Raw genomic sequence first — 43,276 nt, 5'->3', positions numbered from 1 at the left:
CCGACTGCCTCCGCGGTCACGGCCGGGACGGCCTTTCCGGCTGCCTCGCGGCCACGGCTGAGAACCGGACCCCCTTCCGGCTGCCTCGCGGCCACGGCTGACACCCGGCCCTGCGGGCCGCCTCGGCGGTCACGGCTGGGGCGCGCTGTGGCAGCGGCCCCGGCGGTACGAGACCCGGCTCAGCCGACTGCCTCCGCGGTCACGGCCGGGACGGCCTTTCCGGCTGCCTCGCGGCCACGGCTGAGAACCGGACCCCCTTCCGGCTGCCTCGCGGCCACGGCGGACGCCCGCTGCGGCGCGCGGTGCGTCAGCGCAGGACGCCCTCGGTGTGGCGCGTGCATGGCGCCCTGCGCCGCCGGCTGCACCCGCGCGTCGTGTGATCACACCGTGGGCAGACGGGTCACGAAGTCGGCGACGGCCGCCCGTACGTCGTCCGCCGTCCATTCGAGGCCCGGCGAACGTACGGCGACCTCGGTGAAGGACAACCCCGGCGCGCTGCGGTCCCACGGGTTGGCGAAGAGGAACGTCCCCGTCTCCTCGGCCTGGCGCACCGCCGCCTCCATGAGGACGTCCGAGTCGTACGGCAGCCAGACCTGGAAGTCGTGGGTGTGCGGCTCCTCGGGGTGCACGCGCACCCACGGGACCCCTGCCGCGGCGAAGCCCTCCCTCAGCGCGGCGGCGACCACGCGCGCGTGCCGCACATAGTCAGGCAGCCGGGGCAACTCGCGCTCCAGGCCGGCGAGCGCCGACAACGCGGTGGGGAACTGCTGGAAGACCATGCCGCCGTACCGGTGCCGCCATGTCTTCGCCTCCGCCACCAGCGTCTTCGGTCCCGCCAGCGCGGCGCCGCCGAAGCCGTCGAGAGACTTGTAGAACGACACGTAGACGCTGTCCGCCAGGCCCGCGATCTCCTCAAGGGGCCGGCCGAAGCGGACCGTGCACTCCCACAGGCGCGCGCCGTCGAAGTGCACCACCGCGTCGCGCTCCCGCGCGGCCTCGACGACCTCGGTGAGCTGCTCCCAGGTGGGCAGCACGAAACCGGCGTCCCGGAGGGGCAGTTCCAGCATCAACGCCCCGAAGGGCTCGTCGAAGTCGCGTATCTCGGCGGCGGTGGGCAGCCGGGGCTCGCTGGTCACGTGCACCGGACGCAACCCGCTGACCTGGCTGAACGCATGCCGTTCGTGCACCTCCGGGTGGGCCAGGGCGTGCAGGGCGACCGCTCGGTCGCCGGTGCGGCCCGCCCAGCAGCGCAGCGCCACCTGCTGGGCCATCGTGCCGGTCGGGAAGAACGCGGCGGCCTCCGTGCCGAGCAGGGCCGCGACCCGTTCCTCCAGGTCCGCCACGATCCCGTTGCCGTAGATGTCCGTGTTCCGGTCCAGGTCGTACACCTCGGGTGCCGTTTCCAGGAGAGCTGCCAGCCGCTCCCGGATCGTGCGCTGGAAGCCCGGGCGCCACAGCACCCGCTCCGCCCTCGCGAAGGCGGCCCGGCGCCGCTCCCGCATCCGTTCCCGTTCGGACTGCTCCGTCTGCTGCTCGTCGCCCGTCTCGGCCGTACCAGTCATGTGCGGATCATGCCCTGCGGCGGCCGTTCGGGCAGCCGGATTTCAGGCGCACGCACGGGTGGTGGCGCCCGCGGGCGTCCGGTGGGGCCGGAGCGCCGGTGGACACGCGACTGCGCCGCGTACACGTGGCGTAACCCACAGCCTGTGGACAACCAATCGGCTCCGGACCGAGATAGCGTTAACATGACGAGAAATCGTCCGGTACCCAGAGCGGACTGGAACGGGAAGGCCGCCGTCGCGTGAGTACAGTCCACCAGCAAGACCTCAAGGACCGCCCCGCGCGGCTCACCGTCGGCGTCGTGGGCGCCGGGCGCGTGGGTCCCGCGCTCGCCGCGTCCCTCCAGCTCGCCGGGCATCGCCCGGTGGCCGTCTCGGGCGTCTCCGACGCCTCCCGGCGGCGCGCCGAGACCATGCTCCCGGACGTGCCGCTGGTGCCGCCCGCCGAGGTCCTCGAGCGCGCCGACCTGGTGCTGCTCACGGTCCCCGACGATGTCCTGCCCGGCCTGGTCACCGGTCTCGCCGAGACCGGTGCGGTACGGCCCGGCCAGCTGCTCGTGCACACCTCCGGCCGGTACGGCGCGCGGGTCCTCGACCCGGCCCTGCGCGCGGGCGCGCTGCCGATGGCCCTGCACCCCGCGATGACCTTCACGGGCACTCCGGTGGACGTGCAGCGCCTGGCCGGCTGCTCCTTCGGCGTCACCGCCCCCGAGGAGCTGCGGCTGGCCGCCCAGGCCCTCGTCATCGAGATGGGCGGCGAGCCCGAGTGGATCAGCGAGCAGAACCGCCCGCTCTACCACGCGGCCCTCGCCCTCGGCGCCAACCACCTGGTGACCCTGGTCGCCCAGTCCATGGAACTGCTGCGCACCGCGGGCGTCGAGGCGCCCGACCGGATGCTCGGCCCGCTGCTCGGCGCCGCCCTGGACAACGCCCTGCGCTCCGGCGACGCGGCGCTCACCGGGCCCGTCGCGCGCGGCGACGCCGGTACGGTCGCCGCCCACATCACCGAGCTGCGCAGGCACGCCCCGCAGACCGTCGCGGGCTATGTCGCGATGGCCCGCGCGACCGCGGACCGGGCGCTCGCGCACGGCCTGCTGAAGCCCGAACTCGCCGAGGACCTGCTCGGCGTGCTGGCCGACGGCGCCGGCGGAACGAGCGCCGACGGCAGCAACGGCGGTGGCACGAACGGCACTCACGGCACCGAGGGGAACGACCGATGACCACCGCCCTGCTGAGCACCGCCGACGAACTCCACGCGCGCGTGCGCCGCGGCCGTCGCGCCGTCGTGATGACCATGGGTGCCCTGCACGACGGCCACGCCACGCTGATCCGCGCCGCGCGCGAGATCGCGGGACCGGACGGCGAGGTCGTCGTCACCGTCTTCGTCAACCCGCTGCAGTTCGGCGCGGGCGAGGACCTGGACCGCTACCCGCGCACCCTCGACGCCGACCTGAAGATCGCCGACCAGGCCGGTGCGGACGCGGTGTTCGCGCCCTCCGTGGACGAGGTCTACCCCGGCGGCGACCCGCAGGTGCGGATCACCGCCGGCCCCATGGGCGAACGCCTGGAGGGCGCCTCGCGGCCCGGCCACTTCGACGGCATGCTCACCGTCGTCGCCAAGCTGCTCCACCTCACCCGTCCCGACGTGGCCCTCTACGGCCAGAAGGACGCCCAGCAGCTGGCCCTGATCCGGCGCATGGTGCGGGACCTGAACTTCGGCATCGACATCGTCGCCGTACCGACCGTGCGCGAGGAGGACGGGCTCGCCCTGTCCAGCCGCAACCGCTACCTCTCGCCGGACGACCGCCGTACCGCGCTCGCGCTGTCCCGCGCGCTGTTCGCGGGCCGTGACCGGCACGCCGCGCAGGAGGCGCTGCGCGCGCGTGCCCGCGAAGTGCCCTCCACGCACGCGCGTGCCGAGGCGCTGAGCGCCCTCGGGGAGTCCCGCGCGGCCGCCGACGCGCACGCGGTCGCCACGGCGTCCCCCGGCGGTCCGGCGGCCGTCCGCGCGGCCGCCCGCCAGGTGCTGGACGAGGCCGTCCGGCTCGTCCCGCCGCTCGAACTGGACTACCTGGCGCTCGTCGACCCGTCCGACTTCACCGAGATCGGCGACGACTTCACCGGCGAGGCCGTCCTCGCCGTCGCCGCCCGGGTCGGCACGACCCGGCTGATCGACAACCTTCCCTTGACCTTTGGAGCCGCCTCGTGACCAGCACAGGCACCAGCACCGGCATACGACTGCACGCGCCCGCCCCCGGCTGGGCCATCTCCGCGGACGTGGTCGTCGTCGGCTCCGGCGTGGCAGGCCTGACCGCGGCCCTGCGCTGCGAGGCCGCGGGCCTGACGACGGTCGTCGTCACCAAGGCCCGCCTGGACGACGGCTCCACGCGCTGGGCGCAGGGCGGCATCGCCGCCGCCCTCGGCGAGGGCGACACGCCCGAGCAGCACCTGGACGACACCCTGGTGGCCGGCGCGGGCCTGTGCGACGAGGAGGCCGTACGGATCCTCGTCACCGAAGGCCCCGACGCGGTACGGCGGCTCATCGACACCGGCGCCATCTTCGACGAGTCCTCCGAAGGAGGACTGGCCCTCACCCGCGAGGGCGGCCACCACCGGCGCCGGATCGCGCACGCGGGCGGCGACGCCACCGGCGCGGAGGTGTCCCGGGCGCTCGTCGAGGCCGTACGCGCGCGGGGGCTGCACACCATCGAGAACGCGCTCGTGCTGGACCTGCTGACCGATGCCGACGGCCGTACGGCGGGCGTCACCCTGCACGTGATGGGCGAGGGCCAGCACGACGGCGTGGGCGCCGTGCACGCGCCCGCGGTGGTGCTCGCGACCGGCGGCATGGGTCAGGTGTTCTCCGCGACCACCAACCCGTCGGTGTCGACCGGCGACGGCGTGGCGCTGGCGCTGCGCGCGGGCGCCGAGGTCAGCGACCTGGAGTTCGTGCAGTTCCACCCGACCGTGCTGTTCCTCGGCCCGGACGCCGAGGGCCAGCAGCCGCTGGTCTCCGAGGCGGTGCGCGGCGAAGGCGCCCACCTGGTCGACGCCGACGGGGTGCGCTTCATGGTGGGGCAGCACGAGCTGGCCGAGCTGGCGCCCCGGGACATCGTCGCCAAGGGCATCCTGCGGCGGATGCTGGAGCAGGGCGCCGAGCACATGTACCTCGACGCCCGCCACTTCGGCGCCGAGATGTGGGAACACCGTTTCCCGACCATCCTGGCCGCCTGCCGCGCCAACGGCATCGACCCGCTCACCGAGCCCATCCCGATCGCCCCGGCCGCCCACTACGCCTCCGGAGGCGTGCGCACCGACGCCCGGGGCCGGACGACCGTGCCCGGCCTGTACGCGTGCGGCGAGGTCGCCTGCACCGGCGTGCACGGCGCCAACCGGCTCGCCTCCAACAGCCTCCTCGAAGGCCTCGTCTACGCCGAGCGGATCGCCGCCGACATCGCGGCGGCCCGCGCGGAGAACGGCCTCCACGCGCGCGTGCCCGTACCGGTCGAGCACCCCGAGACGCCTGCGCACCCGCTGTTCGCCCCCGAGACCCGGTTCGCCATCCAGCGGATCATGACCGAGGGCGCCGGCGTGCTGCGCTCCGAGGAGTCCCTCGCCAAGGCCGCCGAACAGCTGCAGCGGCTGCACACGGAGGCCCGCGACGCTCTTGAGGAGAACGGCAAGACCGCCGAGCCCGGCGTCGACACCTGGGAGGCCACCAACCTCCTGTGCGTCGCCCGCGTCCTGGTCGCCGCCGCGCGGCTGCGCGAGGAGACCCGTGGCTGCCACTGGCGCGAGGACCGCGCCGAGCGCGACGACACCCTCTGGCGTCGGCACATCGTCGTACGGCTGAACCCCGACCGGTCGCTGGCCGTGCACACCACCGACACCGCAGACTTCCCCCCTACCCGGTAACACCCAGCGCCTCAGGAGCAGTGACAGACGTGAGCACCGACGACCTTCCCCTCGCCCCGACCGGCGGCTGCGGCGACGGCTGCGCCTGCGGCGCCGAGGGCGACGAGGAGTACCTGGAGAGCGGGCTCGACCCCGCGCTCGCCGAGCTGCTGGCCGCCGCCGGGCTCGACCCGATCGAGGTCGAGGACATCGCCAACGTCGCCATCCAGGAGGACCTGGACGGCGGTGTGGACGTGACGACCGTCTCGACCATCCCCGAGGACGCCACCGCCACCGGCGACTTCACCGCGCGCGAGGCAGGCGTCGTGGCGGGCCTCAGGGTCGCCGAGGCCGTGCTGTCCGTGGTCTGCACGGACGAGTTCGAGGTCGAGCGGCACGTCGAGGACGGCGACCGCGTCGAGGCCGGGCAGAAGCTGCTGTCGGTCACCACGCGCACGCGTGACCTGCTGACGGCCGAGCGCAGCGCGCTGAACATCCTGTGCCGGCTGTCCGGCATCGCGACGGCCACGCGCGCGTGGGCGGACGTGCTGGAGGGCACCAAGACCAAGGTCCGCGACACCCGCAAGACGACCCCGGGCCTGCGCTCGCTGGAGAAGTTCGCCGTCCGCTGCGGCGGCGGCGTCAACCACCGCATGTCGCTGTCCGACGCGGCCCTGGTGAAGGACAACCACGTGGTCGCCGCAGGCGGCGTCGCGCAGGCCTTCAAGTCCGTACGGGAGGCCTTCCCGGAGGTGCCGATCGAGGTCGAGGTGGACACCCTGCACCAGCTGCGCGAGGTCGTCGAGGCGGGCGCGGACCTGATCCTGCTGGACAACTTCACGCCCGACGAGTGCGCGGAGGCCGTCGGAATCGTCCGCGGCCGGGCCCTGCTGGAGGCCTCCGGCCGGCTCACGCTCGACATCGCGCGCGTGTACGCCGACACGGGTGTGGACTTCCTGGCCGTCGGCGCGCTCACCCACTCCGCGCCGATCCTGGACATCGGCCTCGACCTGCGCGAGGCGGAGTAACCGCGATGCTCCTCACGATCGACGTCGGCAACACGCACACCGTCCTCGGCCTGTTCGACGGCGAGGACATCGTCGAGCACTGGCGCATCTCCACGGACGCGCGCCGTACGGCGGACGAGCTGGCGGTGCTGCTGCAGGGCCTGATGGGCATGCATCCGCTGCTCGGCGAGGAGCTGGGCGACGGCATCGACGGCATCGCGATCTGCGCGACCGTCCCGTCGGTGCTGCACGAGCTGCGCGAGGTCACCCGGCGCTACTACGGCGACGTTCCCGCCGTGCTGGTCGAGCCGGGCGTGAAGACGGGCGTGCCGATCCTCACCGACAACCCCAAGGAGGTCGGCGCGGACCGGATCATCAACGCGGTCGCGGCCGTCGAGCTGTACGGCGGCCCGGCGATCGTCGTGGACTTCGGTACGGCGACGACGTTCGACGCGGTCTCCGCGCGCGGGGAGTACGTCGGCGGGGTCATCGCGCCCGGCATCGAGATCTCCGTGGAGGCGCTCGGCGTCAAGGGCGCCCAGCTGCGCAAGATCGAGGTGGCCAGGCCCCGCAGTGTGATCGGCAAGAACACGGTCGAGGCCATGCAGTCCGGCATCGTGTACGGCTTCGCGGGCCAGGTCGACGGGGTTGTCGGCCGGATGGCGCGGGAGCTCGCCGACGACCCGGACGACGTGCGGGTCATCGCCACGGGCGGGCTCGCGCCGATGGTGCTGGGGGAGTCCTCGGTGATCGACGAGCACCAGCCGTGGCTGACGCTGATCGGGCTGCGGCTGGTGTACGAGCGGAACGTGTCACGGCTGTGAGCTGACCGGCCCGTGACGTGACCGGCGCCTGTGCGGGGCGCCGGTCATCTCGCTCCACGCGCGTGTGCCATAGCCCCGGTCGAGGGAAACCGGGAGCGACACGCGGCGCAAAGATCATCCCTATTCGTCACTTTTGTCCGATTAGCGGTAGCGTCGCCGCATGCCCACGCCATACGGATCCCGCGGCGGCATGGCGTTCGGCGTGGAGGAGCTGCGTGTGCTCCGCCGCGCCCTCGCCCTCGCCCTTCACCCCTGCCAAGCGTCCGCCGAGGACGTCCAGGACTGCTTCCGGCTCGCCGAGTCGCTCGACGAGGCGCTGCACGAGGGGGCGAGACAGCGCGCTTTCCTGGTGGCCGACCTCGGCCGGTACCGGGCGGCGCTGCCGGGTGCCGCCGCCGGCTACCTGACCCTCCTGGAAGAGGCGCTGGGCGCCGGGCACCTGCCGACGCCGGACGATCTCGCCGCGCTCCGGGCGCTGCGCGGGAACCCGGCGGCGGCCGCGCTGCTGGACCGTTGCCAGGCGCTGGCCGAGCAGGACGTACGGGCCCGGTTCGCGCAGGGTGCGCGCAGGGTGCCGGCGCCCGCCGTACCGCCCTCCCGTGCCCGCCTGCTGGCCCTTCCGGGCGGCGGAGGAACGTCCGGGGTGTCCCAGGCCCGGGAGGGTGCCGGAGAGCCGCAGAAGCCGGCTCAGAGGCCTCCTCAGAAGCCCGTGCCGAAACCCGCGCCGACGCCTGGGGAGCGGCCCGGCGCGGAGCCGGCGGCGCCGAAGCGGCCCATTCCGACGCCGGGGGAGGTCTTCCCGCGCCGCAAGCCGGCGCCGCCGGCGAGCCCGACCGAAACCCGCCAACTGGCCGCCGGCTGAGCGACCCGGCCTCTGCCTTCGGACGGACCCGTCATCTCTCGGGGGCACGAGCGCCGTCGGCGGTCACCAGGTCCTGGCGGGTGACCCGTGGGCCATGAGCGCCATCCGTACCCCGTAGCTTCCGGGGGTCGGCGCGTGGCTACTCTGGTGGGCATGGACTACGTCTCCGCGCTCGTGCCCCCGGTCGTCATGGCCGTGTTCTTCATCGGTGTGGTCAGGGTGATCGTGAAGACCCAGGGCGGGGCCGCCAAGGCCAAGGAGGACGCGGCCGTCGACGCCGCCCTCGCGCGTGCGGAGGGTGTGCGCAAGACCTCCGCCGCCGGTGACGCCTGAGTCCGCCCGCCGGGCCCCGGCTCCGCGACTTCGAGCCGTGCGCCCTTTTTGTTCGCATTCATGGTCTTAGTGCACGTCCGGCACGCCGATGCCGGGATCTCCCACTATTGTTCTGAGTTGTGCCTCGCCCATTGGGAGAACTCGAAGACGCGGTCATGACGCGGGTGTGGAAGTGGAACCGCCCGGTGACCGTTCGAGAAGTCCTGGAAGACATCCAGCAGGAACGCTCCATCGCGTACACCACCGTGATGACCGTTTTGGACAATCTCCATCAGAAGGGCTGGGTGCGCCGCGAGGCGGAAGGCCGGGCCTATCGATATGAGGCCGTCTCGACGCGAGCCGCGTACGCCGCCGCCCTCATGAACGACGCCTGGTCGCAGAGCGACAACCCGGCAGCGGCTCTCGTCGCCTTCTTCGGGATGATGAGCGAGGAACAGCGCCAGGCCCTCCGGGACGCCGTACGCATCGTCCAGGGACCGGAAACCCCGGAGGCCCCGGAACCGCGGCAACGGGAAGCCGGGCAAGAAGAGGAGAACCCCGGCGCGGCACCGGACGCGGACGGGCGATAGCGTCCGCTCATGTCAGCAGAGCGCCCTGAAGTCTCCGCAAAAGCCCTCACGGTCCGCCGCGCCCGGACCAGTGATGTGCCGGCCGTACGCCACCTCCTCGACGCCTACGTCCGCGACCGCATCCTGCTCGACAAAGCCACCGTCACGCTTTACGAGGACATCCAGGAGTTCTGGGTCGCGGAACGCGACGACAACGCCGAGGTGGTCGGCTGCGGCGCGCTCCACGTCATGTGGGAGGACCTCGCGGAAGTCCGCACTCTCGCGGTGAAGCCCGGCCTCAAGGGCGCCGGCGTCGGCCATCAGTTGCTGGAGAAGTTGCTGCAGACCGCACGCTGGCTCGGCGTTCGCCGGGTTTTCTGCCTGACCTTCGAAGTGGACTTCTTCGGGAAGCACGGCTTCGTGGAGATCGGGGAGACGCCGGTCGACACCGATGTGTACGCGGAGCTCTTGCGTTCCTATGACGAGGGCGTCGCGGAGTTCCTGGGTCTCGAACGAGTGAAACCGAACACCTTGGGCAACAGCCGGATGCTTCTGCATCTGTGATCGTCATTGCCCCGGTGCCCTATGTCCGAAACGCGTATGTTTCCGGACGGAGGCGGTCCGTCGGTCCTCTACCGGTCCTCTCCCAGGGGTTTGTGTTTTTCCGGCAAAAGCGGTTTGCTTTCCGACGTACTGCAGTACTGCATATAACAGGGGCGGCGAAACGGCGGACGCCGCACACCCCTGGCCCTCAACGTTATCGATGAAAGGAAATCCGGTGGCACAGAAGGTTCAGGTCCTTCTTGTCGACGACCTCGACGGCGGCGAGGCGGACGAGACGGTGACGTTCGCGTTGGACGGCAAGACGTACGAGATCGATCTCACGACCGCCAATGCGGACAAGCTGCGCGGCCTTCTCGACCCCTATGTCAAGGGCGGTCGTCGTACCGGTGGCCGTGCGTCGGGCGGACGCGGAAAGGCGCGTGCCGCTTCCGGTGGCAACCAGGACACCGCGGCGATCCGCGCCTGGGCGAAGGAGAACGGTTACGAGGTCAACGACCGCGGTCGCGTTCCCGCGTCCATTCGCGAGGCCTACGAGAAGGCCAACGGCTGATCCCGCCAGCAGGCGGTCGGCAGTCCCGCGCGCGGGCGCCACAGCCGGACCCGGTGACACTGTGCTGCCACCGTGTCCAGCAGTCGTACGAGATCGGGGGCGCCCTCTTCGCGCCCCATGGCCGGCAGCGCCGGCAGCGAGGCCTCGACCTCGCCTCCAGGCCCAGGGGGCCGCAGCCATAGGGCGGCCCCCTGCACGGACCCGGTCCACCCGGCCCCCTCGGACCCGGTCACCGGCGGGACCGGTGCCTCCATCGCGTCGCCCGCCCCCAGGACCCGCAGGTCGAGGGCCACGGCGCTCCACTCCAGCCAGTCCAGCAGTCCCGGCAGCTCCTCGGCGCTGCCCACGGCCACCAGCAGCTGCATCCGGTCGCCCCGAAGGGCCACCGGAGAGCCCGGCGCGAGATGCCGGAGCGCCCCCGCGCCCGCCTCGGCCGGCACGTCCAGGACGTCGAACCGCACCCCGGTGAGCAGCCTCAGCGGCCGTCCGGGCACTGTCGCCCAGCCCAGATCGTTCTCGTACCAGTGCCGGATCCGGATGTCCGGGCCGTGCGGAAGATCACTGGCGTCCGCTACGTCCGGATCCAGCGGGCGACGGGGAAGGGGGACTGTTGAGGCCGTGGGGACCGAGCCAACCATGCCAAGTGCAACCGCCGAAATGGGTCGCAGGTTACGCTGAGTGGCAGATCAATTGCGCGCAGTGCCGAAAGAGGGGGCGCGCGGGGGCGCGGGGAGGCGCAAGGTTGTTCGCCCATAGCGGAGGGAACCGGTGCGCGCCGCATGGAGTGTCAGTCCCAGCGGGTAAGACATGCCTAGTGGGAGGGGGCGACACGCAGGTCGGGCCGTCTCACGTTCGCCATCGGCGTACTGGCGATGGGGGTAACTGCCTGGCCTGCGGGAACATCGTCTCGCACCATCGGGTTGGAGCAGATGTCGGCGTTAGCGGGGTCAGGAGGCCATCGACGGTGTCGGCAGTTGGAATGAGCGGTCCCCGCTTGCGGGACTAAGCTGCGGAAGGACAGGGAGGGGAAGTTCCCCCCACTGCCTGACCGCTCTGAGGAGCGATTAACGATGTTCGAGAGGTTCACCGACCGCGCGCGGCGGGTTGTCGTCCTGGCTCAGGAAGAAGCCCGGATGCTCAACCACAACTACATCGGCACCGAGCACATCCTCCTGGGTCTCATCCACGAGGGCGAAGGTGTCGCCGCTAAGGCCCTGGAGAGCCTCGGCATTTCGCTTGAGGCGGTCCGCCAGCAGGTGGAGGAGATCATCGGTCAGGGCCAGCAGGCCCCGTCCGGCCACATCCCCTTCACCCCCCGTGCCAAGAAGGTCCTGGAGCTGTCGCTCCGTGAGGCTCTTCAGCTGGGCCACAACTACATCGGCACGGAGCACATCCTGCTCGGCCTGATCCGTGAGGGCGAGGGCGTCGCCGCCCAGGTCCTGGTCAAGCTGGGCGCTGATCTCAACCGGGTGCGGCAGCAGGTCATCCAGCTGCTCTCCGGCTACCAGGGCAAGGAGACCGCCGCCGCCGGCGGCCCGGCCGAGGGCACCCCCTCGACCTCCCTCGTCCTGGACCAGTTCGGCCGGAACCTCACCCAGGCCGCTCGTGAGTCCAAGCTCGACCCGGTCATCGGGCGCGAGAAGGAGATCGAGCGGGTCATGCAGGTGCTGTCCCGCCGTACCAAGAACAACCCGGTGCTGATCGGTGAGCCCGGCGTCGGCAAGACCGCCGTCGTCGAGGGACTCGCCCAGGCCATCGTCAAGGGCGAGGTGCCCGAGACGCTGAAGGACAAGCACCTCTACACCCTGGACCTCGGCGCCCTGGTCGCCGGCTCCCGCTACCGCGGTGACTTCGAGGAGCGCCTGAAGAAGGTGCTCAAGGAGATCCGCACCCGCGGCGACATCATCCTGTTCATCGACGAGCTGCACACGCTGGTCGGTGCGGGTGCCGCCGAGGGCGCCATCGACGCGGCTTCCATCCTGAAGCCGATGCTGGCCCGCGGTGAGCTCCAGACCATCGGTGCGACCACGCTGGACGAGTACCGCAAGCACCTGGAGAAGGACGCGGCCCTGGAGCGCCGCTTCCAGCCCATCCAGGTCGCCGAGCCGTCCCTGCCGCACACGATCGAGATCCTCAAGGGCCTCCGCGACCGGTACGAGGCGCACCACCGCGTCTCCATCACCGACGAGGCCCTGGTCCAGGCGGCCACCCTGGCCGACCGGTACATCTCCGACCGCTTCCTGCCGGACAAGGCGATCGACCTGATCGACGAGGCCGGTTCCCGGATGCGCATCCGCCGGATGACCGCTCCGCCGGACCTGCGCGAGTTCGACGAGAAGATCGCCGCCGTCCGCCGGGACAAGGAGTCCGCGATCGACTCGCAGGACTTCGAGAAGGCCGCCTCCCTGCGCGACAAGGAGAAGCAGCTCCTGGCCGCCAAGGCCAAGCGGGAGAAGGAGTGGAAGGCCGGCGACATGGACGTCGTCGCCGAGGTCGACGGTGAGCTGATCGCCGAGGTCCTCGCCACGGCGACGGGCATCCCGGTGTTCAAGCTCACGGAGGAGGAGTCCTCCCGTCTGCTCCGCATGGAGGACGAGCTCCACAAGCGGGTCATCGGCCAGAACGACGCCGTCAAGGCGCTGTCGAAGGCGATCCGTCGTACGCGTGCCGGTCTGAAGGACCCCAAGCGTCCGGGTGGTTCGTTCATCTTCGCCGGCCCGTCCGGTGTCGGTAAGACCGAACTGTCCAAGGCGCTCGCCGAGTTCCTCTTCGGTGACGAGGACGCGCTGATCTCCCTCGACATGTCGGAGTTCAGCGAGAAGCACACGGTCTCGCGTCTCTTCGGTTCGCCCCCCGGCTACGTGGGCTACGAAGAGGGCGGTCAGCTGACGGAGAAGGTGCGCCGCAAGCCGTTCTCGGTCGTCCTCTTCGACGAGGTCGAGAAGGCCCACCCGGACATCTTCAACTCGCTGCTGCAGATCCTGGAGGACGGTCGTCTGACCGACTCCCAGGGCCGGGTCGTGGACTTCAAGAACACGGTCATCATCATGACGACCAACCTCGGCACCCGGGACATCTCCAAGGGCTTCAACCTCGGCTTCGCCGCCGCGGGCGACACGAAGACCAACTACGAGCGCATGAAGAACAAGGTGTCGGACGAGCTCAAGCAGCACTTCCGCCCCGAGTTCCTCAACCGCGTCGACGACGTGGTCGTCTTCCCGCAGCTGACCCAGTCGGACATCCTGCGGATCGTCGACCTGATGATCAGCAAGGTGGACGAGCGCCTGAAGGACCGGGACATGGGCATCGAGCTCTCCCAGTCCGCCAAGGAGCTGCTGGCCAAGAAGGGTTACGACCCGGTGCTGGGCGCGCGTCCGCTGCGCCGCACGATCCAGCGCGAGGTCGAGGACACGCTCTCGGAGAAGATCCTCTTCGGCGAGCTGCGTCCCGGTCACATCGTGGTCGTGGACACCGAGGGCGAGGGCGAGTCCCAGACCTTCACCTTCCGCGGTGAGGAGAAGTCGGCGCTGCCCGACGTCCCGCCGATCGAGCAGGCGGCCGGCGGTGCCGGTCCGAACCTGAGCAAGGAGGCGTAAGCCTCCGGCCCAGTGGGCGACGAAAGGGGCCGGTGCTGCACAGCACCGGCCCCTTGGCCATGCCTGCGTAAGCCGTGGATTACGACAACTGCCCGTTGTAGTCCGGCAGTTTGAAGGTCTTCTCGGCATGGCCGCCGGAAAGGTCGGTGGCGCTGTTGCCGATGTTCGCGATGATCGTGTAGCCCTTGTTCTCGATGTCGACGCGCTGGGCGGTCTTGTAGGCGGCGACATCCTTGAACAGGTCGAACAGGCCGCGGACGTAGAGGCCGGAGACGTCGTAGCCGTCGTATTCGAGGTTGTACTCGGTGGGCAGGTAGATGATGCCCGGGCGGGCCGTGACGAAGAACAGCGAGACGCCGTGCTCCTGGGCGTACTTGGCGACGTTCAGGACGGGCTTGTTGGCCGGCTGCGGGTAGCTGAAGCCGAAGTCGGTCTCCAGCGTGGTGTTGTCGATGTCGAAGACGATCGCCTGCTTCTCGCCCGGCTCGGCGTCGGCGATCCGCTCCTTCAGGTACGGCAGGGCCTGGTCCATCACGGCCTGGCAGTCCTTCTGCCAGGTGGCGTAGTCGACCTTGGCGGTGGAGCTGCTTGCGGTCGCCGTGGCGTCCGCCGCGTGGGCCGGGGCGGCCATAGTGGCCAGGGCGGCCACGGAGACGGCGGTTGCGGATATACGGCGCGCCCAGGGGCGACTGGTCATCGGTGGGGGTCCTCTCACGTCCGTACGCGTGCCGGAAATGGCAGGTGCATGATCTGTAGTGAGGGTGGCGCGAGGGGAACCGTAGGGTTACTGAACGGTAGGTGACCAGAGGCGTGCGTCACATTTCCGTGATCGCCGGTTGAGATCGCCGGTGATATGCGACACGGGCGACATATCCCTTACGAGGGCTGATAGTGGAATCCGTCCGCCGGTTAAACGGAACTCGAAGCCAGGTAAAAAGGCCCCATTACTACCGTGCACCGCAGAAGGTGAATTCTGGGGTGAATGGGGTGTTTGGGCACCCAGGTCCTTGTCTGAGTCAGTCCTGCTGCCGGGCGTGTTCGTGCGCCTGGCCGATCAGGTCCAGGGCGACTTCGAGAACCGCCGTGCGCTTCTTCTCGAAGTCGCCTTCGAGGTCCTGCATCAGGAACATCCCCGCGTGCAGGGTGAACATCGCGCTGACCGAGCGCACCTGGTCGACGAGCTCGGCCTTCGGGTCGATGAGGATGTCCCGCAGATCGCGCATCCGGTCCTTGAAGCTGTCGCCGATGCGCAGGTCCCGGACCGTGCCCTGGTTGTCGTGCATGAAGCGGAAGAGCGGTTCGGCGTCGGCCAGCACGCGGCTGTAGCGCCGTACGACCTCCTGCTTGGTCTCCAGGGTGTGCGGCTGGCTGCGGCCCCACTCGATCAGGTCCTCGATCGGTTTCGTCAGATCCTCGAAGAGGCTGACGATGATCTCTTCCTTCGTCTTGAAGTGGTAGTACAAGGCCGCCTTCGTCACGTCGAGACGCTCGGCGATCTCGCGCAGGGAGGTCTTCTCGTAGCCCTGCTCCGCGAAGAGTTCGAGCGCGACGTCCTGGATGCGCTGGCGGGTGTTGCCGCGGCGCTGCTGCTTGGTGCCGTCCATGGTGACGCCCATCCTCGTACTCCTCGCGCTACCGCGGAAACTTACTTGACGCCCGGCTAGTGACAGGTCTACTTTCCCCAGTGTAGTGAACTAGCCGGGCGGCAAGTAAGTGGCCGCCGCAGGGGGATTGGGAAGAGATGGCGGACACGGTCGAAAGCGTCATGGAAGGCAAACCGGAGGGCAAACAGCCCAAGAGCGTGCGGGTGGTCCTGCTCGCGCTCATGATCGCGATGATGCTCGCGATGCTCGACAACATGATCGTCGGTACGGCGATGCCGACGATCGTGGGCGACCTCGGTGGCCTGGAGCACCTGTCCTGGGTGGTCACCGGCTACACCCTGGCCACCGCGGCCTCCACCCCGATCTGGGGCAAGCTCGGTGACATGTACGGGCGCAAGGGCTCGTTCCTCACCTCGATCGTGATCTTCCTGATCGGCTCGGCGCTCAGCGGCATGGCCCAGAACATGGGCGAGCTCATCGGCTTCCGGGCCGTCCAGGGCCTGGGCGCCGGCGGTCTGATGGTCGGCGTCATGGCGATCATCGGCGATCTGATCCCGCCGCGGGAGCGCGGCAAGTACACCGGCATGATGGCCGGCGTCATGGCGCTGGCGATGATCGGCGGCCCGCTGGTCGGCGGCACCATCACCGACAACTGGGGCTGGCGCTGGTCCTTCTACATCAACCTGCCGCTCGGCGCCGTGGCCCTGGCCCTGGTCAGCGCCGTGCTGCACTTGCCCAAGAAGCGGGCGCGGGCGCGCATCGACTACCAGGGTGTCGCGCTGCTGACCGTCGGCATCACCTCGATCGTGCTGGTCACCACCTGGGGCGGCACCGAGTACGCCTGGACCTCCGCGCGGATCATGGAGCTGACCAGCATCGGCGTCGTCGCGCTGATCGGGTTCGTCTGGTGGCAGACCAAGGCCGCCGAGCCGGTCGTACCGCTGCACATGTTCCGCAGCCGCAACTTCACCCTGATGTCCGTCATCGGCTTCGTCACCGGCTTCGTGATGTTCGGCGCCACGCTCTACCTGCCGCTCTACCAGCAGGCGGTGCAGGGTGCCTCCGCCACCAACTCCGGTCTGCTGCTCCTGCCGATGCTCGGCGCGATGCTCGTGACCTCGATGGTCGCGGGCCGGGTCACCACCAACAGCGGCCGCTACAAGATCTTCCCGATCGTCGGCGGCGCGCTGATGATCGTCGGGCTGTATCTGCTGTCCGTGATGGACACGGGCACGACCCGGCTGACCTCCGGCATCTACATGGCCGTACTGGGTCTGGGCATGGGCTGCCTGATGCAGATCACCATGCTGGTGGCGCAGAACAGCGTGGAGATGAAGGACATGGGTGTCGCGTCCTCGTCCACCACCCTGTTCCGTACGCTCGGCTCCTCCTTCGGCGTGGCCATCATGGGCGCGCTGTTCAACGACCGGGTCAAGCACGTGATGGCCGAGCGGGCCGGCGCGCTGGGCAGGGGCGTCACCGAGAAGTCGGCGCAACTGGACGCCAAGCACCTGAAGATGCTGCCGGCCCCGGTCAAGGACGCGTACCAGCACGCCGTGTCCGCCGGTACGCACTCGGCGTTCCTGCTGGGCGCGGTGATTGCGGTGATCGTGCTGATCGCGGCGCTGTTCGTGAAGGAGGTCCCGCTCAAGGGCGGGAAGCCTTCGGCGGAGAGCGGCGAGGACGTGGCCCTCGTGCAGGTCGCCGAGGCCGTCTGAGCCGCATCTGATCCGAAGACCCCCGGTCGGTGTCCGCCCCGGGGGTCTTCCCCTTTTGCGCCTGGACCGGCGCCGCTCTCGCGGACGTGGCGGATCGACGGCGTGGTTCCCCCATTGATGGTTGCGGGCGTCATGGGCCGAAACTCGACTGTCAGTCCCACATGCCACCATCGACCCCATGGACAAGCTGCGCCGTATGCGTCTGGCCAAGGACGCCATGGACCGGGACTGGGCGGACCCCGGCCTCGATCTGGACGCCGCGGCATCCTGCGCCGGGTACTCGCGGTATCACTTCCTGCGCGCCTTCAAGGAGGTCTACGGCGAGACGCCGGGCCAGTATCTGCACCGCCGGATCGAGCGGGCCGAGGAGATGCTGCGTTGCGCCAACCTCACCGTGACCGAGATCTGCACACTGGTCGGCTTCAGCAGCCTCGGCACGTTCTCCGCCCGCTTCAAGGCCCGCACCGGGCTCACCCCGAGCGAGTACCGCGCGCGGCACGTGGGGCGCGGCGCCTCCCTCATACCCGGCTGCTACGCCATGCTCTGGGCCGGCGGATTCAGCACCGCAAGATCGGAGAAGCGCCCCGGGGCCGGCCCTGCCTACGGTGACGAAGGGCAGTCCGCCGCGGCGGACAGCGGGCCGTTGGACCGGGGGCCAGCGAAGCGGCTGACCGAGTCATTGCTTCGCTGAGCGCCGTCGAGACTGCCCCTCTTGGGGGCGCTTCAGCCTGCGCCTCCCGGCAAGGGCAGCGTCGAATAGCTGCCCGTGGCCGTCGGGGCGTGCTCCGGCAGCCACAGCACCGCCACCGCGCCCTCCGCCGGGATGTCGGCCGGGGTGCCCGCGGCCCGTACGTTGCGGAAGGTGAGGCGGGCGCCCAGAACGCGGGCCTGGCCTGCCGCGATGGTCAGGCCCAGTCCGTGGCCCGTACCGGCGCGGTCCTTGCTGCCCGTGCGGAAGCGGCTCGGCCCCTCGGCGAGCAGTTCCTCGGGGAAACCGGGACCGTGGTCGCGGACCCGGATGACCCGGCCCTCGACGGTCACCTCGATCGGCGGCCTGCCGTGCCGGGCGGCGTTGGCGAGCAGGTTGAACAGGACTCGCTCCAGGCGGCGCGGGTCGGTGGTGACCTCCGACTCGTGCACCACCCGCACCTCGATCTCCGGGTCCTTGGCGGCCACGCGCCGGGCGACGAACTCGCCCAGCATGATGTCCTGCAGCTCCGCCCGCTCCGAGGCGCCGTCCAGCCGGGCCACCTCCAGGACGTCCTCGACGAGCGTGCGCATCGCCTTCGCCCGGTCGAGGACCAGTTCCGTGGGACGGCCGGGGGGCAGCAGTTCGGCGGCCGTGAGCAGGCCCGTCACGGGGGTGCGCAACTCGTGCGCGATATCGGCGGTGACCCGCCGCTCGGCCTCCAGACGCTGCTGCAGCGCGTCCGCCATGGCGTCCACCGCGCGCGCCAGATCGTCGGTCTCGTCCCGTACGACCCCGCCGATGGCCTCCCGCACCCGGACATCGGTCTCGCCCCTGGCGACCTGGTTCGCGGCCGCGGCCGCCTTGCGCAGCCGCCCCGACAGCTGCCCGCCGATCAGCACGCCGAGCGCGCTGCCGCCGAACACGACCGCGATGGAGCCGATGACCAGCGCCTGGTCGAGGTCCTTCATCACATCGGTGGAGCGGTCCGGCATATGGGTGTGCAGGGACAGCACATGCCCGTCCTTGGCCGGCATGGCCGCCCAGATGTCCGGCACCCCGCCGTGGACGATGACGTCGCTGGCCTTCCTGCCGCGCTCCACCTTCTCGCGCATGGACAGCGGCAGCTCGGGGTCGTCGACCTTGATGTTGGGGAAGTTCGGCCGCTGGCTCAGCTCGTAGTTGCGCTGCGCGTACTGGACGCGCTGGGTGGCGAGGTCCCGTGCGTTGTCCAGCATCGAGACCATGGCCGCGTTGTGCACGACCAGGCTCAGCGCGATCGCGACCAGCCCGGCCACCAGCGCGATCGCCGCGCTGAGCTTCCATCTGAGCCCGGTGTGCAGGCCGGCGCGCTCCATGCGCCGGACCGGGTAGCGAAGGATCCCCCGCATGCCGCCCCGCTCAGGCCTTCAGCTTGTAGCCGAAGCCGCGGACCGTCTCGATCCGGTCCTGGCCGATCTTCTGGCGCAGCCGCTGCACATGCACGTCGACGACCCGGGTGTCCCCGCCCCAGCCGTAGTCCCAGACCCGCTCCAGCAGCTTGTCACGGGAGAGCACGGTGCCCGGCGCCGAGGAGAACTCCAGCAGCAGCCGCATCTCGGTCGGGGTGAGCGCGACCGGCTGCCCGGCCCGGCGCACCTCCATGCCCTCGGTGTCGATCTCCAGGTCCCCGAAGGTCAGCACGCCACCGCTCACCGGGTCCTCGGCCGCCTCCGTCCGGTCGCCGCCGCCCGCGTGCCCGAAGCGGCGCAGCACCGCCCGGATCCGCGCGACCAGCACGGCACCGTCGAACGGCTTGGTCACATAGTCGTCGGCGCCCGCCTCCAGGCCGAGGACGACGTCGATGGAGTCGGCGCGCGCCGACAGCATGATCACCGGCACGGTCGACTCGTCCCGGATACGACGGCACAGGCTGACCCCGTCCAGGCCGGGGACCATCACGTCCAGCAGAGCGATGTCGGGGCGGTTCGCCCGGAACGCCTCAAGGCCGGACAGGCCGTCGGGCATGGCGGTGACCGCGAAGCCGTCCCGCTCCAGGGCGAGCTGGGTGGCCTCGCGGATGACGTCGTCGTCCTCGACGAACAGAACGTGGGTCTGGTCTGCCATCCCGGTGCTCTCAGTCCTCGTGTGTGCGTGTGGGGGGTCAGTTGTCCGTCGGGGCCGCCGCGTCGCCGCCGGTTCTGCTGTAGAAGGTGTCGTGCCGGTACCGCTCGGTGAACCGGCCCGCCTTCCACCTGTACGTGATCACGGTTTCCCGGGACGGGTTCGACACCTGGTCGTCCGTGCCGTACACCTGCTTGGTCACGGTCAGGTCGGTGCCGTCGATCTCCGAGACGACCGGCGAGTCCTCCGCCTTGAACACATTCTTGTACGTGCCCCCGACGTCCCGGTACACATACGTGCCGATGCCCACCCAGTCACTGCAGGCCGACACGTTGATGAGGACGTCGTTGACCGATCCGCCGGTCAGATAGCCGTAGGTGACCTCGATCGGGTAGTCGTTGCCGCTGCACGGCTTCAGCCCGCGCTTCACCGTCGCGGAGACCGCCGGGTCGTTCTTGATCAGCGAGACGGCGTTCACCCGCCGATAGCCGGTGGTCGTGCTCGGCCTGGGTGAGGCGACGGCTCCCGCGATCGCCGACGCGTGCGCGGGTCCCTCGTCCCGGGTGCCGGTGCCCCCGGTGCCGCAGGCGGCGACGAAAAGGGCGATGGCGGCGAGCGCGGCCCCCGCCGCGATCACCGCCTGTGAACTGTCTCGGGCCCCGTCGGGCCCGGCCCCGGTCAGGCCGCGCAACGCTCCCGCTCCTCACGCTCCAGCGCGCGTGCGTCCAGATCGCGGGCCTCCAGCTCCTCGCGGAGCCGGGCGAGCGCCCGGTGCAGCGTGCTCTTGACCGTACCGGCCGACATGCCGAGGGCGGCGGCCGTCTCCTCCGTGGACATCTGCTCCCAGTGTCGCAGTACTACAACACTGCGCTGCTTCGGTGCGAGCACTTTCATGACGTCCATCAGCAGGGCCCGGTCGGCGTGCTGCTCGGTGGAGTCGTCCACGGACGCGTCCGGCAGCTGCTCGGTCGGGACCTCCTCCAGCTTGCGCGCCCGCCACCACTCCGTGCGGGTGTTGATCATGACCCGGCGCAGATAGGCGTCGGCGAGGCGCTTGTCGGCGATGCCCTCCCAGCGGCCGTACGTCCGCACCAGTGCCGTCTGCAGCAGGTCCTGGGCGTCGACCGGGTCCGGGACCAGCCGGCGTGCGCTGCGCAGCAGCGCGTCCTGCCTGGTGCGGACGTACTCCTCGAATTCGAGCACCTCGCCCTGCGTCATGATCAACCGCCTCCGCTCCCCGTTCACTCCGGCTCATGCCTGAAGTCCTGCGTACCCCGTGTCCGGTGGTCTGCCGGGCACGGACAAGAAGTTAGGGAGCGGTTGTCACGGCGCTGTCCGAACCAGCCTGCGGCTAGCAATCGGCTATCCGTCAGTTGTGTAACAGCCGTAGGGAGTGGGTAAGGAGTGCGACTGTTATGTTCCTTTATGGGGGCTTTTGTCGGCCGGATCGGGCGGTAACAGGGGCAGGCTGACTGTGACTTGGCTGTCCGTCAGCTCAACGGCAGCCGATACAGACCGCCCGGCAGCGGCTCCACCAGACCGTCCGCGACGAGCCCGTCGAGCGCGCGGGCGCGCTGCACCGGCTCGTGCCACACCCGGTCCAAGGCCGCCTGCGGCACCGGCGCGTGCGCCTCCCGCAGTACCGCCAGCAGCTTGCCGCGCACCTGCCGGTCCGTGCCGGCGTACGTCTGCCCACGGCGCGGCGGCCCCTCGTGCTCCGGCTTCCCGGCCAGCAGCCAGGCGCACTGCGCGGCGATGGGGCAGCGCCCGCACCCCTCGTTCTTCGCCGTGCACACCAGCGCGCCCAGCTCCATGGAGGCCGCGGCCCAGCGCGCCGCCGTCTTCTCGTCCTCGGGCAGCAGCTCACGGGCGAGCCGGCGCTCGGCGGCCGTGGTCGCGTTCGGCGGGTACTGCACCCCCGTCACCGCCCGCGCGAAGACCCGGCGCACGTTCGTGTCCAGCACCGGATGCCGCTGCCCGTACGCGAACGAGGCCACCGCGGCGGCCGTGTACTCGCCGATGCCGGGCAGCGCCAGCAGCTGCGCGTGGTCCGTCGGTACGTCCCCGCCGTGCCGTTCGGTTATGGCCAGCGCGGCGCCGTGCAGCCGCAGGGCCCGGCGCGGGTAGCCGAGCCGGCCCCAGGCGCGCACCGCCTCGCCGGGCGCCTCCTTCGCGAGGTCGGCGGGGCGCGGCCAGCGGGCCAGCCACTGCTCGTAGACCGGCAGCACCCGGTTGACCGGGGTCTGCTGGAGCATGAACTCGCTGACCATCACCCCCCACGGGCCCGCCTCCGGGCGGCGCCAGGGGAGGTCGCGGGCATGGGCGTCGAACCAGGCGATCACGGGGGTGTGCAGCTTCTCAGTCATGGCCCTCCGATCCTGCCACGGCTCGGCACGCAGGACGGGTGACGGCGCGGTCACTGAACGTGGCGAAGGTGAAGGACCCTGGACGCCAGGGCAGTTGCCGGAATGATGATCCGGAAAAGTTGGCGCTCATGCGGCGGGTGGGGCAAGCGAGCACGGCGTTCTCTCGTACAGTTTGCGCCGTGGGATCTCTGCGCAATCCGGTCGGGCCGCTTCCCTCCTCCATCTACTGGCGAAGGAGGGTCGTACTGCTGTCGGTGATCGCCCTGTTGGCGCTGCTGATCACGTGGATCGTCACCGCCGGCGGCGGGGGCGGCAAGAAGAACGCCGGCGAGTCCAACGGCAAGGATCCCGCGCACACCATCACGCCGGGGCCGTCCTCGTCCGGGCCCGCGATCAGCCAACACCCGGGCGGGCGTGACGACTCGGGCGGTGCCTCCGGTGGGAGCGATTCCGGTTCGAGCGGCGGCAGCGGTTCGGACACCGGCTCCGGCGGCTCCTCCGGGTCCGGTGACGGCTCGGCCGGCGGTTCGGGTTCGGGCTCCGGTGGCGGCAACGTCGGTACGGGCGACACGCTCCCGGCGTCCTCCACGCTCCCCAACTGCACCTCCTCTGCCGTGGCGTTGAGTCTGCGGAGCCTGCACAACTCCTACTCGCCGGACCAGACGCCGACCTTCGAACTCACCGCGAAGAACGCTTCGTCCGCCGACTGCAAGGTCGATCTCGGCCCGAAGAACGCGGTGTTGACCATCACGCCGGCGGACGGGAGCGACACGTTCTGGTCGTCGGCGGACTGTCCCCAGGGCGCGGGGAGCCTGGTGTTCCGGGTGCCGGCGGGGCAGAGCATCACGTACACGGTGAAGTGGGACCGGAAGCCGAGCGCGCCGCAGTGTGCGACGCCCTCCGCGGGCTCGGCGAAGGCGGGCACCTATCTGCTGGAGGCGAAGGCGCCCGGGTTCGGGAAGGTGCAGGCGTCCTTCGTGCTGTCGGCCGACTGAGCCGTCGTCGCAGAAGAAGCACCCCCGGCCTCGACGAGGCCGGGGGTGTCGACGTGCGACGAGCTGTGGATCAGCTCCAGCGCATGGCCGCGGCATACGTGTCCGTCCCGGTGCTGACCTGCCCGTCGGAATCCAACCTTGAGGACGAGCCCGGTGGCCTTGTCCTACGGCGTCCAGCCGTCGGAGTCGTGGAACTCGTACCACTTCTGGTAGTTGCCACCGTTTTACGCGCGTACCGTCGGACCGCTTGTACTCGTCCCACTTCACGGACGCGCTCCGGCCGGGGTCCGCGGACGTAGTACGGGCCCGGCCGCTGTAGTACGCCAGGCACTTGTGGTTGCCGTTGTTCTTCCAGGTGACGGGGTTGCCGGCGGCGAACGCCTGCCCCGTGCCCGCAAGGGTCAGTGCCGGGCGAGGACTGCCGCGGCGGCGAACGTGCCCATGAGGCGCTTCTTCATGTGATTTCCCCCTACGCAGTTCAACTGGGGGAAGCCATACCGGAGTTGGGGCGGACGGTCCGAACTCAGACGTACCGCTCCAGGATGGAGGACTCGGCCAGGCGCGACAGGCCTTCCCGGACGCTCCTCGCCCGGGCCTCGCCCACGCCGTCCACGGTCTGCAGGTCGTCCACGCTCGCGGCCAGCAGCTTCTGCAGGCCGCCGAAGTGCTCCACCAGCCGGTCGATGATCGCGCCCGGCAGCCGCGGCACCTTGGCCAGCAGCCGGAAGCCCCGCGGGGACACCGCGGAGTCGAGGGTCTCCGGCGAGCCCGTGTAGCCCAGCGCCCGCGCCACCGTGCCGAGTTCGATCAGCTCGGCGTGGGTCAGCGCGTCCAGCTCGGAGAGGGCGTCCTCGACCGTGCGGGAACGCTTGGCGGTCGGCTCGGGGACGTAGTCCCGGACGACCAGCTCGCGGTCCGGCTCGACCCCCGCGATCAACTCCTCCAACTGGAGCGCGAGAAGACGACCGTCCGTGCCCAGTTCGACCACGTATTCGGCGATTTCGGTGGCGATGCGCCGGACCATCTCCAGGCGCTGCGCGACGGCGGACACGTCCCGCACCGTCACCAGGTCCTCGATCTCCAGCGCCGAGAGGGTGCCGGCCACCTCGTCCAGCCGCAGCTTGTACCGCTCCAGCGTGGCCAGCGCCTGGTTCGCGCGGGAGAGGATCGCCGCCGAGTCCTCCAGGACGCGCCGCTGACCGTCGACGTAGAGGGCGATCAGGCGCATGGACTGGGAGACGGAGACCACGGGGAAGCCGACCTGCTTGCTGACCCGGTCCGCCGTGCGGTGCCGGGTGCCCGTCTCCTCCGTGGGGATCGTCGGGTCCGGCACCAGCTGCACGCCCGCGCGCAGGATCTTCGACAGGTCCGAGGACAGCACGATGCCGCCGTCCAGCTTGCACAGCTCCCGCAGCCGGGTGGCGGTGAACTCCACGTCGAGGACGAACCCGCCCGTGCACATCGCCTCGACCGTCTTGTCGGAACCGAGGACGATGAGTCCGCCGGTGTTGCCGCGCAGCACCCGTTCGAGCCCGTCACGCAGGGCCGTACCAGGAGCCACGGCGCTCAGGGAGGCGCGCATCAGGCCATCGGAACCGGCACTCCCACCGATCTTTCCGGGAGCTGCTGCCCGGTCGTTGGCTGCCACTGCACTCCTCCGGTCGCAGGTTCTGACGCGCCCCCGTGACCCGCACTCGGTTCGTACGGACGGGCGAGACCTGGGCAAAGTCTACCGGCGGTCCTCCGCCTCCCGCGGGGCCTCTCGGCGACGGGAGCGCGGCAGCACCCGCAGCGCGTCCCCCATGTCAGCGACTTCCAGGACCTTCATGCCGGGCGGCACCTTGCCCGGATCGGTCGGCACCAGCGCGTGCGTGAAGCCCAGCCGGTGGGCCTCCGTGAGCCTGCGCTGCACGCCCGTGACCCGTCTCACCTCGCCCGCGAGGCCCACCTCGCCGATCGCGACAAGGTTCTTCGGCAGCGGAGTGTCGCTGGCGGCGGAGGCGAGCGCGAGGGCGATGGCGAGGTCGGCGGCCGGCTCCGACAGCTTCACCCCGCCGACCGTCGCGGAGTAGATGTCCCGCTTGCCGAGCGCGCTGATCCGGCCGCGCTGCTCCAGGACGGCCAGCATCATCGACACGCGCGAGGTCTCCAGGCCCGAGGTCGTACGCCGCGGGGAGGGGATCTGGGAGTCCACGGTCAGCGCCTGCACCTCGGCCACCAGCGGGCGGCGGCCCTCCAGGGTGACGGTCAGACAGGTGCCGGGGACCGGTTCGTCGCGACGGGTGAGGAAGAGTCCGCTTGGGTCGGCAAGTCCGGTGATGCCCTCGTCGTGCAGTTCGAAGCAGCCGACCTCGTCCGTGGCGCCGTAGCGGTTCTTCACACCGCGCACCAGGCGCAGGCGCGCGTGCCGGTCGCCCTCGAAGTGCAGGACGACGTCCACGAGGTGTTCCAGGAGGCGAGGGCCCGCGATCGCGCCGTCCTTTGTGACATGGCCCACGAGGAGCGTGGACATCCCGCGCTCCTTGGAGGCGCGGATGAGCGCGCCCGCGACCTCCCTCACCTGGGCCATGCCACCGGGTGCGCCCTCGATCTCCGGGGAGGCGACCGTCTGCACCGAGTCGAGGATCAGCAGGGAGGGCTTGACCTCGTCCAGGTGGCCGAGGACGGCGGACAGATCGGTCTCGGCGGCCAGATACAGCTCGTCATGGAGGGCGCCGATGCGGTCCGCGCGCAGCCGCACCTGGCTCGCCGACTCCTCGCCGGTCACATAGAGGGTGCGGTGCTCGGCGCTCGCGGACTTGGCGGCCACGTCCAGCAGCAGCGTGGACTTGCCGACGCCGGGCTCACCCGCGAGCAGCACGACCGCGCCGGGGACGAGACCGCCGCCGAGCACCCGGTCCAGCTCCGGCACGCCGGTGGCGCGGGCGGTGGCCTGCCGGCCGTCGACCTGCCCGATCGGCAGCGCCGAGGTGGTGACCCGGCCCGCGGCCGTCGTACGGACCGCGGGCGCGCCGTACTCCTCGACCGTGCCCCAGGCCTGGCACTCGGGGCAGCGGCCGAGCCACTTGGCCGTCTGCCAGCCGCACTCGGTGCAGCGGTAGGACGGGCGGTCCTTGGTGGTCTTGGTACGGGCAGCCATGCGGAAACCGTAGCCCGCGGCACTGACAACGGATCCCCGGGATGTGTGAACGGATCCCCGGGATGTGTGTGGGTGAACCGGTATCGGCCATCAGCCGTCGGCTTCGAGCCACGGAACAAAGGGTTCCTGTCCCCTTATGAGGGATCGTTTCACCCGTACGAATTAAAAGTGCTCAAGCTTCGAGAAGGGGCACTCCGGCGCCGCCTACGGTCGCACGGGTGATGAGCAGCAGTCCGGAGACCACCACCCGCACCACCGGCGCGCACCGGGTGCGCGGCCAGGCCCGTGAAGCACGAGGGGCAGGCGACACACGAGAGGCGAGGGAAGGTCGCGGTGCACGCAAGGGTCGCGGTGCCGAAGAGGCCCGCGATGCGCGAGAGGGGCGCGACCGCGCCGCCGCGCGCACCCTCGCCCAGTGGCCGCCGGCGCGCTACGAACCGTACCTGGACGGGCTGTTCACCTACTGCCTGTCGGTGCTGTGCGACCACGACGCGGCCACCGCCGCCCTCGGCGATGTCCTCGCCCTGGCCGAGCGGCGCGCACACCGTGTCCCCGAGGCCGCCGCCGACCGCAGGGCCTGGCTGTACGCGCTGGCCCGCTGGGCGTGCCTGCGCAAGCTGGCCGAAGCCAAGCAGAAACGTCAGGCCACGCATGCGGCGGGCCGCCCCCCGACCCGGCGCCAGGTGCCCGAACCGCCCGTCGCCCCGGAGGTCCAGGAACAGCGGCGCCGCGAACTGGCCCTGCTCGCCTGGCCGGAGGCGGCCGGTACGACCCCCGAGCAGCGCGAGGCCCTGGAGCTGGCCGTCCGCCACCACCTGGCCGCGCAGGAGATCGCCGCCGTCCTCGGCATGGCACCGGCGGCCGCACGCGAACTGCTCGCCTCCGCCGCCTGCGAGGTCGAACGCACCCGCGCGGCCCTCGCCGTGGTCGAGACCGGCGGCTGTCCTAGCGTGGCCCATCTCACGGGGGACAGCGGGCTGGTCCTGAGCACGGCGCTGCGCCGCGAACTGGTCCGGCACGTCGACGACTGCCCGCGCTGCCGCCGCACCGCCGAGCGCGCCGTGCCCGGACACTGGCCCGGCGCCACGGTCACCCCCGCCGAACTGCCCGTCCTGGAGGCACCCAGAAGGGCCCTGCATCTCGCCCTGGCGCACCAGCCACGCGCGCGTGGAGCGGCGGCACCCCGCTTCGACCGGCGCGGCTTCCCCATGGACCCCAAGGACCGCGCGGCCCGCCGCGACCGGCTACGCGCGCGTGCGGTGACGACCACGGTCGTCGCCACGGTGCTGGCAGCGCCCGTCCTGGCCCTGTGGGCCGCCTACCGGGGCGCGCCGACGGCGGACGGGGAGGGGCCCTCCGCCACGGCGCGCGAGGCCCAGGGCCCCGACGCCCTCGGCAGCGACCCGGCCGGCGGCTACGAGAACGCCGGGAACGCGAGCGTGAAGCCCGGCGTCCGCATCGGCAAGGACGGCAAGGCGGACGTCTCCGTGGAGGTCGTCAGCGTGACCGGAGCGGGCACGAAGGGCGCCGGGCGCCTCGCGGTCAGCGCCGCGAACGACGGCGACACGACCCTGATCACCCTCACCGCGTCCGGCTCCTCCCCGGTCCGCTGGTCCGCGTCCACGACAGCGCCCTGGCTGTATCTGAGCCGGTCCACGGGAACCGTGAACCCCGGCGACACGTTGACGATCAAGGTGTACGTCGACCACCTCCGCGAGCCCTCCGGCCACTGGCAGGCGCAGCTGGCGATCTCCCCGGCGGGCGCGGTGGTCACGATCGACGGCTACGGCACGGCCCCCACGCACGGCCCGACCCCTCCACCCACCAGCGCATCCCCCACCCCACCCCCACCGACCACACCGCCCCCTTCCACCCCGCCGTCCACGCCACCGACCACCGATCCCCCCACCTCCCCAGCCCCGACCCCACCGGATCCCCCACCACCGACCACACCGCCGTCTCCGTCCGGCAGCGATGCGCCGAGTCCGTCTGGGGGGTAGGGCGGGGCTTGGCCGGTGGGGAGGGGTGCCGGGATGCGCTGGCCGGGAGAGCGGGCGGGCCGACCGGGGGTCGGCCGGCGGGAGGGGAAGCGCCGGGGGGTGGGAGCAGGGCGGGGGCTGGGTGCGGGATTACCGACGCCGTCAGCATCCGGCAGCGGGAGCACCGAGACCGTCCGGAGGTGGGAGGCGGGCTTGGCTGCGGGGAAGGAAGCGCCGGGGGAGAAGGGTGGCGGTGGGGATTGGGGGATTACTGGGGCCGTCGCCATAGCAGCGATGCGCCGAGTCCGTCGGGGCAGGGGCGGGCTGGCCGGGGAGGAGAGCGCCGGGGCGCGGAGAGGGCGGAGCGATTGTCGGCGCCGTCACCGTGCGGCAGCGATATGTCGAGTCCGTCCGGGAGTAGCAGGCGGGACTTGGCCCGTGGAATGGGAGCGGTGTGGGGCGGCGAGCGGATCCCTCACGAGGGCACGTGTGGATGTGCCGGAGGGTGGGATTGGCAGATCTGTTCCGGGCGGGGATGGCCTGTACCGGCGTCGGCGCGAGACGTCGCAGGTCAGGCGGTGCTGTGCCGGGACGGAGGGGTGGGTGGAACGGATCTGCCAATCACCGCGGCCGGGGCCGCCGTGGGCGGCGAACGGCCGTGGGGTGACGCCGGTGGGTCGGCGGGGAAACCGCGGCTCGCCGGGGTTATGGGGTCGGGTCGGCGGGGTGGGGGGCGAGCAGGGGCAGCTGGGAGGCCAGGCGCTGTTCGCAGAGTTCGGCCAGGCGGTCGTAGCCGGCCTTGCCCATCAGTTCGGTCAGCTCGGCCCGGTAGGAGACGTAGACCGGCTCGCCCGCGCCGTGTGCGGAGGTCGCCGAGGTGCACCACCAGTGCAGGTCGTGGCCGCCCGGACCCCAGCCCCGGCGGTCGTACTCACCGATGGAGATCTGCAGGACCCGTGTGTCGTCGGGGCGGTCGATCCAGTCGTAGGTGCGCCGGATCGGCAGCTGCCAGCACACGTCCGGCTTGGTCTCCAGCGGCTCCCGGCCCTCCCGCAGCGCGAGGATGTGCAGCGAGCAGCCCGCGCCGCCCGCGAAGCCGGGCCGGTTCTGGAAGATGCAGGAGCCCTGGTAGGGGCGGGTCTGGCGGGAGCCCTCCTCGTCCTTGGACACCCAGCCGTTCCGCGTGCCCTCGTCGTGGTGCTGCCAGATCTCCGGCGTGAGCCGGGCCACATGCTCGGCGACCCGCTTCTCGTCGTCCTCGTCCGAGAAGTGCGCGCCCAGCGAGCAGCACCCGTCGTCCGCGCGGCCCGCCTGGATGCCCTGGCAGCCGCTGCCGAAGATGCAGTTCCAGCGAGAGGTCAGCCATGTCAGATCACAGCGGAAGACCTGCTCGTCGTCCGCAGGATCGGGAAACTCCACCCAGGCGCGCGCGAAGTCGAGCCCCTTTTCGTCGCTCACCTGCGGAGCCTGCTTGGCCTGCTTCGACTTCTTGGTCACGGACGACGCCCTCGCCTGTGCAGAATCCTTCAATTCCTTGGAGGATTTGTGGTCCTTCGCCTTTTTCGTCTTTGGCACGTGTCCAGGGTAAGTGGCCGAGAGCCGCACCGGGGACCGTCGGCGGGCGATCTGGCAGTAGCGTTCCGTATATGAGACTCGGTGTCCTGGACGTGGGTTCGAACACGGTGCATCTGCTGGTGGTGGACGCCCACCCCGGCGCGCGCCCGCTGCCCGCGCATTCGCACAAGGCCGAACTTCGGCTCGCCCAGCTGCTCGACGACAGCGGTGCCATCGACGACGACGGCATCCGCAAGCTGGTCGCAGTCGTGCAGGACGCGCTCCAGGCCGCCGAGGACAAGGGCGTCGAGGACCTGCTGCCGTTCGCGACCTCCGCCGTCCGGGAGGCCACCAACGCCGACGAGGTCCTCGCGCGCGTGGCGGACGAGACGGGCGTACGACTCCAGGTCCTCGCCGGTGCGGAGGAGGCCCGCCTCACCTTCCTCGCGGTCCGCCGCTGGTTCGGCTGGTCCGCCGGAAAGCTGCTGGTCCTGGACATCGGCGGCGGCTCCCTGGAGATCGCCTACGGCATAGACGAGGAGCCGGACGCCGCCGTCTCCCTGCCGCTCGGCGCCGGCCGGCTCACCGCGGGCTGGCTGCCCGGCGACCCGCCCGCTCCCGGGGCCGTGCGCGCCCTGCGCCGCCATGTCCGTACCGAGATCGCCCGCACGGTCGGCGAATTCAGCCGCTTCGGCGCCCCCGACCACGTGGTCGCCACGTCCAAGACCTTCAAGCAGCTCGCCCGCATCGCCGGCGCGGCCCGCAGCGCCGAGGGCCTCTACGTCCAGCGCGAACTCAAGCGCGAGTCCCTGGAGGCCTGGGTCCCGCGCCTGGCCGGCATGACGGCTGAGCAGCGCACCGAGCTTCCCGGCGTCTCCGAGGGCCGCGCCGGCCAGCTCCTGGCGGGCGCCCTGGTGGCGGAGGGCGCGATGGACCTGTTCGGGGTGGAGAACCTGGAGGTCTGCCCGTGGGCTCTGCGGGAGGGCGTGATCCTCCGGCGCCTCGATCACATGGGGAGCGATTAGCGCCCAGAAAGGAGCGCGGGCTGTATCGATGTGCGACCCAGCCGCGTGAGCGCGAGAAACGGCCACACACCCGCACTCGCGCAAATGGCGAAAGTCACAACGGCGAATGGGCACCCAACACCGGCACCACTCAACGCCGTAAGGTGACGGACGTGGCTGAACCAACGGACGTGCGTATCGCGCTGTCGACGGCCTCCGTGTACCCGGAGTCCACCGCGACTGCCTTCGAGATCGCCGCGCGCCTCGGCTACGACGGTGTCGAGGTCATGGTGTGGACCGACCCGGTCAGCCAGGACATCGAGGCGCTGCGCCGCTTGTCGGACTACCACGGCATCCCGATCCTGGCCGTCCACGCCCCCTGCCTGCTGATCACCCAGCGGGTCTGGTCGACGGACCCCTGGGTCAAGCTCCAGCGGGCCCGGGCGGCCGCCGAGAAGCTGGGTGCCTCCACCGTCGTCGTACACCCGCCCTTCCGCTGGCAGCGGCAGTACGCGCGCGACTTCGTCGACGGGATCTGGCGGATGGCGGACGAGACGGACGTACGCTTCGCCGTCGAGAACATGTACCCGTGGCGCTACCGCGACCGCGAGATGCTCGCCTACGCCCCCGACTGGGACGTCACCCAGCACGACTACCGGCACTTCACGATCGACCTCAGCCACACGGCGACGGCCCGCACGGACGCCCTGGAGATGGCCGGCCGCATGGGCGACCGCCTCGGCCACGTCCATCTCGCCGACGGCCGGGGCTCGGCCAAGGACGAGCACATGGTGCCGGGCCGCGGCACCCAGCCCTGCGCCGAGCTGGTGGAGCACCTGGCCGTCTCCGGGTTCGACGGCCATGTTGTCATCGAGGTCAACACCCGGCGGGCGATGTCCAGCGCCGAGCGCGAGGCCGACCTCGCCGAGGCCCTGGCCTTCACCCGCAAGCACCTGACGTCGGCGGTACGGGTGCCTCGGCGATGAACGACCACGAGCAGCCCACCCGCAGAAGAGGCAGGCCGCCGCGCACGGAATCCGCCGACACCCGCGACCGCATCCTCTCCGCCGCTCGCGAGGAGTTCTCCGAGCGCGGCTACGAGAAGGCGTCCGTGCGCGGTATCGCGAAGGCGGCCGGTGTCGACTCCGCGCTGGTCCACCACTACTTCGGCACCAAGGAGCAGGTCTTCGAGGCGGCGATCGCGGTGGCCTTCGCGCCCGCGCTGAACGCCCCCGAGGCGCTGGCCGCCGGTCCCGTGGAAGCGGTGGGGGAGCGGCTGACCCGTTTCATCTTCGGCGTCTGGGAGAACCCCACGACCCGTTCACCGGTCCTCGCGATCGTCCGGTCCGCCCTGAACAACGAGACCGCCGCCGCCGTCTTCCGCCGGCTCATCGCCTCCCAGCTGCTGCGCCGCGTCGCCGCCCAGGTGGACCTGCCGGACGCCGAACTGCGCGCCGAGCTGGCCGCCGCACAACTGGTGGGCACGGCGATGATGCGGTACGTCGTCAAGCTGGAGCCGCTGGCCTCCGCCGACCTGGAGCAGATCATCGCGCGTGTGGCACCGGTCGTACAGCACCATCTGACCAGCGCCTGAGCCGCACACCGGGGTTCGGACCGGCGAGACGGGCGTCCCGCATTCCGGACAGCCGTGTCCAGCGTTTGGAGCACCGGCGTACGCTCGAAGACAACCAGAACTGTCTGGCAGATCTTCGAAGGAGCGAGCGACGATGCCCGAGCTGAGGTCCCGCACAGTCACCCACGGCCGCAACATGGCGGGCGCCCGCGCCCTTATGCGCGCCTCCGGTGTACCCGGTGCGGACATCGGCCGGAAGCCCGTCATCGCCGTCGCGAACTCCTTCACCGAGTTCGTGCCGGGTCACACCCATCTGCAGCCGGTCGGCCGGATCGTCAGCGAGGCGATCAAGGAGGCCGGCGGCATCCCGCGCGAGTTCAACACGATCGCCGTGGACGACGGCATCGCGATGGGCCACGGCGGCATGCTGTACTCCCTGCCCTCCCGCGACCTGATCGCGGACTCGGTGGAGTACATGGTCGAGGCCCACTGCGCCGACGCCCTGGTCTGCATCTCCAACTGCGACAAGATCACCCCGGGCATGCTGCTGGCGGCCCTGCGCCTGAACATCCCGACGGTCTTCGTCTCCGGCGGCCCGATGGAGTCCGGCCGCGCCACCCTGGTCGACGGCACGGTGCGCACGCTCGACCTGGTCGACGCGATCTCCGACGCCGTCAACGACAAGATCTCCGACGAGGACATCCTCCGTATCGAGGAGAACGCCTGCCCGACCTGCGGCAGCTGTTCCGGCATGTTCACCGCCAACTCGATGAACTGCCTGACCGAGGCCATCGGCCTGTCCCTGCCCGGCAACGGCTCGGTCCTCGCCACCCACACCGCGCGCAAGCAGCTTTACGTCGACGCCGCCCACACGGTCATGGACCTCACCCGCCGCTACTACGAGCAGGACGACGACACGGTCCTCCCGCTGAACATCGCCACCTTCCAGGCCTTCGAGAACGCCATGGCCCTGGACATCGCGATGGGCGGCTCCACCAATACGATCCTGCACCTGCTGGCCGCCGCCCAGGAGGCCGGCGTCCCCTTCGGCCTGGAGCAGATCGACGCCGTCTCCCGCCGGGTGCCGTGCCTGGCGAAGGTGGCGCCCAACGTGGCGAAGAACCGCACGTACTACATGGAGGACGTGCACCGCGCCGGCGGCATCCCGGCCCTGCTGGGCGAACTCCACCGCGCGGGCCTGCTCAACGAGGACGTGCACGCCGTCCACAGCCCGTCGCTGGCCGACTGGCTGAAGACCTGGGACGTCCGCGGTGGCAGCCCGTCCCCGGAGGCGGTGGAGCTGTGGCACGCGGCACCGGGCTGCGTCCGCTCCGCCGAGGCCTTCTCCCAGTCCGAGCGCTGGGAGGCGCTGGACGAGGACGCGGAGGGCGGCTGCATCCGCTCCGTCGAGCACGCGTACTCCAAGGACGGCGGCCTCGCGGTCCTCAAGGGCAACCTGGCGGTCGACGGCTGTGTGGTGAAGACGGCCGGCGTGGACGAGTCGATCTGGACCTTCGAGGGCCCGGCGGTCGTCTGCGAGTCCCAGGAGGAGGCCGTCCAGCGCATCCTCACCCAGGAGGTCAAGGACGGCGATGTCGTCGTCATCCGCTACGAGGGCCCCAAGGGCGGCCCCGGCATGCAGGAGATGCTCTACCCGACCTCGTACCTGAAGGGTCGCGGCCTGGGCAAGACCTGCGCCCTGATCACCGACGGCCGCTTCTCCGGCGGCACTTCGGGCCTGTCCATCGGCCACGCCTCCCCCGAGGCGGCCTCCGGCGGCACCATCGCCCTCGTCCAGGACGGCGACCGCATCCGCATCGACATCCCGAACCGCACGATCGAGCTCCTGGTCGACGAGGCCGAACTCGCCCGCCGAGAGCAGTCCCTCAACGGCGTCTACGCCCCGAAGAACCGCGACCGCAAGGTCTCAGCGGCGCTGCGGGCCTACGCCGCGATGGCCACCAGCGCCGACAAGGGCGCGGTGCGGGACGTGACCAGGCTCGGCTGAGCAGCCACCCGACAGGGGCCGCCTCCCGCGCGGGGGCGGCCCCTTCGCATGTCACCAGGCCTTGGGGTCGCGGTCCGTCACCAGGTCTTCGGGTCGCGTCCGTCCACGGCGAAGACGGTTCCGTCGGGGGAGGCGGCATAGACATGCGTGCCGATGAGCAGCGGGCTGGGCAGGGCGGCGGAGACCTCGCCCGCGTTCGCACCGAGCCGTGGCGGTGTCTGTCCCACCAGGCTTCCGCCGCGTGCGTCGACGGCGAGCAGCCGCCCGTCGGGAGCGGTGAAGTAGACGTGGTCGGCGGAGGCGACCGGCGCCGAACCGCGGCTCACGGACGTTTCCGTGTGCCACAGCCACTTGCCCGTGCCGAGGTCGACCGCGTCCAGTGACCCGCCGGTCGCCAGCAGCTGCACGACATCGCCGCGTACGTCGGCGTGGGGTGCCGTGAGCGGGAGGGGCAGGGCGACGCGGCGTACGGCCTTCACGGCCGGTGAGTACCGGACGACGGCCTTCGCGTCGCCCGAGACGCGGTCGAGGGACAGCAGGAACAGGGAGTGGCCCTGGCTGCCGATGGGCCGCAGCAGGCCCTTCAGCCGCGCTTGCCACCGCACCGCACCGGTGCGCGGTTCCAGGGCGGTGACCAGCGTGTCCGCCCCTTGCGCCGAGGCGCTGGTCGCATAGGCCAGCGGATCGCCGTCGTAGGAGGCCAGCAGCGGGGTCGTGCTCCCGGACACGCGGCGATGCCACTTGGTCTCTCCCGATGCCCCGGCCACCCCGGTGACCGCCCCGTCCGTGCCGGTGACCAGGAGCATGGACTTGGTGAACCGTATCCCCGTGTTCGCGGGCATGGCCCGTTGCCAGCGCGGCCTGCCCGAGGCGGGATCGAGTGCCACGACTCGCCGGCCGCCGTCCGTGGGCAGCAACAGGAGGCCGCCCGAGAGAGCGGGAGCGTCGCTCGTCCGTTCCTCGGCGACCGGCCGCCGCCACAGGAGGGAGCCGTTCGCGGGATCGAGGGCGAACGCCAGGCCGGAACGGAAGCAGAGCAACCGCCCGGCCCCGTGGACGCATTGAGGCATCCCCGAGCCCTTCCCGACAGGCTTGGCGCGCCATGCGGCGAATCCGGCAGCGGTGGTGGGGGCGCCGGCCTCCTTGGCCGCGGGACCACCGTCGTCGCCGGCGTGGAGCAGCCCGGTGAGCACCCCAGCCAGGGCAAGGGCAAGGACGAGCGCCCCGGCGCCGAGAGCCGTGCGCCTGCCCAAGCGCCTGCGGGAACCGGGCACCGGCTCGGCACCGGAGGGTTCGTGAGCCGGCGCGTCGTCCCCGGTGCGCTGCGCCGGTATGAACGCCTGCGTGTCGTACGAGGCCGCCACCGACCGCAGCTCACGCATCAGCTCGTCGGGAGTGGGCCGGTCCTCGGGCTCCTTGGCGAGACACCGCAGCACCAGCGGGGCGAGACTCTCCGGCACCCCGGTCAGATCCGGCTCGTCGTGCACCACCTGGTACGCGACGACATAGGGGCTGTCGGAGTCGAACGGCCCCCGCCCGGTCGCCGCGTGCACCATCACCGACCCGAGGGCGAAGATGTCCGCCGCCGGCCCCACTTCCCGGGGCCGCCGGAACTGCTCCGGTGCCATGAACGGCGGCGTGCCGATCAACTTGCCGGTCTCGGTGCGCAGTTCACTGTCCTTCGGCCGGGAGATGCCGAAGTCGATGACCTTCGGACCGTCCTCGGCCAGCAGCACATTGCTCGGCTTGAGATCCCGGTGCACGACCCCCACCCGATGGATGTCGCGCAACGCCTCGGCGAGCCCGGCCATGAGCCGCCGCAACTGGGCCGCCGGCATCGGCCCGTTCCGCTTCACGTACTCCGAGAGAGTCGGACCGGGGATGAACAGCGTGGCCATCCAGGGCCGTTCGGCCTCCGGGTCGGCATCGACGACGGGCGCGGTGAAGGCGCCGCTCACCCTCCGGGCCGCCGCCACCTCCTGCCGGAAACGGCCTCTGAACTCGCGGTCCCTCGCGAACTCGGCGTGTACGACCTTCACGGCGAGCCTCAGTCCGGAGGTGCTGCGGGCCAGATGCACCACGCCCATGCCCCCGGACCCCAGACAGGACTCCAAGTGGTAGTGACCGGCGTACTCGGGAAGTTCCGCTTCCGCGCCCGCTCCGGTGCTGCGCTGTGGCGTCATGGACCACCCCCGTGCTGTTCGTCCGCGCGCGCGACGCACGGAGCCTAGTCGATGACTCGTGCGAGACAGAGGCGGCTTGCTAGCCTTCGCGCGCGAGTTACGCACACGTGTTTCAGGACACGATTCGAGGGAAGCTACGGGCCCCAGCACAGTCGTGGGGCCGAGCGGGGGAGGTCTGTCATGTCTGTCGAGCACACGGAAGCCGCGAGGGGCGGCGAGAGCGAGTCTTTCACCACGGAGTCGGGTGTCCACACGTACCCGGTCGCGCCAGGTGTCCGCCTGAACGTCCGCAGCGGACCGGGCACCAACTACAGCATCGTCCGGGTCCTCACCGAGGGGATCCGGGTACCGATCTTCTGCCAGACCCCGGGCACGACCGTGACGGGGCCCTATGGCACGTCGAACATCTGGGACAACATCGACAGCGGCGAGTACGTGTCCGACGCCTACGTCCAGACCGGCAGCGACGGCTACATCGCCCCGCGCTGCGCCTGACCCCCTCCGGGAGCCCGCCACCACCCGGCGCCATAATCGTTCCGTGAGCGACGAAACCGGCACCCCGGACACCACGGCGGGCTCCTCGGACGGTACGGCCCAGGGCGGCGGGCCCCGCCCCGAGCCGCTCCGCTTCTTCGGCACCACCTGGGTGAACCACGACAACGGCTACGCGGCCCGCCGCGCCGGCGTCGCCGTCGGCTCCCTCACCGCCGCCGTCGCCTCCTGCCTGGTCCTCCGCTTCGCCTACGAGGGCATCCGGATCGCCGACACCGGCTCCTTCGTCACCGTGCTGATCATCGCCATGTTCGCGATCTGCAGCGCGCTCGCCTTCCGCAACACCTGGGAAGGCTTCGGTAAGCGCCACGACCCACAGCGCCAGGCCTCCCTGCGCGGCCTGCTCGCCATCGGCTTCGTCGGCTCCCTCATCGCCTACTTCTTCCGCTCCCTCACCGAGGCCCCGGGCGAGAAGCTGCACCGCGAGGAGTACGAGAAGGCCCGCGAGGACCACGCCCGCCGCACCACCCGCCGCACCGGCAACCCGTCGAAGAAGAAGCGCCGCCGGTGACGTGAGCCTCCGGCGGTTGCCAGGGGGTGGGGGGCAGGGGCTTGCGGTGGGCGGATGAGGGGGCGCCGGTGATGCCTGCTCTTGGTGGTCAGCAGGGGGTTGGTGCAGGGGCTTGGGGTGGGCGGATGAGGGGGCGCCGGTGATGGCTGCTCTTGGTGGTCAGCAGGGGGTTGGTACAGGGGCTTGGGGTGGGCGGCGGATGCGTCGCCGGTGACGCTTGCCGGCCGCGGTTGCTTCGGGCGGTTGGAAGTGGGTGCCAGCGCCGGGGTCCGCGGTGGGCGGATGAAGGGGAGCCGGTGATGGGCCTGTTCACCGTGGTCAGCAGAGGGCTGGCGGCAGGGGGCTTGAAGAGGACGGCGGATGCGCCGCCGGTGAGGCCTGCCCCCCGGGGTCGGACGGCTCCGAAAAGCCGCTGACGTCACGTTCGCGCCGCCCCACCATGGTCGTATGACCGCGACACAACCGCCCGCACCCCCGCCCTCGCCCGCGGCCCGCGCGCGCTCCTTCGACTCGGCCGCCGCCCAGTATGCCGCGAACCGCCCCTCCTACCCGCCCGCCCTCTTCGATGCCGTCGAGGAACTGGCCGGCCGGTCGCTGTCCGGTGCCAGGGTCGTGGACGTCGGGGCCGGTACGGGTATCGGGACCGCCCTCCTGCAGGCCCGCGGCGCCGACGTGCTCGCCGTCGAACCCGGCGAGGGCATGGCCGCCGAGTTCCGCCGCGTGCTGCCGCATCTCCCGATCGTCCGCGGCAACGGCAACGCCCTCCCCATCGCCGACGCCCACGCCGACTTCATCACCTACGCCCAGGCCTGGCACTGGACCGACACCGCCCGCTCGGTGCCGGAGGCGCTGCGGGTGCTGCGGCCGGGAGGTGCGCTGGCGCTGTGGTGGAACCGCGACGCCGTGGACGTGGAGTGGATCGCCGAGGCAGCCCGCCGTATCGGCCGCTTCCTCGGTGTGGACGTCGCCGCCGAGAAGCGGAAAGCCAGCCGCACGGAACTGGCCGACCCCAGCGGCCGCCTTCGCTTCAGCCGTCGGGAGGTCCGCTGGAGCCGCCGCGTCACGATCGACACCCACCTCGCGAACATCGGCAGCCACTCGGCACTCCTCCTCACGCCCGAGGACCGCAGGACCGCCTTCCTGGAAGAGGAGCGCGCCCATCTGCTGAAGACCTTCCCGGACGGCATGGTCGAGGAGACCTACGACGTGCTTCTCCTCGTCGCCACCAAACCCTGATCAGCGAATAGACATCAGCGAAGAGGCGCCGCCCGGAGCGGCGGCCGGGCCCGTCCCGGCCGCCGCTTCCGCATGTGTGACCGGCCGGCCCCTTGACGCGCGGACCCTCCGGGCACATTATTCATCGCATGATGAATTACGTGCCGGACCCACCAACCCCGGCCCCCACCCCAGCGGTCCAGGCCCACGACCTCACCGCCGTCCGCGGCCCCCGCACCGTCCTCCACCATCTCGACTTCACCGTCCCCCGCGGTCAGGTCACCGGCCTGCTCGGCCCCTCCGGCTGCGGCAAGTCGACCCTCATGCGCTCGATCGTGGGCACCCAGGCCAAGGTCACCGGCACCCTTCAGGTCCTCGGCCACCCGGCCGGCCACCCCGCCCTGCGCACGCGCATCGGTTACGTCACCCAGGACGCCTCCGTCTACGACGACCTGACCGTCCGGCAGAACCTGGAGTACTTCGCCGCGATCCTCGACCCCGGCCGCGCAGCCGCCGAACGCCGCCACGAGCACGTCACCCGGGCCATCACCGACGTCGACCTCACCAGCCACGCCGACGCCCTCGCCGGCAACCTCTCCGGCGGCCAGCGCAACCGGGTCTCACTGGCCGTGGCCCTGCTCGGCGCCCCCGAACTCCTCGTCCTGGACGAACCCACCGTCGGCCTCGATCCCGTACTGCGCCGCGACCTGTGGCGCCTCTTCCACGACATCGCCGCCACCCGCGGCGCCACCCTCCTCGTCTCCTCCCATGTCATGGACGAGGCCGAGCGCTGCCACCGCCTCCTCCTCATGCGCGAGGGCGAGATCCTCGCGGACGACTCCCCGGACGCCCTGCGCACCCGCACCGGCAGCGACACCGTCGAGGCCGCCTTCCTCCACCTCGTCGACGAGGCAGCCGCGGCAGCCCGACCCAAGGAGAGCACCCGATGAGCACGATCAGCACGCCGAACACCACGACCGTCCCCACCCCGACCGGTGTCATCAACGCGGGCCGCACCACCGCCACCGCCGCCCGGGTCCTGCGCCAGCTCCGCCACGACCCGCGCACCATCGCGCTGATGATCCTCGTCCCGTGCCTGATGCTGATCCTGCTGCGCTATGTCTTCGACGCCAGCCCGCGCACCTTCGACAACATCGGCGCATCCCTGCTCGGCATCTTCCCGCTGATCACGATGTTCCTGGTCACCTCCATCGCCACCCTGCGCGAACGCACCTCCGGCACCCTCGAACGCCTCCTGGCGATGCCCCTCGGCAAGGCTGACCTCATCGCCGGCTACGCCCTCGCCTTCGGCGCGATCGCCATCGTCCAGTCCGCCCTCGCCACCGGACTGGCCGTGTGGGTGCTCGGCCTCGACGTCACCGGCTCGCCCTGGCTGCTCCTCCTCGTCGCCCTCCTCGACGCCCTGCTCGGCACGGCCCTCGGCCTCTTCGTCTCCGCCTTCGCCGCATCGGAGTTCCAGGCGGTCCAGTTCATGCCGGCGGTGATCTTCCCCCAGCTCCTCCTCTGCGGCCTGTTCACTCCCCGGTCCGACATGCAGCCCGTCCTCACGGGCATCTCCGACGTCCTGCCGATGTCCTACGCCGTCGACGGCATGAACCAGGTCCTGCACCACACCGACATGACCGCGACCTTCGTCCGGGACGTCCTGATCGTGGCCGGCTGCGCGCTGCTGGTCCTGGTACTGGGCGCGGCCACCCTCCGGCGCCGCACGGCCTGACCACCCTTCGCCGATCCCACGGCGCCGGACGGCCGCACTGCGCCCGTGTTCCGCCTGCCGGACAACCCCCCGCACCCTCACGGCCCGGTGCGAGGATGACCCCATGAGCCAGAAAGTCGCAGTCCTCGGCACCGGCAAGATCGGCGAAGCCCTGCTCAGCGGAATGATCCGGGCCGGCTGGGCCCCCGCCGACCTCCTGGTCACCGCCCGCCGCCCGGAACGCGCCGAAGAACTCCGCACCCGCTACGGAGTCAGCCCGGTCACCAACACCGAGGCCGCCAAGACCGCCGACACCCTCATCCTCACGGTCAAGCCGCAGGACATGGGCGCCCTCCTGGACGAGCTCGCCCCGCACGTCCCCGCCGACCGCCTGGTCATCAGCGGCGCCGCCGGTATCCCCACCTCCTTCTTCGAGGAGCGCCTGACCGCAGGCACCCCGGTCGTCCGCGTCATGACCAACACCCCCGCCCTCGTCGACGAGGCCATGTCGGTCATCTCCGCCGGCAGCCACGCCACCGAGCAGCACCTCGCGCACGCCGAGGAGATCTTCGGTGCCGTCGGCAAGACACTCCGCGTCCCCGAGACCCAGCAGGACGCCTGCACCGCCCTGTCCGGCTCCGGACCCGCGTACTTCTTCTACCTGGTCGAGGCCATGACCGACGCCGGCATCCTGCTCGGCCTGCCCCGCGACAAGGCCCACGACCTCATCGTCCAGTCCGCCATCGGCGCCGCCGTGATGCTCCGCGACAGCGGCGAACACCCCGTCAAGCTCCGCGAGAACGTCACCTCCCCGGCCGGTACGACGATCAACGCCATCCGCGAACTGGAGAACCACGGCGTACGAGCCGCCCTCATCGCCGCCCTCGAAGCCGCCCGCGACCGCAGCCGCGAACTCGCCTCCGGCAAGAAGGACTGACCCGGCGCCCGGGGGCGACGGCGCTCACCGGCCGCCGCCCGCCCCCGCACGCACGAGCCCGTACTGGCAGGGCCAACGCCCGGCCCTACCGCCCGACCCCGCTCAACGCCGTATCGAACACCGGCGGCAACAGGCCGATCGCCCGGTACGCCGCATCGACGGTCGGCCGGGCCATCGCCCTCGCCTTCTCCGCGCCATCCCGCAGCACCCCCTCCACATAGGCAGGATCGGCGCACAGCTCCCTGTGCCTGGCCTGCACGGGCCTGAGGACCTCCACCACCGCTTCCGCGGTGTCCTTCTTCAAGGCGCCGTACGAGTGGTAAACGCCTGCCAGTGACTCAGGGTTCCCGTCCGTGCACGCAGCGAGAATCTCCAGCAGGTTCGAGACCCCCGGCCGCCGCTCGCGGTCGTACTCCACGTCCCGCCCGCTGTCCGTGACGGCCCGCATGACCTTCTTCCGCACGTCGTCCGGCTCGTCCAGCAGATAGACGACCCCCAGCCCCGAGTCGTCCGACTTCCCCATCTTCGACGTCGGGCTCTGCAGATTCATCACCCGCGCCGCCACCGCCGGCCGCGTGGCCCTCGGCACCACGAACGTGTGCCCGAACCGCTGGTTGAACCGCACCGCCAGATCCCGCGCCAGCTCGACATGCTGCACCTGGTCGTCCCCGACCGGCACCTCCTCCGCGCCGTAGCCCAGGATGTCCGCCGCCATCAGCACCGGATACGTCAGCAGGGAGAGCCGCACGGTCCCGCCGCGCTCCCGCACCTTCGCGGTCTTCTCCTTGTACTGGATCATCCGGCGCATCTCACCGTCGGTCGCCACGCACTCCAGCAGATACGACAGCCTCGTGTGCTCGTCGACATGGCTCTGCAGGAACACCGTGCACACCTCGGGATCGAGCCCCGCCGCCAGCATCAACGTCGCCGTCTGCCGACTGAGCCTGAGCAATCGCGCCGGATCCTGGTCCACCGTCAGCGCGTGCAGATCCACGACACAGAACACCGAGTCGGCCTGGTGCTGATCCGTCTCCACCCAGCGCCGCAGGGCTCCCAGGTAGTTGCCCAGCGTCAGGTGCCCGGTCGGCTGAATCCCGCTGAAGACCCGCTTCATCTCCACTCCACCTCCTGGTCGGGACCGCCGCTCCTGCGGCCGGCCCCCGGAGTCCGGAGGAGATACGAGAACGGCCGCCGAAGCGGCGGCCGTTGGATGCATACGTGAGTACGGCCGCCGTCAGGCGGCCCACCACAGCTGGGTACACGTACGCGTCGTCATGGGGATCAGAGTACGCCTCCGGAGCGCGCCAGGGGCAAGAGTTGACACACGCCACGCCGATCCGTAGTGTTCTCCGAGTTGTCCGACGTGAGCGCCGACTCCGGTCGGTCCCCGGACAGCCACTCCGCAAGTACCAACCAGCAATCGACGCTCCGGTGTCGAGTGTTTTGGCATGCGTAATTGCGGAATGAGGAATCCGTGTTCGAAAGGACGCAGCCCCCGATTAGCTCGGGAGCGCGGAATCCGCTAAAGTCTCACTCGTCGGAACGGCCCAACGGCCGGGAAGACAAGCCCCCTGACTGGGAGTCAGACGCCGAAAGGATCTGATAGAGTCGGAACCGCCGGAAAGGGAAACGCGAGAGCGGGAACCTGGAAAGCACCGAGGAAATCGGATCGAGAAAAGGTCTGATAGAGTCG

The 43,276-nt window shown here is 71.0% G+C and carries 39 protein-coding genes; 25 read left to right on the top strand and 14 right to left on the bottom strand.

Annotated features, from left to right (window positions below):
- Positions 1-380: 380 nt before the first annotated feature.
- Complete coding sequence (locus ACZ5NH_RS41755; protein ID WP_468783228.1) at positions 381-1,562, bottom strand: threonine aldolase family protein; 1,182 nt, start codon at positions 1,560-1,562, stop codon at positions 381-383.
- A gap of 239 nt (positions 1,563-1,801) precedes the next feature.
- On the opposite strand from ACZ5NH_RS41755, the gene ACZ5NH_RS41750 reads away from it, so the two are divergent.
- The 10 genes from ACZ5NH_RS41750 to ACZ5NH_RS41705 all read left to right on the top strand — a co-directional run bounded on the left by ACZ5NH_RS41750 (position 1,802) and on the right by ACZ5NH_RS41705 (position 10,141).
- A complete protein-coding gene (locus ACZ5NH_RS41750; RefSeq protein WP_388636248.1) occupies positions 1,802-2,779 on the top strand; it encodes a Rossmann-like and DUF2520 domain-containing protein in 978 nt (325 codons plus the stop codon).
- Positions 2,776-3,768: a pantoate--beta-alanine ligase gene (gene panC, locus ACZ5NH_RS41745; RefSeq protein WP_468783226.1), complete on the top strand. Its 993-nt coding sequence runs from the start codon at positions 2,776-2,778 to the stop codon at positions 3,766-3,768. The genes ACZ5NH_RS41750 and panC overlap by 4 nt, the downstream gene beginning before the upstream one ends.
- The gene (locus ACZ5NH_RS41740; RefSeq protein WP_468783224.1) at positions 3,765-5,474 is read left to right on the top strand and encodes an L-aspartate oxidase; all 1,710 of its coding nucleotides are present in this window, start codon (positions 3,765-3,767) and stop codon (positions 5,472-5,474) included. The genes panC and ACZ5NH_RS41740 overlap by 4 nt, the downstream gene beginning before the upstream one ends.
- A gap of 29 nt (positions 5,475-5,503) precedes the next feature.
- Positions 5,504-6,481 carry a carboxylating nicotinate-nucleotide diphosphorylase gene (gene nadC, locus ACZ5NH_RS41735; protein WP_388636254.1) on the top strand — a complete coding sequence of 326 codons (978 nt, stop codon included), beginning with the start codon at positions 5,504-5,506 and terminating at the stop codon, positions 6,479-6,481.
- A 5-nt stretch (positions 6,482-6,486) separates the two neighbouring features.
- Entirely contained in the window at positions 6,487-7,284 is a 798-nt protein-coding gene (locus ACZ5NH_RS41730; RefSeq protein ID WP_153540962.1) for a type III pantothenate kinase, read from the top strand.
- A 190-nt stretch (positions 7,285-7,474) separates the two neighbouring features.
- On the top strand, positions 7,475-8,146 hold the full coding sequence (locus ACZ5NH_RS41725) for a hypothetical protein (protein ID WP_468783243.1): 672 nt from the start codon (positions 7,475-7,477) through the stop codon (positions 8,144-8,146).
- A 153-nt stretch (positions 8,147-8,299) separates the two neighbouring features.
- The gene (locus ACZ5NH_RS41720) at positions 8,300-8,479 is read left to right on the top strand and encodes a hypothetical protein (RefSeq protein WP_388636309.1); all 180 of its coding nucleotides are present in this window, start codon (positions 8,300-8,302) and stop codon (positions 8,477-8,479) included.
- Between the two features lie 155 nt (positions 8,480-8,634).
- Positions 8,635-9,048 carry a BlaI/MecI/CopY family transcriptional regulator gene (locus ACZ5NH_RS41715; RefSeq protein WP_468783221.1) on the top strand — a complete coding sequence of 138 codons (414 nt, stop codon included), beginning with the start codon at positions 8,635-8,637 and terminating at the stop codon, positions 9,046-9,048.
- Positions 9,049-9,057: 9 nt separating this feature from the next.
- Positions 9,058-9,591 carry an amino-acid N-acetyltransferase gene (locus ACZ5NH_RS41710; RefSeq protein ID WP_451554249.1) on the top strand — a complete coding sequence of 178 codons (534 nt, stop codon included), beginning with the start codon at positions 9,058-9,060 and terminating at the stop codon, positions 9,589-9,591.
- A 214-nt stretch (positions 9,592-9,805) separates the two neighbouring features.
- Positions 9,806-10,141 carry a histone-like nucleoid-structuring protein Lsr2 gene (locus tag ACZ5NH_RS41705; RefSeq protein ID WP_030751806.1) on the top strand — a complete coding sequence of 112 codons (336 nt, stop codon included), beginning with the start codon at positions 9,806-9,808 and terminating at the stop codon, positions 10,139-10,141.
- Here the strand turns inward: ACZ5NH_RS41705 and ACZ5NH_RS41700 are convergent.
- Positions 10,120-10,779, bottom strand: a complete 660-nt coding sequence (locus tag ACZ5NH_RS41700) for an SCO3374 family protein (protein WP_468783219.1) — start codon at positions 10,777-10,779, stop codon at positions 10,120-10,122. The two genes, ACZ5NH_RS41705 and ACZ5NH_RS41700, sit on opposite strands and share 22 nt — an antisense overlap.
- A gap of 432 nt (positions 10,780-11,211) precedes the next feature.
- On the opposite strand from ACZ5NH_RS41700, the gene ACZ5NH_RS41695 reads away from it, so the two are divergent.
- Positions 11,212-13,737, top strand: a complete 2,526-nt coding sequence (locus ACZ5NH_RS41695) for an ATP-dependent Clp protease ATP-binding subunit (RefSeq protein WP_351550636.1) — start codon at positions 11,212-11,214, stop codon at positions 13,735-13,737.
- Positions 13,738-13,816: 79 nt separating this feature from the next.
- Here the strand turns inward: ACZ5NH_RS41695 and ACZ5NH_RS41690 are convergent, their stop codons facing one another.
- Both ACZ5NH_RS41690 and ACZ5NH_RS41685 read right to left on the bottom strand, forming a co-directional pair.
- Entirely contained in the window at positions 13,817-14,434 is a 618-nt protein-coding gene (locus tag ACZ5NH_RS41690) for an HAD family acid phosphatase (protein WP_468783217.1), read from the bottom strand.
- 319 nt (positions 14,435-14,753) lie between these two features.
- Positions 14,754-15,353, bottom strand: a complete 600-nt coding sequence (locus ACZ5NH_RS41685; protein WP_450986635.1) for a TetR/AcrR family transcriptional regulator — start codon at positions 15,351-15,353, stop codon at positions 14,754-14,756.
- A 125-nt stretch (positions 15,354-15,478) separates the two neighbouring features.
- Here ACZ5NH_RS41685 and ACZ5NH_RS41680 point away from each other — a divergent pair, with 125 nt between their 5' ends.
- Both ACZ5NH_RS41680 and ACZ5NH_RS41675 read left to right on the top strand, forming a co-directional pair.
- Positions 15,479-17,059 carry an MDR family MFS transporter gene (locus tag ACZ5NH_RS41680; RefSeq protein WP_468783215.1) on the top strand — a complete coding sequence of 527 codons (1,581 nt, stop codon included), beginning with the start codon at positions 15,479-15,481 and terminating at the stop codon, positions 17,057-17,059.
- 178 nt (positions 17,060-17,237) lie between these two features.
- On the top strand, positions 17,238-17,750 hold the full coding sequence (locus ACZ5NH_RS41675; protein ID WP_468783213.1) for a helix-turn-helix transcriptional regulator: 513 nt from the start codon (positions 17,238-17,240) through the stop codon (positions 17,748-17,750).
- Positions 17,751-17,782: 32 nt separating this feature from the next.
- Here ACZ5NH_RS41675 and cseC read toward each other — a convergent pair whose 3' ends face one another.
- The 5 genes from cseC to ACZ5NH_RS41650 all read right to left on the bottom strand — a co-directional run bounded on the left by cseC (position 17,783) and on the right by ACZ5NH_RS41650 (position 22,216).
- The gene (cseC, locus tag ACZ5NH_RS41670) at positions 17,783-19,138 is read right to left on the bottom strand and encodes a two-component system sensor histidine kinase CseC (protein WP_388636272.1); all 1,356 of its coding nucleotides are present in this window, start codon (positions 19,136-19,138) and stop codon (positions 17,783-17,785) included.
- Positions 19,139-19,148: 10 nt separating this feature from the next.
- Positions 19,149-19,853 (bottom strand): two-component system response regulator CseB, encoded by a 705-nt coding sequence (gene cseB / locus ACZ5NH_RS41665; protein WP_451554255.1) that lies wholly within the window; start codon positions 19,851-19,853, stop codon positions 19,149-19,151.
- 37 nt (positions 19,854-19,890) lie between these two features.
- The gene (locus ACZ5NH_RS41660; RefSeq protein WP_451554256.1) at positions 19,891-20,541 is read right to left on the bottom strand and encodes a hypothetical protein; all 651 of its coding nucleotides are present in this window, start codon (positions 20,539-20,541) and stop codon (positions 19,891-19,893) included.
- Positions 20,529-21,068: a SigE family RNA polymerase sigma factor gene (locus ACZ5NH_RS41655; protein ID WP_468783210.1), complete on the bottom strand. Its 540-nt coding sequence runs from the start codon at positions 21,066-21,068 to the stop codon at positions 20,529-20,531. The genes ACZ5NH_RS41660 and ACZ5NH_RS41655 overlap by 13 nt, the downstream gene beginning before the upstream one ends.
- Before the next feature lie 272 nt (positions 21,069-21,340).
- Complete coding sequence (locus tag ACZ5NH_RS41650) at positions 21,341-22,216, bottom strand: HhH-GPD family protein (RefSeq protein WP_388636278.1); 876 nt, start codon at positions 22,214-22,216, stop codon at positions 21,341-21,343.
- A gap of 179 nt (positions 22,217-22,395) precedes the next feature.
- Between ACZ5NH_RS41650 and ACZ5NH_RS41645 the strand changes: the two genes are divergently transcribed.
- A complete protein-coding gene (locus tag ACZ5NH_RS41645; protein WP_468783208.1) occupies positions 22,396-23,211 on the top strand; it encodes a hypothetical protein in 816 nt (271 codons plus the stop codon).
- Between the two features lie 523 nt (positions 23,212-23,734).
- Here the strand turns inward: ACZ5NH_RS41645 and disA are convergent.
- The gene (gene disA, locus ACZ5NH_RS41640; RefSeq protein WP_228624253.1) at positions 23,735-24,859 is read right to left on the bottom strand and encodes a DNA integrity scanning diadenylate cyclase DisA; all 1,125 of its coding nucleotides are present in this window, start codon (positions 24,857-24,859) and stop codon (positions 23,735-23,737) included.
- A gap of 81 nt (positions 24,860-24,940) precedes the next feature.
- Positions 24,941-26,350, bottom strand: coding sequence for a DNA repair protein RadA (gene radA / locus ACZ5NH_RS41635; RefSeq protein WP_388636281.1), 1,410 nt, complete (start codon positions 26,348-26,350; stop codon positions 24,941-24,943).
- Positions 26,351-26,568: 218 nt separating this feature from the next.
- Here radA and ACZ5NH_RS41630 point away from each other — a divergent pair, with 218 nt between their 5' ends.
- Positions 26,569-28,350: a BACON domain-containing protein gene (locus ACZ5NH_RS41630; protein WP_468783205.1), complete on the top strand. Its 1,782-nt coding sequence runs from the start codon at positions 26,569-26,571 to the stop codon at positions 28,348-28,350.
- Positions 28,351-29,034: 684 nt separating this feature from the next.
- Here ACZ5NH_RS41630 and ACZ5NH_RS41625 read toward each other — a convergent pair.
- Entirely contained in the window at positions 29,035-29,826 is a 792-nt protein-coding gene (locus tag ACZ5NH_RS41625; protein WP_451555632.1) for a DUF3109 family protein, read from the bottom strand.
- 149 nt (positions 29,827-29,975) lie between these two features.
- Between ACZ5NH_RS41625 and ACZ5NH_RS41620 the strand changes: the two genes are divergently transcribed.
- The 4 genes from ACZ5NH_RS41620 (at position 29,976) to ilvD (ending at position 34,468) form a co-directional block, all read left to right on the top strand.
- Positions 29,976-30,908: a Ppx/GppA family phosphatase gene (locus ACZ5NH_RS41620; RefSeq protein ID WP_388636283.1), complete on the top strand. Its 933-nt coding sequence runs from the start codon at positions 29,976-29,978 to the stop codon at positions 30,906-30,908.
- 143 nt (positions 30,909-31,051) lie between these two features.
- A complete protein-coding gene (locus ACZ5NH_RS41615) occupies positions 31,052-31,873 on the top strand; it encodes a sugar phosphate isomerase/epimerase family protein (protein ID WP_450986622.1) in 822 nt (273 codons plus the stop codon).
- Positions 31,870-32,481, top strand: a complete 612-nt coding sequence (locus ACZ5NH_RS41610) for a TetR/AcrR family transcriptional regulator (RefSeq protein ID WP_388636287.1) — start codon at positions 31,870-31,872, stop codon at positions 32,479-32,481. The genes ACZ5NH_RS41615 and ACZ5NH_RS41610 overlap by 4 nt, the downstream gene beginning before the upstream one ends.
- A 133-nt stretch (positions 32,482-32,614) precedes the next feature.
- Positions 32,615-34,468, top strand: a complete 1,854-nt coding sequence (gene ilvD, locus ACZ5NH_RS41605; RefSeq protein WP_468783202.1) for a dihydroxy-acid dehydratase — start codon at positions 32,615-32,617, stop codon at positions 34,466-34,468.
- A 77-nt stretch (positions 34,469-34,545) separates the two neighbouring features.
- Here ilvD and ACZ5NH_RS41600 read toward each other — a convergent pair whose 3' ends face one another.
- Positions 34,546-36,651 carry a serine/threonine-protein kinase gene (locus tag ACZ5NH_RS41600; RefSeq protein ID WP_468783200.1) on the bottom strand — a complete coding sequence of 702 codons (2,106 nt, stop codon included), beginning with the start codon at positions 36,649-36,651 and terminating at the stop codon, positions 34,546-34,548.
- A 180-nt stretch (positions 36,652-36,831) separates the two neighbouring features.
- On the opposite strand from ACZ5NH_RS41600, the gene ACZ5NH_RS41595 reads away from it, so the two are divergent.
- From ACZ5NH_RS41595 to proC, 6 genes are all read left to right on the top strand, one after another.
- Positions 36,832-37,146 (top strand): SH3 domain-containing protein, encoded by a 315-nt coding sequence (locus ACZ5NH_RS41595; RefSeq protein WP_388636293.1) that lies wholly within the window; start codon positions 36,832-36,834, stop codon positions 37,144-37,146.
- 43 nt (positions 37,147-37,189) lie between these two features.
- Positions 37,190-37,714, top strand: a complete 525-nt coding sequence (locus ACZ5NH_RS41590) for an EamA/RhaT family transporter (protein ID WP_468783198.1) — start codon at positions 37,190-37,192, stop codon at positions 37,712-37,714.
- A 447-nt stretch (positions 37,715-38,161) separates the two neighbouring features.
- Positions 38,162-38,950 carry a class I SAM-dependent methyltransferase gene (locus ACZ5NH_RS41585; protein WP_468783196.1) on the top strand — a complete coding sequence of 263 codons (789 nt, stop codon included), beginning with the start codon at positions 38,162-38,164 and terminating at the stop codon, positions 38,948-38,950.
- A gap of 128 nt (positions 38,951-39,078) precedes the next feature.
- Entirely contained in the window at positions 39,079-39,879 is an 801-nt protein-coding gene (locus ACZ5NH_RS41580; protein WP_468783194.1) for an ABC transporter ATP-binding protein, read from the top strand.
- On the top strand, positions 39,876-40,667 hold the full coding sequence (locus tag ACZ5NH_RS41575; RefSeq protein ID WP_468783192.1) for an ABC transporter permease: 792 nt from the start codon (positions 39,876-39,878) through the stop codon (positions 40,665-40,667). The genes ACZ5NH_RS41580 and ACZ5NH_RS41575 overlap by 4 nt, the downstream gene beginning before the upstream one ends.
- 103 nt (positions 40,668-40,770) lie before the next feature.
- Positions 40,771-41,583, top strand: coding sequence for a pyrroline-5-carboxylate reductase (gene proC / locus ACZ5NH_RS41570; RefSeq protein ID WP_228624267.1), 813 nt, complete (start codon positions 40,771-40,773; stop codon positions 41,581-41,583).
- A gap of 85 nt (positions 41,584-41,668) precedes the next feature.
- On the opposite strand, the gene trpS is transcribed toward proC, so the two are convergent.
- Positions 41,669-42,697, bottom strand: a complete 1,029-nt coding sequence (trpS, locus tag ACZ5NH_RS41565; protein ID WP_468783241.1) for a tryptophan--tRNA ligase — start codon at positions 42,695-42,697, stop codon at positions 41,669-41,671.
- Between the last annotated feature and the right edge of the window lie 579 nt (positions 42,698-43,276).

The sequence above is a fragment of the Streptomyces sp. NPDC031426 genome (assembly GCF_055581585.1).
Note: the sequence above shows the minus strand (reverse complement) of the source record. Positions and strands in the feature narration are given on the sequence as shown.

Coding starts and splice junctions, on each gene's coding strand:
- panC (WP_468783226.1), top strand. CDS start 2,776: ATGACCACCGCCCTGCTGAGCACCGCCGACGAACTCCACGCGCGCGTG.
- ACZ5NH_RS41700 (WP_468783219.1), bottom strand. CDS start 10,779: ATGGTTGGCTCGGTCCCCACGGCCTCAACAGTCCCCCTTCCCCGTCGC.
- ACZ5NH_RS41600 (WP_468783200.1), bottom strand. CDS start 36,651: ATGACGCCACAGCGCAGCACCGGAGCGGGCGCGGAAGCGGAACTTCCC.
- ACZ5NH_RS41710 (WP_451554249.1), top strand. CDS start 9,058: ATGTCAGCAGAGCGCCCTGAAGTCTCCGCAAAAGCCCTCACGGTCCGC.
- ACZ5NH_RS41720 (WP_388636309.1), top strand. CDS start 8,300: ATGGACTACGTCTCCGCGCTCGTGCCCCCGGTCGTCATGGCCGTGTTC.
- cseB (WP_451554255.1), bottom strand. CDS start 19,853: ATGGCAGACCAGACCCACGTTCTGTTCGTCGAGGACGACGACGTCATC.
- ACZ5NH_RS41680 (WP_468783215.1), top strand. CDS start 15,479: ATGGCGGACACGGTCGAAAGCGTCATGGAAGGCAAACCGGAGGGCAAA.
- ACZ5NH_RS41730 (WP_153540962.1), top strand. CDS start 6,487: ATGCTCCTCACGATCGACGTCGGCAACACGCACACCGTCCTCGGCCTG.
- radA (WP_388636281.1), bottom strand. CDS start 26,350: ATGGCTGCCCGTACCAAGACCACCAAGGACCGCCCGTCCTACCGCTGC.
- ACZ5NH_RS41685 (WP_450986635.1), bottom strand. CDS start 15,353: ATGGGCGTCACCATGGACGGCACCAAGCAGCAGCGCCGCGGCAACACC.
- ACZ5NH_RS41575 (WP_468783192.1), top strand. CDS start 39,876: ATGAGCACGATCAGCACGCCGAACACCACGACCGTCCCCACCCCGACC.
- ACZ5NH_RS41610 (WP_388636287.1), top strand. CDS start 31,870: ATGAACGACCACGAGCAGCCCACCCGCAGAAGAGGCAGGCCGCCGCGC.
- ACZ5NH_RS41690 (WP_468783217.1), bottom strand. CDS start 14,434: ATGACCAGTCGCCCCTGGGCGCGCCGTATATCCGCAACCGCCGTCTCC.
- ACZ5NH_RS41620 (WP_388636283.1), top strand. CDS start 29,976: ATGAGACTCGGTGTCCTGGACGTGGGTTCGAACACGGTGCATCTGCTG.
- ACZ5NH_RS41580 (WP_468783194.1), top strand. CDS start 39,079: ATGATGAATTACGTGCCGGACCCACCAACCCCGGCCCCCACCCCAGCG.
- ACZ5NH_RS41585 (WP_468783196.1), top strand. CDS start 38,162: ATGACCGCGACACAACCGCCCGCACCCCCGCCCTCGCCCGCGGCCCGC.
- proC (WP_228624267.1), top strand. CDS start 40,771: ATGAGCCAGAAAGTCGCAGTCCTCGGCACCGGCAAGATCGGCGAAGCC.
- ACZ5NH_RS41695 (WP_351550636.1), top strand. CDS start 11,212: ATGTTCGAGAGGTTCACCGACCGCGCGCGGCGGGTTGTCGTCCTGGCT.
- ACZ5NH_RS41675 (WP_468783213.1), top strand. CDS start 17,238: ATGGACAAGCTGCGCCGTATGCGTCTGGCCAAGGACGCCATGGACCGG.
- ACZ5NH_RS41725 (WP_468783243.1), top strand. CDS start 7,475: ATGGCGTTCGGCGTGGAGGAGCTGCGTGTGCTCCGCCGCGCCCTCGCC.
- ACZ5NH_RS41650 (WP_388636278.1), bottom strand. CDS start 22,216: ATGACTGAGAAGCTGCACACCCCCGTGATCGCCTGGTTCGACGCCCAT.
- trpS (WP_468783241.1), bottom strand. CDS start 42,697: ATGAAGCGGGTCTTCAGCGGGATTCAGCCGACCGGGCACCTGACGCTG.
- cseC (WP_388636272.1), bottom strand. CDS start 19,138: ATGCGGGGGATCCTTCGCTACCCGGTCCGGCGCATGGAGCGCGCCGGC.
- ACZ5NH_RS41715 (WP_468783221.1), top strand. CDS start 8,635: ATGACGCGGGTGTGGAAGTGGAACCGCCCGGTGACCGTTCGAGAAGTC.
- ACZ5NH_RS41755 (WP_468783228.1), bottom strand. CDS start 1,562: ATGACTGGTACGGCCGAGACGGGCGACGAGCAGCAGACGGAGCAGTCC.
- ACZ5NH_RS41595 (WP_388636293.1), top strand. CDS start 36,832: ATGTCTGTCGAGCACACGGAAGCCGCGAGGGGCGGCGAGAGCGAGTCT.
- ilvD (WP_468783202.1), top strand. CDS start 32,615: ATGCCCGAGCTGAGGTCCCGCACAGTCACCCACGGCCGCAACATGGCG.
- ACZ5NH_RS41655 (WP_468783210.1), bottom strand. CDS start 21,068: ATGACGCAGGGCGAGGTGCTCGAATTCGAGGAGTACGTCCGCACCAGG.